Origin of the sequence: Prosthecochloris marina (assembly GCF_003182595.1) — a bacterium.
Taxonomy (GTDB): Bacteria; Bacteroidota; Chlorobiia; order Chlorobiales; family Chlorobiaceae; genus Prosthecochloris; species Prosthecochloris marina.
In genome coordinates this window covers 1-56,779 of record NZ_PDNZ01000008.1, presented here as the reverse complement: position 1 = coordinate 56,779, position 56,779 = coordinate 1, and the positions used below count along the sequence as shown (strand labels likewise).

The window sequence follows — 56,779 nt, the reverse complement described above, 5'->3', positions numbered from 1 at the left end:
GAAGGAAGAGTTGCGGTTGTCGTGCCACATGGCGTTCTGTTCAGAGGCGCCGCTGAAGGTCGTATCCGCCGGAAAATGATAGAAGAAAACCTGCTCGACGCGGTGATCGGTTTACCCGGCAACCTGTTTCAGACCACCAATATTCCCGTGGCGATTCTGGTGTTCGACCGCTCGCGTGAAAAAGGCGGACCACAGGAGGATTGCAAGGATGTCCTGTTCGTTGATGCAAGCCGGGAGTTTGTCTCCGGGAAAAACCAGAATACCCTCTCCGACGAGCATATCGAGAAAATTATACGGACCTACAGAGAGTGCAAAGATGTCGAAAAATATGCGCATGTCGCTGATGTTGCGGAGATAAAGGAGAATGACTTCAACCTCAATATTCCCCGGTATGTGGACACCTTCGAGGAGGAAGAGGAGATTGATATCGATGCGGTACAGCGGGAAATTGAACTGCTCGAAAAGGAGTTGGTCGAGGTGCGGAAGCAAATGTCGATCAAGCTGAAGGAGATTCAGAGATGAGCAGAAGTAATAAAATCAATGTGTTGAGCACTGAGGTGAGGGTGCAGGCGATTGACAGGGGCGATTACATCTCGCTGACGGATATCGCCAAATACAGAAATGCAGATGATCCGCGATTTATCATTCAAAACTGGATGCGGACACGCTTTACAGTCGAGTTTTTAGGGATATGGGAACAGTTACATAACACTGATTTTAACCGTGTCGAATTCGAGGCGGTTAAAAACGAGTCAGGCCGAAATGCATTTGTGATGACTCCTGCCAAATGGGTAGAAATTACAGGAGCCATTGGTGTTTTCTCTAAAGCTGGGAGGTATGGGGGAACGTATGCTCACAAGGACATTGCTTTTGAATTCGCTTCCTGGGTCTCTGTCGAGTTCAAGCTCTATCTGATCAAGGAGTTCCAGCGGCTCAAGGATTTGGAGCAGCAACAGCTTGGCTGGGACATTCGCCGGAACCTGACCAAAATAAACTACCGCATTCATACCGATGCCATCAGGGAACACCTGATCCCTCAGGAGTTGAGCAGGGAACAGATCAATCTGCTCTATGCTTCCGAAGCGGATCTGCTGAACATGGCGCTCTTCGGTAAAACCGCCAAACAGTGGCGGGATGAAAACCCCCGAGAAAAAGGCAATATCCGCGACTTTGCCGATGTTTCTCAGCTCTTATGCCTTGCGAATCTCGAAAATCTGAACGCGCATTTTATCAGGGAAGGGATGAACCAGCCGGACAGACTCGAAAAGCTCAACCAGATCGCCATTCAGCAGATGCGGCTGCTGGTCGAGGACAGAAGGGTGAAGAAGATGGGTAAGGAGGGCAGCAATGAATAAATATAGGCGTGTTGTCCTCGGAGATATCGCTAAAATTTCATCAGGAGGTACTCCATCAAGATCAAACCCAGAATACTGGGATGGCAATATTCCATGGGTCAAAACAGCACAGATTCAAAATCGTATTATTAATGAAGAGAGTGTTGATGAATGGATAACGGAAGAAGGCTTACATGAGTCGTCAGCTAAAATTATATCAGCCGAGACGATTTTAATGGCTATGTATGGCCAAGGTAAAACTAGAGGGCAAATAGGGATTCTTACTTTTGATGCATCAATAAATCAGGCATGTGCAGCGATAGAGCTAAAGAAAGGCGTTTACAGGGATTATATCTATCAAGCTTTACTCGCCAATTATTCTCGGATAAGAAATATGAGTAATAGCGGAGGGCAAGCGAACCTTAGCGCGACATTGATAAAGGAAATTCCTGTAATGCTGCCTTCATTTGCCGAGCAAAAAGCTATTGCTGATTTGCTGTTTACTTGGGATCAGGCCATAGAGAAAACCGAACGGTTGATTCGGGCGAAGGAAAGGCAGTTAGATGCTTATGCAAGAAATTTATTTGACCGGCGAAATGACGGGAAATATGATGGCTGGAAAGTCGTAGAACTAAAGATGGTCCTTACCGAACACGGTGATAAGAGTATAGGCATCGAAGAAGTTTATTCCGTTTCTGTACATAAAGGGCTGGTTAATCAGGTCGAACATTTGGGACGCTCCTTTTCGGCAGCAAATACAGACAACTATAACCGAGTTCATTTTGGTGATATTGTCTACACAAAGAGCCCAACCGGTGACTTTCCTTTGGGAATAGTGAAGCAAAGTTACGCGGTAAAGGATGTTATTGTTTCGCCACTTTATGGGGTCTTCACGCCAAAGACATTCAACCTTGGCATTGTCCTTGACTTCTATTTCAGTTCTCCAGCGCGGGCACGGAATTACCTGTTTCCAATAGTACAAAAGGGCGCAAAAAACACCATTGCTATAACGAACAAGACATTCTTGAGTAATACTCTCCACCTGCCGGTTGATGAGCAGGCACAAAAGGAGGTTGCTGAATTCGTATCTGCTGCAAGAAAAGAAATCGATCTGCTGAAAAAGCTTGCAGATAAATACAAAACCCAGAAAAGTGGTCTAATGCAGAAGATGCTGACAGGTGAATGGAAGGTGAAACCGGAAATCGTTAATCAATACATGGAGGTATAATTATGGCAAGAGGGAAAAATCAACATGTAGTGAAGCATCCTGACGGATGGGCGGTCAAGGGTGCAGGTAACAGCAGAGCTACGAAAGTGACCAGAACGCAGAGGGAGGCGATTGAGGCAGCTGAAAATATCGCCAGAAACCAGCAGTCGGACACCAAGATTCATGGTCAAAACGGAAGAATCAGGGCCGGTAACAGTTACGGAAACGATTCCTGTCCTCCGAAGGATAAGAAATAAGCGAAGCTAATGGCAAAAAAGCATACTGTATTTGCTATCGTCTATGATTTCGATGGCACTTTAGCTAAAGGGAATATTCAGGAGAATTCCTTTATCCCTGATCTCGGCATCAAAAAGTCTGATTTCTGGAAAGAGGTAAAAAAACTTACCAAGGAACATGAGATGGATGAGATATTGGCATACATGTTCCTGCTTATTGAAAAGGCCAAGAATCATGGAGAAGTGAAATTCGACAGAGACAGTTTGAAAGCACATGGGAGAGATGTCTCCTACTTCGAGGGTGTAGAGGATTACTTTCTCCGCATCAACAAGTATGCTCGTTCAAAACAGATCAAGTTGGGGCATTACATTATTTCGTCCGGAACCAAGGAGATGATAGAAGGGACAACGATTGCCAAATATTTCAAAACGATATATGCTTCCAGCTTCAAATATGATCAGCACAATGTTCCGCAATGGCCGGCAATTGTGCTCAACTATACCACGAAAACCCAGTTTCTTTTCCGCATAAACAAGGGTATTGACAACGCATGGGATAATTCAAAAATCAATACCTATGTGCCTAAAGAAAAAAGGCATGTACCATTCGAGCGAATGATATACATCGGAGATGGGTTGACTGATGTGCCTGCTATGAAGCTGGTCAAAGATCAAGGAGGTACTTCCATTGGGGTTTATGCACCGAAGAGCAGGAAAAAGACTGAGGTTGAAAAGCTGTTAGGCGAGGGGCGGGTCTCATATGTGGCTCCCGCAAACTATTCTGATGGGGCTGAACTGGATCAAATCATTAAAGCAACCCTTGATCAGGTATCAGCAAAAGCGTCCGTTCAGAAGTTTGCGAACAAGATAAGTAGATGAAGTCTCCATGTATGATTTTGCCTGTTTTGTCTGCCCTTTCAGAGCCTTCCGGGGTTAAAAAAAGAACTCAATAGATGAACAACTCTGAATTTCTGATTTATCAGGTATCTGACGGACAGATCAAGATTGATGTCAGGCTGGAGGACGAAACAGTATGGCTGACGCAGGCGCATTTGTGCGATCTTTTCCAGAAGTCCAAAGCGACGATCAGTGAACATATCAAGCACATTTTTGAAGAGGGTGAACTGATCGAAACTTCAGTTGTTCGGAAATTCCGAACAACTGCTTCTGATGGTAAAATCTATGATGTTCAGTACTACAACCTTGATGTTATCATTTCTGTAGGGTACCGGGTGAAGTCGCATCAGGGTACGCAGTTCCGGATTTGGGCTACCCAGCGCCTGAAAGAGTTGGAGAATGATGGGGAGAGGAAATGAGTGATTTTCAGATGAACGAGAAGCATCTGTCGCAAATTCCGGCTTTGCAACTGCTGATCGGGCTCGGCTATGACTATCTGACTCCGGCAGAAGCGCTCCGTGAACGGCAGCAGAGGACGTCCAATGTGCTCCTGGAAAACATTCTGCGTAATAAGCTCAAGGAAATCAACCGTATACGATACAAGGGTGGTGAGTACCTGTTCAGTGAAGAGAATATTCAGTCGGCCATCCAGGAACTCAAGAATATCAAGTACGACGGCCTGCAGAAAACCAATGAGGCGGTGTACGATCTCATTACCCTCGGCACGGCCATGGAGCAGACCATAGAGGGTAACTCGAAAAGTTTCAACCTGAATTATGTAGATTGGCGAAATCCCGAACGGAACGCGTATCACGTGACGGTTGAATACAGCGTCGAGCGTTCCCGAAGCCCGGAAACGGTCCGGCCCGATATCGTTCTTTTCGTCAACGGCATTCCTTTCTCTGTCATCGAGTGCAAATCTCCGCAGATCGAAGTTGATCAGGCAGTATCCCAGTCGATCAGGAACCAGAATGACGATTATATCCCGAAGTTGTTCATCTATAGCCAATTGCTGCTCGCGCTCAACAAGAACAGCGCTATGTTTGCGACAGCAGGAACCGCTGCCAGGTTTTGGAGTGTCTGGAAGGAACCCTTGATGGATAAGGGGGAAAGAGCGCTCGAAAAGCTTCAGGAAATCGTCAACAAGCTGCTGGGTGAAGATGTTGTTGCCAAAATAGCCCGCACTTTTGAAGTCCACCCGGATGCAATACAAAGCACACGACATGTCACGGAACAGGACAAGTCTCTTTATGCCCTTTGCCATCCTGAAAGGCTTCTGGAGTTGGTATGGAAGTTCACCGTTTTTGACGGTGGTTTGAAGAAAATCGCCCGGTATCAACAGTACTTCGTCATCAAGTCCACCCTGAACCGGATCAAACAGTTTACTCATAATGGCTCCCGTAAGGGTGGTGTGATCTGGCATACGCAGGGGTCGGGCAAATCCCTGACCATGGTGATGCTGGCCCGCAATCTGGCCCTCGATCCGGAAATATTGAATCCTCGTATCGTTCTCGTTACCGACCGGGACGATCTGGACAAGCAACTGGGAAATACCTTTACGGCTTGCGGCCTCGAAGCCAACCGGGCAACGTCAGGCAGGAACCTGCTGGAACTTGTGTCCGAAAAGAAGTCATGCATTGTTACGACGCTCATTCACAAGTTCGACAAGGCCTATGCCGTCAACAAGTATCGGGACGAGTCTTCCGATATCTTCGTGCTCGTTGATGAGAGCCACCGTACCCAGTTCGGTTCTTTTGCCGCTCGTATGCGCCAGATGTTTCCCAATGCCAGCTATCTCGGTTTTACCGGTACACCACTCTTGAGAAAAGAGAAAAACAACTTCACCAGATTCGGAGAACTGGTCGAACCTCATTATTCCATTTCACAGGCTGTCGAGGACGGCGCCGTCGTGCCTCTTTTATACGAAGGGCGGCATGTGGAGATGACCCAGAACAGGTCAGCTGTTGACCTATGGTTCGAACGGCATACGCAGGGACTGAGCAAGGAGCAGCAGGCGGATTTAAAACGCAAATACGCACGTGCCGAAACGCTGAACAAGGCTGACCAGGTCATTTACATGAGAGCCTTCGACATCAGTGAACACTATCGGAGTAACTGGCAGGGTACGGGATTCAAGGCCCAGCTTGTTGCCCCCGGCAAAGCTTCCGCACTGCAATACCATAACTGTCTGGAGGATATCGGTATGGTCAGTTCGGCGGTTGTCATTTCGCCTCCGGATATGCGTGAAGGATTTGAGGAGGCCGAAGACGAGCCGACCGACGAGGTTGTAAGATTCTGGCAGAAGATGATGAAGCGTTATGGAAGCGAAGAAGAGTATGCCAAGCAGCTCATCAACCAGTTCAAGCATGGTAGCGATCCGGAAATCCTGATTGTCGTTGACAAACTGTTGACTGGTTTCGATGCCCCGCGAAACGCCGTACTGTATCTGTGCCGCGTTCTCAGGGAGCATACATTATTGCAAGCGATTGCAAGGGTTAACCGGATACATGAAGGCAAGGAGTTCGGCTTTATCGTCGATTACGCAAATGTGCTTGGTGAGCTGGATAGGGCATTGACGCTGTATAGTGCGTTTGAAGGCTTCGACGAGGCCGATCTTGCAGGCACACTGACTTCGATCAACAACGAAATTGAAAAACTGCCTGATCGTTATTCGGATGTATGGGACATTTTCAAAACTGTCAGACATTCCTACGATGAAGAGGACTATGAGCTTTTGCTCGCAGATGACGAACTAAGGGAAGAATTTTATACACGTCTTGCCGAATTTGCTAAAACCCTCGTTATCGCGCTTTCATCCGAAAAGTTTTTGACCGAAACTGATCAAAAAACGCTTTCAAGATACAAGGTGGATCTCAGGAAGTTCCAGTCCCTGAAGGCATCGGTAAAACTCCGTTATGCCGAAGCAATCGATTACCGGGATTACGAGCCGAAGATCAAGAAGTTGCTTGACACTCATATTCAGGCAGATGAGGTTATTCAACTTAACGAACCGGTGAACATCTTCGACGACCATATGTTCAGTCAGGTAAAAGAGGAGCAGGGCGTCTATCACGACAAGAAAACCACAGCCTCAAAAGCCGATACCATCGCTCATGCAACGAAAAGAGCGATTACGGAAAAGATGGATGAAGATCCAGCGTTTTATCAAAAGTTCTCGCGGCTTATCCAGCAGGCAATCGAGGATTTCAGGGCTAAACGGATATCAGACCTGGAGTACCTGCACAAGGTTGTCGATATCCGGAATAAAGTTGTCGGCAAGGTTCATGATGATGTCCCTGAAAACCTTTCCGGGAACGAAGATGCCATGGCGTACTTCGGTGTGCTGAAACCATTGATCGAAAAAGACGATATGAATCCTCAACTCCTCGAGTCAGCTGCGGCTGATACTGCGAAAGTTGTACACGACATTCTGCTCAAACACAGGAAAGTTCATTTCTGGGATGACGAAGATGCTCAGAAACAAGCAATGAACGAGATCGACGATTTCCTCTATGATGAGGTGAAAACAAAAAGAGGTATCGCATTGTCGTTCGATCAAATGGATGAGATCATCTACAAGGTTATGCAGGTTGCCAAACACAGGCGTTAGATGATTGAGGCGGCAGTTCATAACGACAGGCGTTTTTTTGTCTATGGGCGCAAGACAATTGAGTACCGTCTTCTGTATCGTGAGAGAAGAACGATGGAGATAGCTGTTCACCCGGACAGTACGGTCATTGTAAAAGCTCCGATCAACACCACTATCGACTTGATCGAGAGCAAGTTGCGAAAAAGGGCTCGGTGGATACTCAGGCAATTGAGCTATTTCAGGCAGTTCGATCCGAGGACACCTGTTCGCTGTTACGTGAATGGTGAAACCCACCTCTATCTCGGCAGGCAATACCGTTTGAAACTGGCAGAGGGTACTGAAGATTCGGTCAAGCTGATCAGGGGCTGCTTTTATATCACTATGGATTCAACAACGCCGAATTCAGCAAGGAAACTTTTGGACAAGTGGTACCGTAAAAAAGCAGAGTTGCACTTCAGCGAGAGCATGGATCGCTGCTGGAAAAAATTCAGAGAACTTGATATCGAGAGGCCCGACATTTCAATCAGGAGAATGCGAACAAGGTGGGGCAGTCTTTCTGATAATGGAACAGTCACTCTCAATACCGATCTGATCAGAGCGCCGAAAGAGTGCATAGACTACGTTGTGACTCACGAGCTGTGCCATTTGAAACACCCTGACCACAGTCCTGAGTTTTATAAGTTGCTCGAATCCGTAAGCCCTGGCTGGGAAAAGATAAAGCACAAACTTGAGCTGAGTGTGGTGTGAAAATTTGAAAAACAGGGGGAAGTTCATAACTGCGTAAACAAATCAAAAACATCGATCAGACTACGAAGAGGGGGCATATATCTGGTAGGGAGAGCAAAAGGGAGGAAATCACGCTTCGGGTTTTCCTCCGCCTTTCACTTCCTCGAAATCCGCTTCGACGGCATCGGTGACCGGTGTTTCTTCCTGAACGAGTTCACCTTCCCATTCCATGAACTTGTCCAAGTCACGGTTGATCGATGCAAGGACTGCGGTGAGAACGGCGACATCGTCTGCAAACCCGAGGAGCGGGATGAAATCGAAGATTGCGTCGAACGGTGTGACGAAGTAAATGATCGCCGTAAAGGCAAGTATGATTGTTTGCCAGGGGATGACGCTGTACTCTTTGTTGAGCCAGCTTTTCAGCATGCGTAGCAGCGCCTGAAGCTTGTCGGTGATTTCCTGAAACTGCGATGAAGTTTTTTGTGCCGTTGCTTTGTTAAGCGCCGAATCAATGATTTGCTTCACTTTTTCAGGATTGCGCGCGACGTTTTCCGCTTTCTTTTTCGCCCGTTCAAATGCTTTTTCCCTTGCGTTCATCCTCGATCTCCTCTTCCCGCTAATGCTTACTTACTGCCTGCTTTCAATAACTTCTTTTTTTCCTCCTCGGTCAGGGACTCGTACCCTTGGCGGGATATTTTATCCAGAATCGCGTCGATTTCCTCTTCGCTAACCTGCAGGCCGGTTTCTTCCCTCTCTTTTTTATAAAGCTTCGGTCCGCTACGTTCGTCCTTTTTGGGAAAAGTTTTGTCAAGCCAATCGGAGAATGAAAAGCCCTGCTGACGGAACTTGATGTAAGTGAAGCCGACCACCATGCCGCCGAGGTGGGCGAAATGAGCGATATTGCTACCGCTGCCCATATTTGTATTGTTGATGCCCATCAGCAGCTCGATGGCAGCGTACCCTGCTACGAAATACTTTGCCTTGATCGGGAACAGAAAGTAGATAAAGATGTAGCGGTCGGGAAACATCATACCGAATGCGAGCAGGATACCGAAGACCGCCCCGGAGGCGCCAACGGTAGCATATTGACTGCCGATGGTCGTCAGGAGATTGATCAAGGCTGCCCCGATACCGCATATGAAGTAGTAGGCGGTGAACTCTTTCGTTCCCCAGTAGTTTTCTATCTCCGTGCCGAACAGCCAGAGGGCGATCATATTGAATAAAATGTGTGGGATACTACCATGCATGAACATGTAGGATACCAATTGCCAGATCTGAAACGTATACTCTCCTGAAGATGCTATAGGCCATAACGGGCCGAAATACTTCAAAATATTGCCGATGATAGGTGAGAACTCCAGGAAAAATATGGCAACGTTTATGAGGATAATGGTCTTTATTGCCGGGGGCATTACCTGGAACCCACCCGGGCTGTATGGTTGATTATAATTATTCATTCAGTACAAGTTCAACTCTTGGTTTTCATGTTTACTCTTACAAGGGGGTACAGCTGATCCTAATGCAGGCGAATTGTTAATCGTTCAGCGCTGCTATGCCGGGAAGAATTTTTCCTTCCAGGAACTCAAGACTCGCTCCCCCGCCGGTTGATATGTGGGTTATGCCGGATGCAAGTCCTGCTTTCATAACGGCGGCTGCGGAATCGCCTCCTCCCACGATGGAAATGGTGCCTTTCGCGGTTGCGTCGGCAAGTGCCTGTGCGATAGCTATGGTGCCTTTTGCAAATTTCTCGATCTCGAAGACGCCCATCGGTCCGTTCCAGATGACGGTTTTCGCCTGAAGAATCTCCCGTGAATAAGTGTCGATGGTTTGCGGTCCGATGTCCAGTCCCATCATATTGTCGGGAATGCCGTCAATAGGAACGGTGAGGGTTTCGGCATCGGCGGAAAACTCCGTCGCCGCAACAACATCTCCGGGAAGCAGCATCCTGATGTTGTTATCCCGCGCTGTTTGGAGCAAGTGCCCCGCAAGCTCTACCTTGTCTTCTTCAACCAATGATTTTCCGATGTTGTATCCCTGGGCCTTGAAAAAGGTGAAGATCATCGCCCCGCCGATAAGCACCGTATCGACTTTATCGAAAAGGTTTTCAAGCACATCGATTTTTCCTGAAATCTTCGCTCCCCCAAGAATGGCGAGAAACGGACGTTCCGGAGCGTTGAGTGCCTGTCCGAGATATTTCAGCTCTTTTTCGATAAGGTAGCCTGCAACCGATGGTTGGACGTAGTGACAGATTCCTTCGGTCGAGGCATGGGCACGGTGTGCCGTTCCAAACGCATCATTGACATAAATTTCTCCCATCGATGCCAGTTCACGGGCAAATTCAGGTTCGTTTTTTTCTTCTTCAGGATGGAACCTCAGGTTTTCAAGCAGCATGATTTCGCCATCCTGGAGAGCCAGTGCCTGCTGCATGGCTTCGGTACCGATACAGTCTCCGGCCATGACGACCGGGGCGTCGAGCAGTTCGGAAAGTCTTTTAGCTACAGGCGTCAGTGAGAGTTCCGGCACGACCTTGCCTTTTGGGCGGCCTAGATGCGACATGAGTATAAGCCTTCCGCCGGACTCCATTATTGTTTTTATCGATGGAAGTGCTTCTACAATGCGTTTGTCGTTCGTTATGTTTGCTTGATCATCGAGCGGTACATTGAAATCAACGCGCATGAGTACTCTGCGGCCTTTACATGAAATATCAGACAAGGTCTTTTTTTCCATTGTTCCGGGTTTCAATTTGAAGGGTTAAAAGGTTTTTTTGAAATATACATAATGTATGCTGCTGTTTTACAGTAGGTGGCAGGTTCATCTACGACTGGCACGGTACTTTCTTACGTTTTTTGCATGCTCGGCAGCAGTTTTTGCAAAATAGTGACCTCCGTTTCCGGTTGCAACAAAGTAAATGTATTCGGTTTCTGCCGGTTCCAGGACTGCCAGGATTGACAAGGCGCCAGGGCTGCAGATCGGTGCGGGGGGAAGCCCCTTGTATTTATAGGTGTTATAGGGAGAATCGACAGTGAGATCCTTGTAGAGCAGCCTGCCGGGTTTTCTGCCAAGCGCGTACTGCACCGTTGGATCGGCCTGGAGCTTCATATTTTTTTTCAGCCTGTTCAGATAGACTCCTGCAATGAGCGGCTTTTCTTCATCCAATGGCGTTTCGGCCTCGACGATGGATGCCAGGGTGAGTAGCTCCAGTTCATCAAAGCCTCTTTTGGTTGCAAGAGTTCGAAGGCTGTCAGTATAAAATGCTCGGAAACGTCCCACAAGGAAGCGGATAACCTCTTGAGAAGTGCTTGCCCAAGGGAAATTATAGGTTCCGGGGAAATAGTACCCTTCGAATGAACCGGCTTCGATTCCGAGTTCTTCAAGCAGTGCTTTGTCTCTTGAACTGTTCATGAAAGAAAGTGAATCGATATCGAGCTGCGAGGCGATGATTCCTGCGATTCTTTCCTCGCGTAATCCTTCCGGTATGAGTACCCGCTCTTCGTCCTGCGGATGGTGATGCAGATATGAGAGGAGTCCGTAGTTGGAAAGACCCGGTGGGATTGTGTAACGTCCAGGTTTGATCTGGCGGAGTTCAGGGAACAGCCAGGCCGTAATGAGCAGTGGCCTTTCGTTCCGGACAACTTCTTTGTCGGCAATGGTTGCGATGATCGAGCGAAGGCTTGCCCCTCTATGCACTACTATTTTTTCTTGCTGTACTTCTTTTTCGGATGTATTCCAGCCGGGCAGAAAAAAGAATGCAGCAAGAAACAACAAGGAAAGGGTAATAATGCTTGAAATGAAAAAGAAAAAACGGCTTGTGAGTGTGTCACGCATGAAACTGCCCCGAGAGGTTATCTGGAAGAAAGCGGTTGTTGTTCGTTTTTCCATTCATGCTGAAACAGCCTTGTCTCTTCAATGATGCATTTGTAGATTTTTTTCAGTGCTCCGGCTTTCAACTCCGAATCGGCTTGATTGAGCACATTGGTGAGGACCTTTTTTTCTCTTGCGGGCTGAAGCACTTCTTCGCCGATTTGCTGCTTGAGAGAGCTGATATTCTGGGCGCAATTGAGCCTTTCACAGAGCAGGTTTGAGAGTTGGTGGTCGATGGCGTCAATTTTTTTTCGCCACTCTTCTAGCTCCAGCCAGTGATTATCTTTATTGGCGGTACTGTTAGACATAGTGCTTTCGATCTTGAGTGTGAAGACTTGTAACAGGTAAAATAATTAAAATAAGGTGGATCTTTCGGGATTCCTTTTATTCTTTCGTTTTGCTGAAAAGCTCCAGCCAGTGATCCACTTCCTTCTGGGTGAGTCGGATGTTACTGTATTTTTTCCGGTTCATAACGGTTTCATCTTTTCTTTCATGCCTTTTGGTGCCGCACAAATACGTGTCGATGAAATTTTCCGAGAGCATGTACGACGCTCCGTTTGCTGTTGCATGGCGACAGATAAAACGATCGGAAGAAACTATAGTAAACATTTGAGCTTTGCTTCCCAAAGATTTCAGATAATCAACGATCCAGTCATCGGCTGAACAGCCGGACGATGTGAAAACCCTGTTCAGAGCACCGGCATCTCTGAATGCACCACGAGCGTGCCGACCGTCGTAGACTACCGTAACCTTCGCTCTTGTCGACCGCTGGAATCCGAGGAGCATGGTTTCTGCTCTTTCACGTTTTTCCTGCAAAGTGCGTTGTTCTTTTTCTGGAAAAAGCTTGTGCAGCAGGTTATAGCCGTCAACGATATACTCTCGAAAAACAGTTGCCATGACAATCGCTCAAGCTTTGCATTGTATACCCGATAGTTGGGGTAAGCCTTTTCATGCTTTTCGTTTCTGCCTTGGTGCCCCGGGACCCGGAAGCCAACCTCTTATATATATAATAAGAAAAAGTTGTTGCGATAGGACTCACTTTGCAGGAGGGGTTGCGGTAGTACAGGGTTTTCACAATATGTGGTTCAATATTTTTTTCCACACGGCTTTTTTATACATTTAAAGTGGTGGAGAGTGGGAAATATTGGGTGAAAAGGTGTCTGATATGGCGGGTTTTATCGGAAAAGAACAGCATTCCATGGACGAGAAAGGCCGTCTTATGATTCCGGCGAGATTCAGAAGGCGCCTCGAACAAGTTCAGGAGAGCTCGAAAAAAACAGCTTCACCGGCTGCTGTTCTTTACGTTATGAAGGCCATGGATGGTTCATTGGAGCTCTACGAACCTGAAATCTGGGCGGAAAAAGAGAAAAGCCTTTCGGCACTGTCAGATTTCAATCCAGACGAAAGAATGCTGAAAACCCTCATGTATGAAAGTCTCGACAGCGTCGAGATGGATAGGCAGGGCAGGGTTGCCCTTCCGAAAGATTTCATGCAGCATGCAGGTATAACGAAAGAGGTGGTTATTATAGGAGCCAATGTAAAAATGATTCTCTGGTCTCCGGAAAAACTGTCGGCTGTGCTCAGGGAAAACGGTTCAAGATTTCAGGTGCTGGCAGGCAGATATTTTTAGGCTTTATGAGCAAAGAAGCATATCACCGTCCGGTGATGGTGCGTGAAGTGGTGGCACAGCTGGTCAGGCGCGAAGGGATATATGTCGATGGAACTCTTGGTGGCGGAGGGCATTCGCTGGCGATTTTACAGGCGTTGCAGGATAAGGGGTTTGAAAAGCACTCTTTCCTCATAGGAATTGACCAGGATAGCTTCGCAATCGAAGAAACCGAAAAAAAACTGATGTCCTTTCGCGAAAAAACAGCGTTTGTACAGGGAAATTTTCGAGATGTGGTTTCTATCGTAAATGGTGTCAGGGCGCGCCAGCTCGATGGCATGCGGGTTGCAGGAATGTTGTTTGATCTCGGGGTTTCTTCCTTTCAGATAGACACTCCGGAACGGGGATTCAGCTATCTTCGCCGGGGTCCACTTGACATGCGTATGAGACCGCAGGGCGGTCTCTCGGCATCGGATATTGTCAACGGCTTTGATGAGAGGAATCTGGCCGATATTTTTTTCAGGTTCGGCGAGGAGCAAAAGAGTCGAAGAATTGCCCGTGCCATATGTTCATGGCGAAAGGAAAGGGGCGAGATAACGGATACGGAGGAGCTTGCAGCGGTAGTCAGGAACGTCGTCAGGGGTTCCGATCAGCAGGTAAAGTCTCTTGCGAGGGTTTTTCAAGCATTGAGGATCGCAGTGAACGATGAGCTTGGTGCGCTTGAGGATGTATTGAGAGACGGCGTCGGGATGCTTGGGCCGCAGGGTAGAATGGGAGTGATCAGTTACCACTCGCTTGAAGACAGGATGGTTAAACGGTTTTTCAGGAAGATTGCGGCTGACGACTGGGGGCCGAAAGGAGTCGGGCTGAAGGAACCCTTGCGAAGAGCGGAGTTCCGGGTTGTCACGGGTAGGCCGGAAGTCGCGTCGGATGATGAGGTAAGAGAGAACCCCCGGGCGAGAAGTGCGAAACTGAGGGTTGTAGAAAAAAAGGAACAGTCTGGAGGATAAGGTGAAATACAGTGTGGAACAACAGGTTTCTTTTGAGCATGTTCTTTCCATGATGAAGGGAGCTTTGCTGAAGCTGCGCCCACGGTCTTCGGCTTTCATAGATATACGGGAGAAATATGGCTTGCTCCGCAAAAATGCTCATAAGTGGTCTTCATGGCATCGAGCAAAAACCGCCCCGGGCATAAAGCGTCCGGCTCGAAAGCATTTCAATTTTGGTTCTATTCTTCGCTTGCGTACCTTTGCTTTCATTATTGCGGGAACCGTGCTTCTGGTTGTCTATATCAATAATCTTCTGACCATAAATTCTCTGTCGAGGGAAAATGAACGCCTGCGTGAACGTATTGGGGTCAACAAGAGCATCAATGCGGCCTTCGAGCTTGAATTACAGGAGCTTGCAGCCATTCACAACATTTCTGAAAAAGCGGAAAAGATGGGGCTGAGAGCCAGAATGACTCCTGCGGTGAACATTGGGACGAAATGATGGGAGGCGGAATGGTACTATGAACAGACTAGATGATGCTGGTCGGTCCGGCAGTGCATCGGGCAAAGAGTTTGGATGGCGTCTCGGGATGGTTGCCTTCCTGTTTGCTTTGCTGGCGGGATTCATTGTTGTCAGACTGTTGAGTGTTCAGGTGGTCGACGTTCAGAAATACAAAACCATGGCTACCAGACAGCATGAGCGGGAGGTCGTCGAGCAGGCGAAAAGAGGACGGATTATCGACCGTTCGGGAAGACTGCTTGCTGAAAGTGTTCAAAAGGTTTCTTTCAAGGCAGACCCCTATCTTGTCCGGAACACACCTGTCAGGATAAATGGAAAGAAGGATACGGTGAACAATGTTTCAGAGGTTGCTTCGATCTTTGCGAGTCATTTCGGCAAAAGTAAAAGTTACTATGCCAGGAAGCTTCGTAAAAAGAGCCGTTTTGTCTGGATGGAACGATCGGTGCCGATCGCAAAAGCCGAAAAACTCATGGAGGCGAAAATCCCTGGAGTGGGTTACGAAAAGGAGCAGCATCGTTACTACCTCAACATCGCCTCACAGGTTATCGGGCTGACCGACAGGGATAACCGGGGGATCAGCGGTCTCGAAAAGAGGTTTCATGATGAGCTGAAAGGGCAGGACGGCATAAAGGTTTTTCAAAGATCCGCTATCGGGGAACGGTTTCTGGCTGCAGGGGAAGAACAGATCGATGCGCATGAAGGGTTGAGTATTCAATTGACAATTGATGCCGACATACAGGCTATTGTTGAAGACGAGCTGCGCAACGCGGCGATCCGGCATAAAGCGAAAGCTGCAATAGGGGTTGTCATGGATGTTGAAACGGGAGAAATACTTGCCATGGCCAATTATCCTGTGTTCAATATGAACAACCGGCGTAACTATCGTCCTGAAAAAGCAAGAAACAGGGCCATAACCGATGCTTTCGAGCCGGGATCGACGGTTAAAATCGTTATGGCTGCCGCAGCCACTGAAATACTCCACCGGACGGCGAACGATACGCTCGATGCTCACAATGGTTCCTATGTGGTGCAGCGGCGCGTCATACGAGATCACGAAAAGTTCGAGCGCATGACTTTTCGTGAAGCAATGGTGCATTCGAGCAATGTCATTGCGGCAAAAACTGCGATGGAACTCGGGCAGGAAACCTTTTACGATTATGTCAAGCGTTTCGGCTTCGGTGAAAGGACCGGGCTTGATCTCATAGGGGAGGTAAAAGGTCTTCTGAGAAAACCCCAGGATTGGGATAAAACGACCCTGCCCTGGATGGGTTATGGCTATGGCTTTACGGCAACGCCTCTTCAGGTTCTGCAATCATATGCAGCGATTGCCAATGGCGGAGTCGCGATGCGGCCCTTTGTTGTTAACCGGATGCTGGATGCTCAGGGAAGCGTTGTGCATGAGACCCGTCCGGCGAAAGGGGGCAGGGTCGTCAAACAGGAAACTGCACGCTATCTGATCGATGAGTACCTTGAGCCGATTGTTGCCGAAGGGACCGGTATGGCTGCCGCTATTCCCGGTGTATCGGTTGCCGGTAAAACCGGAACGGCTCAAAAACTGAAAAACGGATCGTATCATAAAGGCGGATATGTTGCATCGTTTGTCGGAATGTTTCCGGCCGATAAACCCAAGGTCGCTGCAATTGTTGTGGTCGATGAGCCGAAGCCGGAGTATTACGCGAGCATGGTCGCCGCGCCGGTTTTTTCACGTATAGGGAAAAGGATGATTGCCGTATCGGAACCGCTCAAGAAAAAACTCGCAATGACATCGCCAGCTGAGGAGGTTCTTGATTCCCTTGAGGCGGTTGCAGTCCCGAAGCTCGTCGGATTGCAAGGGCGGGACGCAAGAAAGCTTTTGGAGTGGACGGAGCTCGTTATGGAATACGATGGGCGTTTGAAGGATATTGTTATCGGGCAGCAGGTTGCCCCCGGAACCATGGTCGTTCCAGGATCCGCGGTTCGGGTTACCCTTGGAGCATGGGGAGAAGAGCAAGCGTACAATCAGACGGGAATGCAGTGAAGGAATGGAGCGGATAAAGCTGTATATGTTGCTGGAACGGCTGGAAGTGCTGACCGTTACAGGTGGTTGTGAGTCCGAGATGGAGATTCAACAGATCACTTCGGATTCACGAGAGATCGTGAAAGGAGGCCTGTTCATTGCCGTAAGAGGGTTCGAAACGGACGGTCATCGCTTTATAGAAGATGCTGTTGGTAAAGGGGCGGTGATTGTGGTTTGCCAAGAGCTGCCGGGCACAATACATGAAGCGGTCTGTTATGTTGTCGTGCGGGATTCCAGGCGTTCCATGGCGCAGCTCGCAAAACGGTTTTACCATGATGTCGCCGACACGCTGCATATTATCGGGGTTACGGGAACCAACGGTAAAACCACAACCGCGCGCCTTATGGTGGCAATGATGAACGACTGTGGGATTCGGACGGGATATATTGGTACAGGTCTGGCGCTTGTAGGAGAGGAAACTGTTCTGCTAGGGAAAACAACTCCCGAAGCGGAAGTGCTCCACCGGCTTTTTTCTATGATGGCCGAACGGGGATGCAAGGCGGTGGTTATGGAAGTTTCCTCTCATGCGCTGGTTCTGCAGAGGACTCATGGTATTGGGTTTACAGGGGCGGTTTTCACCAACCTGACACAGGATCATCTTGATTTTCATCATACGATGGAGCGGTATGCCGAGGCGAAACAACTGTTGATGGATGCCGTCGATCCAGAAGGCTTTGTCGTTGTCAATGCAGATGATCCGTGGGCTGCGTTCATGGTGAAAAAACGTGGAAATGCCGATTTGTATTGCTGCACGGTTGGCCACAAGCAGTTTGCCTGTCGGGAGGGCATGGATATTCGTGCTCGTATCATCAAGGCGGAAATGCAGCGAACAGAGGTGGAAATCGAGGCAGGGGGTCGAAAGTATGAGTGCGGTTTCAGGTTGCCGGGACTTTATAATGTCATGAATCTGCTTGAAGTGTTTGCTGCCGGTATTGCGATGGGGTTGCAGCCCGAGCCGGTCATTGATTGTCTTGCGACGGCTTCCCCGGTAGAGGGGAGGATGGAAATAATCAGTGGTGCAACCGGAGAATTTTCTGCTGTTGTCGATTATGCGCATACGCCGGATGCACTGGTTAAGGTAATCGAAACATTGAACGAGCTCAAGCCTCCTGATAGGGCGCTCATCGTGGTCTTTGGATGCGGGGGGAACCGCGATCGGGACAAACGCCCGAAAATGGGTTCGGCTGCTGCGAAAGGGGCCGACAGGGTTATCATTACTTCGGATAATCCGAGGGATGAGGATCCTGACGATATTATGGATGATATCGCAGAAGGGGTATCTTCTGCAAGTTTCCATCGGTTCGGGAGCCGGGCCGAGGCAATCCGTTGCGGCGTCAATCTCATGAAAAAAGGGGATATTCTGCTTGTTGCAGGGAAAGGGCATGAAAATTATCAGGAGGTTGCAGGTGTTCGCAGGCATTTTTCCGATCGGGAAACTATAACAGCAGCGCTGGTTGCAAGAAATGCATAGAGGAAAATCAGAAAAAGGGGCTGAGCCGGGAATATGACAGTTTGTTTGGAGAAAAAGGATTTTGAAGCTGTCGGGGTAGTTGCCGGGTTTACCCGGGATGATCCTGTTATGTTTGCCGAGCCGCTGGTTGTGATAGACTCTCGAAAAGTAACGGGAGGTGAACTGTTTTTTGCTCTGAAAGGAGAGAAAACAGATGGTCATCGCTACGTTCACCAGGCTTTTGAACGGGGTGCGGCTTGTGCTGTTGTCAACAGAGAGTGGTATGATGAGCTGGGTGCAGCAGAGAAAGAGCCAGGGTTCGGCTATGTTGTGGTAACCGATACCGTGGATGCGATGCAACAGCTTGCAAGGCTCTACAGATCGAAGTTCGATATTCCGGTGATCGGAATTGGCGGGAGCAACGGAAAAACAACGACCAAGGAGATGACGGCGTCGGTGCTCCGGAGCCGCTACAAGGTTCATATGAGCGAGGGTAATCTCAATAATCATCTTGGTGTGCCGCTTACGCTTTTCGGGCTCCGCAGAGAACACGAAATGGCTGTTGTTGAAATGGGTATAAACCACCCTGGAGAAATGGAGTTGCTTACAGCGATTGCCAGGCCGACTCATGGGTTGTTGACCAATATCGGTCATGAGCATCTTGAATTTTTACAGGATCTGGATGGGGTCGCTTATGCGGAAACAGCTTTGTACAGATATCTGCAAAAGCATCATGGTGTTGCTTTCGTGAACCGCGAAGACGAGTGGCTCGATAAGGCTGCGGCTGGACTGCCCGGTACCGTTTCTTACGGTAACAGGCTCGATGCCAATGGTGTATGGGCGGAAGATATCAGGATGGATGCTGCCGGGAAGGCATTGTTTACGCTGTGTTGCCCTGCAGGAACTGTTTCCGTTACCCTGCACTTCGCTGGTCGCCACAACGTTTCCAATGCAGTGGCTGCTGCTGCGGTAGGGTTGTTTTTCGGTTTGAATCCGAAACAAATCGCAGTTGGCCTCGAAGGCCTCCGGCCTCAAAAAGGATGGAAGCGGCTCGAGTTTCAGAACGCCGGTGGGATCACTGTCGTGAATGATACCTATAACGCCAATCCGGATTCGATGCGTCAGGCGCTCGATTTGTTGTGTGAGCTGCCGACTTCAGGAAAACGGGTTGCGGTCATAGGGGATATGTTTGAGCTGGGGGAGTCCAGCGCTCTGGAACATCGGGCAATCGGGCGTTATGTTGCAGGGCTTCAGCGGATCGATTCGCTCTACACATTCGGTGAGCAGGCAGCGCTTTGCTGTGCAGAAGCCGGGGCAAAATGCTCCGGGCATTTTACGGATGAAGAGAAGCTTCGGGAGGTGTTGAGCTCCTCGCTCGATCCGGGGGACGTTCTCCTGCTGAAGGCTTCACGGGGAATGAGGCTGGAACGATTCGCTGAAGGTCTCATGGCATCGGACTGATCAACAAATCGGATTTCTTTTTTTATGCTTTACTATTTGCTGCAATATATCAATGAGGTTTTCGACCCTCCGGGTTTCGGCGTTATAGAATATATTACGTTCAGGGCGAGTGCTGCCGCTATTACGTCTCTTTTGATTACCATTCTTGCCGGTCCGAAGCTGATCGGGTATCTCAAGTCCAAATATATCGAACCGGTCAAGGAGGAGGCGCCGGCTGAACACCGCAAGAAGAAGAAGGAGCTGCCGACAATGGGGGGGACACTGATTATATTTTCAGTGCTTGTTTCCGGCATGCTCTGGGCAAAGCTTGACGATCCCTATGTCTGGCTTATTTTTCTCTCTATCCTCTGGATGGGAGCTATCGGATTTGTCGATGACTACCGGAAAGTTGTGCTGAAAATCAAAGGTGGGCTGTCCGCCAAGTACAAGTTGGTCGGTCAGGTTTCTCTCGGCCTGTTCATCGGGTTTTATACACACTATGATCCTGCATTTTCAGTACTCCTGACGGAAACGACGATTCCTTTTTTCAAGGATTTGATGATCGATTACGGCTGGTGGTACATTCCCATAGTGGTGTTTATCATTACTGCCGTTTCCAATGCGGTCAATCTCACTGATGGCCTTGACGGCCTTGCCGCCGGTGTATCGGGTATCGTTGTGTTCGGGCTTGGCGGATTCGCCTATCTTGGCGGTAACACGGTGTATGCCGACTACCTTGACATTGCCTACATTCCCGGAGGCGGAGAAGTTACGATAGTCAGTATGGCGATCGTTATGGCGTGCGTGGGGTTTTTATGGTTCAATTCCCATCCTGCAGAGATTTTCATGGGTGATACAGGGTCACTGGCTCTCGGCAGTGCGATAGCCGTTATTGCGTTGTTGATAAAAAAGGAGTTGCTGCTTCCGGTACTGGCCGGAACGTTTCTCGTCGAAACTCTTTCCGTTTCTTTGCAGGTTGCCTGGTTTAAATTTACCAAGTGGCGGTACGGTGAAGGAAAGCGGATATTTCTCATGGCACCCCTGCACCATCATTACCAGATGAAAGGGTGGGCGGAAGAAAAGATTGTCATACGGTTCTGGATCATCACGCTGTTGTTTTTCCTTGCCAGTCTGATGACGTTAAAATTGAGATGAGTGTGAAGGCAGAACGTGTAAAAGGGGCATATGTCAGTGTTCTCGGGGCGAAGCGTAGCGGTATTGCCGTGGCGTTGCTGCTGCAGAGGCATGGAGCTCATGTTTTTGTGAGTGACAGTGGGCCTCTTGGAGGCCATGAGCGAGCATGCCTTCAAGAGAGAGGTATCGCTTTCGAGGAGGGAGGGCACAGTCACAAGGTGCTCGAAACGGACTTCGCCGTGGTGAGCCCCGGTATCCCTCCTCATGTGCCGGTCGTCGAGGTGATGGGGAAGAACGGTGTCGGGTTGTTCAGTGAAATCGAGGTGGCATCGTGGTTCTGCAGGGCTCGTATTATAGGAGTGACCGGAACGGACGGCAAGACAACGACTGCGACACTGATAGCCGCCATGTGCGGTGTCGATGCGGCTGAACGGGGATACCGGGTGTTCAGCGTCGGCAATATCGGTGTTCCTTTTTCATCTCTTGTCGGGGAGATGAGCCCCGGAGATGTTGCGGTAGTCGAACTCAGCAGCTACCAGTTGGAACGTTGTACGTCGTTCAGGCCGGATGTTGCCGTCATAACCAACATCATGCCGGACCATCTTGACCGTTATGACGGGAGTATGCAGCGTTATGCTGAAGCAAAGTACAGGATTTATGCAAATCAGCGTAAGGATGACTGGCTGGTCTATAACGCCGACAATGAAATCCTGCGTGCTCATTTTGCGGACCATCGGGAGTATGTTCCGGGTTTAGTGCCGTTCAGCAAGAGCAAAGAGCGTTTTGCCGGGGTAAATGACAATTATGCGACAATGGACGGAAGGTGCCTGACAACCGTGATCGGAGGCAAAAAAGAGGCGGTAATCAGCAAGGATGATCTGTTCAAAAGAAGCTTCAGAGGGAGTCATAATCTTGAAAACGCTCTTGCTGCGGTTGCTGCAGTCAGGGTTGCGGGTATCGGCACGGCTCCGGTGCAGGAAGCCCTCGGAACGTTTGGCGGCGTGGAGCATCGCCAGGAGTATGTCGGGACATTCAACGGGGTTGACTGGATAAACGATTCGAAAGCAACGAATCTCAATGCACTGCAGCGGGCGCTGGAAACCGTACCGGGAAAGGTTGTTTTGATGGCAGGCGGGCGTGGAAAAGGGGATGATTTCAGCGAGCTTGAGGATATGATTCGCCAAAAAGTTTCGACGTTGGTAGCTTTCGGTGAATCGAGGGATAAGTTTATGGCGGCGTTTTCCACTCTCGTCAAGGTTGTTCAGGCCTCATCCCTGGAAGAGGCGGTGGCGTTGGCAGGGCTGAATGCGGTTCAGGGTGAGACGGTTCTTTTTTCACCGGGATGTTCGAGTTTCGATATGTTTGAAAATTTCGAGGAAAGGGGCAAAATGTTCAAGACGTGTATTCGGGAGATGGCCGAATGAAACACAGCGAAGATATGGTCGAGGTAAGTGCAGTCGGGAAAATCGCCGCTCCGGGTCAAGCCGTCGAGGCTAAAAGTGTTGCAGGTAAGCTTCTGCTTCTTATCGTTGTTTTTTTGATGTGTATCGGAGTTGTTGTCGTTTACAGCAGCGGGGCCGGATGGGCACAGCGGAAATTTTCGAATCCCGAGTACTTTCTGTGGAGACAGGTGTTTTTTACGTTTTTGGGACTGGCTACGGTGATTGTGTTTTCTTCGATCGATTATCGGATTTTCAGAAAACTGAGCAAGGTTCTTTTCTTTCTGAGTATCATTCTGCTTGCCGGACTCTTGTTTTTCAAATTCATAGGAGTCATCAAGGGGGCGGCCCGCTGGATTCCTCTTGGTCCGATAAGCTTCCAGGTGTCCGATTTCGCCAAATATGCTCTGATTTTTCATTTTGCGAGGCTGATCACCGACAAACGGGATTTCATCAAAGATCTCAATGAAAGCTATTATCCTTTGCTGACGCTTTTACTCACGGTCGTTGCGCTCATTGCTTTTGCTCCTAACTTCAGTACGGCTTCGCTTGTTGCTACCATCGGTTTTACCATGATGTTTCTCGGGGGTGTACGGTTCAAGCATTTGCTCGCCACGGCAGTTCCGCTTATTCCGCTGGCAGGGTTGTTTGCGATAGCGCAGCCGTACAGAGTTGCACGGCTTTTGTCGTTTTTCAACGGAGGCAATGAGCAGCAGCTTTCCTACCAGGTGCGTCAGGCTCTCATAGGTCTCGGCAACGGCGGGATGTTCGGACTGGGGATCGGTGAGAGTAAACAACGTGAGCTTTTTCTGCCGCTTTCCTACAATGATTTTGTGTTTGTGATTATCGGTGAGGAATTCGGATTTATCGGAGCGGTGGCTGTTCTCTCTCTTTTTGCCGCCTTTTTTGTCTGCGGACTGATCATCGCCAAGAACGCTGCAGATGGTTTCGGTCGTTTTGTCGCGCTTGGCATCACCATTACCATCGTGCTGTATGCATTTATCAATATAGCGGTTGCAAGCCATGTGCTTCCCACGACAGGGGTTCCTCTTCCCTTTATCAGTTACGGCGGGACAGCGCTACTGTTTAATTCACTCGGAGTGGGTATTCTTATCAACATATCGAGGAAAAGGAACGGTGGGGAAATGCTTTCTCCCGATGCCGGTATGAGAGGGGGTGCTCAATGAGGGTTATCTTTGCGGGCGGAGGAACGGGCGGCCATCTTTATCCGGCTGTAGCGATGGCCGAAGAGCTTCTGAAACGCCTGCCTGAAACGGAAGTTTCGTTTGCCGGTACGGAAAAAGGTATCGAGTCGAGAGAGGTCCCCCGACTGGGCTATGGTCTGGATACCTTCAAGGTTCGTGGATTCAGCCGTGGGCGGTCGCTGGTTGATATGCTTGGTAACGCAGCTGTGCTGACCGATTTTGCCGGTTCGGTCCGTAAGGCGGTTTCCCTGATCAGGAAGGAGCGTCCCGATGTGGTTGTCGGTACGGGCGGGTTTGTCAGCGCTCCATTGCTGCTTGCCGCACAGATGCTCGGGAAAAAAAATCTTATACAGGAACAGAATGCGTTTCCCGGTGTGACGACACGGTTGCTTTCTTTGTTTGCTACCGAAGTGCATCTTTCTTTTCCCGACAGCCGCCGTTTTCTGAAGAGAAAGAAAGGGATTTACGTTTCAGGCAATCCCGCCCGCAGTTTTTCTCTCGCCCATAGCGGGGAGGCAGGAAAATCGTTCGGTCTCGATCCAGGACTGCCGACTCTTCTTGTTTTTGGTGGAAGCCGGGGAGCACGGTCTATCAACAATGCCGTTAAACAATGGGTGGGAGAACTCGAGGGTACGGCTAATGTCATATGGCAAACCGGTTCACTGGACTTCGAGGCGATCAGCAAGGCGTGTGTTCCTTCGAGCAATCTGTGGATCGGGCCTTATATCAACGATATGGGCAGTGCTTATGCCGCGGCTGACCTCGTCCTGTGCAGGGCTGGGGCGTCGACCATAGCGGAGCTGACCAATCTCGGCAAGCCGGCGATTCTGGTTCCCTACCCCTATGCGACCGGGAATCATCAATTCTTCAATGCGGAGGCATTGGCTAAAGATGGGGCGGCTGTGTTGATCTCTGACGGTGAGATTAGTGACAAGGGAGCGAAGGAAAAGGTTTATGGGTTGTTGAAGGACGGTGCGGCTCGGGAAAAAATGGCGGTTGCTTGCAGAAAGCATGGAAAACCGGACGCGGCAAGCGAGCTTGCCGGGAAGATCATTCAATTAGGAAACAGCTAAAAGTGGAATAAGTGGAACTGGGAAATACAAAATGTGTTCACATTGTCGGGATCGGCGGGGCGGGGATGAGTGCTATCGCCGAATTGTTGCTGAAATCAGGCTTAACCGTTACCGGTTCGGACATTGCCGTCAATGAAGTGACGGAAAAACTCAAGGAAGAGGGTGCGACCGTTGCGAAGGGGCACAGTGAAAAAAATATCGGGGAGAGCGATGTCGTTGTATACTCTTCCGCCATATCGACTTGTGACAATGTGGAGATCGCCGCAGCACTGCGAAAAGGGGTTCCGGTGATCAAGAGAGATGAAATGCTCGGGGAACTGATGCGATATAAAAGTGGTATCTGTGTTGCAGGTACCCATGGCAAGACCACGACAACCGCGATGATCGCAACGATGCTCATCGAGGCTGGAGAAGCTCCGACGGTCATGATAGGAGGGATTTCGGATTACCTGAAAGGAAGCACCAGGGTTGGCGACGGTCGGTACATGGTGATAGAGGCTGACGAGTACGATCGTGCGTTTCTCAGATTAACCCCTTCCCTTGCCGTGATCAACAGTCTTGAGATCGAGCATACAGATACCTATGGAGGGATAGAGGAACTCAGGGAGGCTTTTATCGCTTTTGCCAACAAGGTACCGTTTTATGGGCGGGTGCTGTGCTGTGTTGACTGGCCGGAAGTACGCAACATCATTCCTCGGCTCGACAGGCGCTCGATCACTTACGGTATCGAGGAGTCTGCGGATTTTATGGCCCGGGATATAGAAGTCGACCGAAATAGAACCTTTTTTACGGTAGACCATCAAAAAAAGGAAATGGCGCGTTTCAATATCGCTGTTCCTGGGAGGCACAATGTGCATAATGCGTTGGCGGCAATTGCAACAGGCGTGGAGATGGGATTGCCGGTTGAACGCCTTGTTTCGGGTCTTGCTGCATTCAACGGGATGAGAAGACGATTTCAGATCAGGTATGGCAAGGAAGGAGGGCCGGTCATCATTGACGATTATGCGCATCATCCTTCCGAGGTCAAGGCAGCGGTTAAAGCGGCGAAAGCGGGGTGGCAGGATTATGAAGTTATCGCTGTGTTCCAGCCTCATCTTTTTTCCAGGACCAGGGACTTTTCGAACGAATATGGCTGGGCGCTTTCAAATGCCGATAGCGTTATTGTGACCGATGTGTTTGCGGCGCGTGAGAACCCTGATGACTTTCCCGGCATCGACGGGGCCCTGGTTGCAAAGGCTGCAACGGTTGCCGGTGCTCAAAAGGTGAAGTTTATACCGGGCAAGGAGGAACTCTGCTCCATCCTGGAAGGTTACTGTGTTGCAGGAAAACTCTTGCTTTGCATGGGGGCCGGGAGCATAACCAGAGTCGCGGTGGAGCTTGCCGGGAAATGTCAGCGCAGGAACCAGTAAGCCGGAAGTAAAACGTTTGAGCGTAATCTATTTTCTAAACAGATCAACAGTTATAGAGATGATCAGTACTGAAGAACTGCTGGATGCTATCAAGGGGCGGGTGCTGCTTGGTGAGTCCATGAAAGAGCATACGGCTCTGAAGGTCGGAGGATCGGCTGATTTTTATGTTGACCCTCTTGATAGAGATGATCTTTGCCGAGCGCTGTCGTTTTTTGAGGAGAGAAATCTTCCCTATACCCTCATCGGTAGAGGAACCAACCTTGTGGTGCATGATGACGGTATCAGGGGTGCTGTTATCGTGACGTCGAGAGCACTGGGAAATTACACGATCAAGAAAAATATTCTGACCTGCAGTGCTGGGGTTCCGCTTCCGGTGATCGCCGAAAAAACATTTTCTCTTTCTCTTGGCGGTCTTGAGATGTTACAGGGAATTCCCGGAACGATTGGAGGGGCTGTTGCGATGAATGCAGGAGCATATGGCCAGGAAATGTCGGGTGTTGTATCCTGGGTTGAAATATTCGAAAACGGTAAGCCTCGTGTTATTTCAGCAGAGGACATCCGGTTTGGCTATCGTTATAGCTCCCTCGGGGAGAGCGTCATTCTTGGTTCAGGTATGAAACTCGAGAAACTTTCCACTGCAGAACATGGTAGACGGAGTCAGCTGCGCAGAGAGGCGTTCGAGAAAAGGGCTCTTTCACAACCGTTGTCATGGCCCAATGCCGGAAGTGTTTTTCGTAATCCGAGGCCTGAAGAGAATCCTTCCGGTCTCAGTGCCGGTCAGATGATCGATGCCTGTGGACTCAAAGGGACCTGCAAAGGTGGCGCGATGATTTCACAAGAGCACGCCAACATTATTATCAATACCGGTGAAGCGGCTTCGGCTGATGTTATGGAGTTGATTTGCCTTGCAAAAGAACATGTTCGAAAGATGTTCGGGGTGTCTCTTGAACTGGAAGTAAAACTTCTCGGATACGAAAAGACCCTGTGTTGATGAAAGGATTTGTCTATGATGATGACCCCGGTACTCCTCCGGAAAAACACGATGAGCCGGCAGCCGGGTTGAATGACGGGACCGATTCTGGTCCGGCAGAGCCACGATGGCGCTTTATCGTGCCGGTGCTGCTTGTTCTTGTGGTAATGCTTGTGGGGCTCGGGATCTATGCTCAACATTGGCAAAGGAGTGTCTGGGTCAGAGATATTATTGTCAGCGGCAATCGCTTGCTGGATACCGGGGAGCTACGGGAAAAGGCGGCGGGTCTGCTCGGCAGAGATCTCGATGATGTTGATGATGCTGTTCTTACGAAGCGCTATGCCGAGCTGCCCTATATCCGGAGGGCCGGTATCACGAAAGAGATGAACGGAATCGTTCGGGTCACGGTTGAAGAACGTGTTCCCATGGTGAAGGTTGTGAATGGTGATAAAGTTCAGGTTATTGACACGGAAGGTTATATCTTGCCTTATCGTGACCTTCCCCCTTCTTCGTCGAGACTGCTTCAGGTCACCGGGATGAAAACAAGACACGTCAAGGGAACCCACTTGAAAAAAGCCGATGAAAAGCATTTTGCTGTTCTCAAAGAGATGGTCGAGGCTTTAAGAGCATCTGAATACGCGCGGTTATTGGTACGAGATGTGTGTCTGGAAGGGGAAAACGGTGCTTATTTTTCGGTAGCCGGTACCCCTACCCGTTTTATCGTCGGGAATGATGGAGACTACAAGGAAAAGTTGAAAAAATTCGAGATATTCTGGCAAAAGGTGGTTGAAAAAATGGGACTCGACGGTTATGAGAAGGTTGATTTGCGATTTGACAAAAGGGTTTTTGCGGTAGAGAGCGGCCGTGGAAGTTCGCAGAGGATATCGCCCTGATATCATCGTGTACAGGATGAAATAATGCAGAAAAGCAATATAGTCGTTGGGCTTGACATAGGGACAACAAAGGTCTGTGTTGTCGTTGCCGAAAAGGATGAAGTGGGAAAACTCAACATCCTCGGCAAGGGTCGTACCGATTCCGAAGGGCTCCAGCGGGCCACGGTCGTCAACATCAACAAAACGGTCGATGCCATCAAATCAGCGGTCGCAGATGCCGAGCGTGAATCCTCTATTCGTATAAAGGGGGTAAATGTCGGTATATCAGGAGCTCACGTTCATTGCATCAACAGTAATTCCGAGATAAGTGTCAATCAGTCCGGTGTCGTCAATGCTTCGGATGTGAAACGTTTCCTAGAAAAAGCAAAGACCAATATTCGCTATCTGGACATCGATCATGAGATTATCCATGTAATTCCCCAGGAGTTCATTGTCGATGATCAGGAGGGTGTGCTTGATCCGATCGGGATGGCCGGAACTACGATGCGCGGCAGTGCCTACATTGTTGTAGGGATGAAAACCAAGATCCGCAATATCAAGCAATGTGTTGAAAAAGCGGGTCTCGAAGTCAATGCCATGACGTTCGAACCGATAGCTTCGGGTCTTGCTGTTATGAAAAAGAGTGAGAAAAAAAGTGGTGTTGTCATTGTCGATATCGGAGGGGGGACAACAGAAGTCGCTATCTATATCGATGGAGCGATACGCTTTTCCGAAGTGATCAAAGTCGCAGCCAATGATGTAACGCATGACGTTGCATACGGTGTCAAGGCCCTCTACGAGGTTGCCGAAGAACTCAAGATCAAGCATGGTTTCGCTTATTCGAAGGAGCGAATTGAAGATGAGGAGATTCTTATAGACGGCATAGAGGGACGTCCCTGCAAATCTTTTATGAAGAGTTCACTGACTTTGATTATCGAGGCTCGCATGATGGAGATTTTCGAACTGATCAGAGAGGCTGTCAAACGTTCGGGATATTTTGAGTATTTAAATGCAGGGGCGGTCATTACCGGTGGCGGTAGTTTGATGCCCGGCACCGATACGCTTGCCTCGAATATACTGGGACTCGATGTGAGGACCGGTTTTCCCGAAGGGGTATCGGGTGGTATCAAAGGGGCAATCAACAATCCCATTTATGCTACGGTTATGGGGCTTGTTGCGTACTCTTTTGAAAACAGCGATTTTCAGGATAGCGATGTGATTGACTTGCGTGATGGTCAGACGGAACCCGTCGATGCCGAAGAGAGTCATCCGGAGGGAGAAACGGGGAGGAAAATAGTCGATCGCTTGAAAGACTGGTGGGAAAAGCTTTGAGAGGGTCCTTAAAAAGGAGGAATGTGATACATGGCGTTTGAACTGGATCCCGGTTTGTTTGAGCATGAGGAGGAACGGGGCGTGTCCATCAAGATCGTCGGGGTTGGCGGGTGCGGTGGAAATGCGGTTAACAACATGATCGATCGCAGGATTGTCGGTGTGGATTTTATTGCCTTCAATACCGACCGCCAGGCTCTGTTGAATTCCAAGGCTCCTACGAGGATTCAGATCGGCAAAAAAGCAACCAACGGACTCGGGGCAGGAGCTGACCCTGCGAAAGGGCGCCAGGCTGCGGAAGATGACCGTGAACTGATCGCCGACCAGCTTCGGGGTGCGGACCTTGTTTTTATCGCTGCGGGAATGGGAAAAGGCACAGGGACCGGTGCTGCTCCGGTTATTGCTTCCATAGCAAGAAACATGGGGATTCTTACCATCGGGGTTGTCACCCGCCCGTTCAGTTTTGAAGGGAGGATCAAAGCTGAAATAGCCGATGGTGGTATTGCCGAACTGCGAAAATATATCGATACGCTCATCGTTATCGAGAACGAGAAGATTCTTAGTATCGCTGAAGAGGGAATCAGTGCTACCGAGGCCTTCAATATGGCCAATGACGTGCTTTACCGGGCGGCGAAAGGAATTGCGGATATCATTACCAGTCATGGTCATGTCAATGTCGATTTCGCCGATGTGCGGAGCATCATGTTCGGTGCAGGAGATGCCGTGATGGGATCGGCGTCGGCCTCCGGCGAAAGGCGGGCGCTCAAGGCTTCTGCCGATGCTATTGCAAGCCCTCTTTTGGAAGGTGTCGCTCTCAAAGGGGCAAAAGGGGTGCTGGTCAATATGACCGGTGATGTTACCATGCGGGACATGTCCGATGCCATGAGCTATCTCGAGGAGCAGGTGGGAAGGTCGGCTAAAATAATAAACGGCTATGTTGAAAACCCAGAAGCTTCGGGAGAAATAAGGGTAACGGTTATCGTTACAGGCTTCAGTCGTGATCAGGAAGACCCGCCGGAGGAAAAGTTTTCCGAAAACATATACATGGTCGATGCACTGACATCCAGAGGCAAGTTTTCTCCGCCGATGTCCCGTCAGGTCGCGCAGGGGCATGATCTAACGCCTGATGATCTTCGAATTCCCGCCTACATTCGCAGAAAAATAGCTATTCACGATCCGATGGAAGTCGGGTCTCCTACCAAAGAGGGGGGGGCAAAAGCCGAAGAGAGTTCTGATGATATGATTCGCAAGGGAGAGTCCAACATGCCCGCTTATTTGCGGCGGCGCAAGCAATAACCTGCGGATCATCGTGCCTTCGGGAAAAAGGCCTGAACCAGTTGGAAATCTTTCCATAATTGTAACGTAAAAAGGCCGGCCGATGGCAATTCTTTTTCAACGACAGATTATCTTCAGGGCGGATACCGGCTGTTGGTACCTTTCTTTTTTCTTATCAAGTTTATCGTTGATGGATGCAAGAAAACATTGAACGATCGGGACAATCAAGAAACAGGCCTTCGTTCAGAACGTTTCTGTTTACGGCATCTTCTTACCGCAAACTCGCAGGTATGTCGGCATGGCTGCTGCACCGGTTTACAGGTCTCGCGCTTGTAGCCTATCTTGTTTTGCACATCATTGGATTGCGTTCCCTTGCCGATCCTGTTGCGTTTGAAGCATATGTAACAACATATCGAAACCCCCTGTTCAAGATGGCCGAGGTTATGTTGCTCGGGTCGGTTGCATTTCATGCGTTCAACGGGTTGAGAATAATGATACAGGATGCGTTCTACCGTTCCGAACGACAGCGACAGTTGTTCTATGGTGTTCTGGTGTTGACGTTTGCCGTAACACTTGTCGGGGGACTGTCGATTATTTTTCCATACTTCATAGCCCCAATGCTTCCATGAGCAGCCAGAATGAGAATCAAGAGACCAGCACACCGGTCCGGTTCAAGGCTTTCGGATGGTTGATGCAGCGTATAACGGGTGTTGGCCTTTTGTTGTTTCTTGGCCTGCATTTCTGGTTACAGCATATGCCCAACGGTTTTCTCGCGACAGCCGAAGAATATAATAGTATACTCAGAGAGCTCGGGTCCACCGGGCAGGAGTTCGCCGATGCGTTTGCAAAGGGCGCGCTGAAAGAGGCGTTGCCGGGAGAACATGTCATTACGTACAGTAAAGTTCTCGAGAGGTTACAAGCGCCGTTATGGAAAATGATCGATATCATGCTGTTGTTTTTGGCGTTGTCACATGGTATGCTGGGGGTCAGCAGGGCTCTTGGAGACTATGTGCATAACGAGCGTATAAGGAAGATCGCTGTAGCAATGGGTTGGACGGTAAGCGTGTTGCTTGCTTGGCAGGGCACTATGGCGGTTATGTCTGTTGGAATGAATTAGGATAATCGGATTATGCAGGTTGTTTACCATGATGTGATCATTGTCGGTTCCGGTCTCGCAGGGCTCAGGGCAGCGGTTGAAGTTGCCGGAAAACACGATGTTGCCGTTCTGTCGAAGCTTCATCCTCTACGGTCACACTCCGGAGCGGCCCAGGGAGGGATATCGGCGGCACTTGGCAATGCCGAGAAAGATTCTCCTGAATGGCATGCTTATGACACCATCAAGGGTTCGGATTATCTGGCAGATCAGTATGCCGTGGAGGTTATGTGTAACGATGCCCCTCGTGCGATTATCGAACTTGAACATCTCGGTGTACCTTTTTCACGCTTTGAAGACGGCCGCATAGCACAACGTCCTTTCGGAGGACACACCAGCAACTTCGGGAAGGCTCCGGTTCGCAGAACATGCTATGCTGCTGACAGGACTGGTCATGTTTGTCTTCATACGCTTTATGAACAGTCATTGAGAAAAGGCGTCAGCTTTTATGACGAATATCAGGTGCTGGATCTGTGTATGGCCGAAGGAGCCGTGAACGGAATTGTCGCCATCGAGATCAAAACCGGGCAGCTCATGCTTTTTCATGCCCGGGCTGTGATGTTCGCTACCGGTGGTTATGGAAAAGCCTGGAGGACCACGTCCAACGCTTTTGCCAATACCGGGGACGGACTGGGCATAGCATTGAACAACGGGATGCCTCTGGAGGACATGGAGTTTGTGCAGTTTCATCCTACCGGTCTTTATCGGCTTGGCATACTGATTACCGAAGCTGCAAGAGGAGAGGGGGGGATCCTGCGAAACGGACAGGGCGAACGGTTTATGGAGCGTTATGCGCCGAGCATCAAGGATCTTGCACCACGTGATATTGTAAGCAGGAGCATCTATGAGGAGATCAGGCAGGGCCGGGGTGCAGGGCCGATGAAAGATCACGTTCTGCTTGATTTGACGGGGCTGTCAAAAGAGAAAATCGTTGAAAAGCTGCCTGAAATCGAGTCGTTTGCGAAGATTTACCTTGGCGTGGATCCTGCAGAAAAGCCTATTCCGGTACAGCCGACCTGTCATTATGCAATGGGAGGAATACCTACGGATGCAAATGGCAGGGTGAGCGGAGATGCAGAAGGACGTGAAGTCCCGGGGTTCTGGGCGGCAGGTGAGGTCGCTTGTGTTTCGGTGCATGGCGCAAATCGTCTTGGCTCCAATTCCTTGCTGGATCTTATTGTTTTCGGTAGACGAGCAGGTAAAGATATCAACCGGTACCTCGACAGGATCTGTCTCACTCCGATTCCTCTGGATACAGGGGCTGCCGCCCGGATGAGTGAGAAAATTGCCGTCCTCAAAGGCAGGGACGGCGGTGAGGCGATTACTCCGATCAGAGCCGAACTGCAAAATGTGATGATGGAAAACGTGTCGGTGTTTCGTCATGAACAAGGGCTTTCGGAGGCGGTGGAAAAAATCACGGCACTTCAGAAAAGGGCTGAAGCGATAAGAGTTTTCGATCAGAGTGAAAAGTTCAATACGGAACTTCTCGAGGCTATCGAGTTGCAGCATATGGTTAACTATTCGAAAGCTGTTGCGGTATCGGCTCTTGAACGAAGGGAAACAAGAGGTGCTCATAGCAGGGATGATTATCAGTCGCGGGATGATGCGTCGTGGCTGAAGCATTCGATTTGTTTTCTTGAAGAGGGGGGGGCGATTACACATATGCAGAAAACTGTCGACCTTTCTCTTGCGTCGTCCCGTGCAGAGTTTGTTCCGAAAGAACGGAAGTATTGAACGAAAGGAGTTCGCAATGGGGTGTTTGTATATGGTTTACATGAAATCGGAAATAGAAATAAAAAAAGGAGTTGAATAATTTATGAAATACCGCACAATATCGGCGGCAGAGGCGGTTGCTGTCGTCGAGTCGGGAAACAGGGTTTTTCTGCAAACAGCTGCTGCGACACCGCAGAGGCTTATCGATGCTCTTGTTGACCGGGCGGATGAGTTGCGTAATGTTGAAATTGTAAGCCTTCATACAGAAGGCGATGCAGCGTATGTCCGCTCGGAGTATAGTGATAGCTTTAGGCTCAATGCCCTGTTTGTCGGTAGAAATGTACGATCTGCCGTTCAGGAAGGGTTGGCAGACGCTATACCTATTTTTTTAAGTGATGTACCGGCACTGTTTTATAGAAATGTCCTGCCTCTCGATGTTGCATTTGTTCATGTTTCCCCTCCGGACCGCCACGGATACTGTTCCCTTGGAGTATCGGTGGATGCGGCGCGGGCAGCGGTTCATACTGCAAAGACGGTTATTGCGCAGGTGAACCCGAATATGCCCCGGACACACGGTGAAGGATTGTTGCATATAAGCCATATTGACTCCATGGTTGATGTTGACGATCCTCTTCCTGAAGGCCCAAGGCATGAATTGACCGATATCGAACGAAAAATCGGACAGAACATAGCCTCCATAGTAGAAAACGGTGCAACTCTTCAGATGGGTATCGGTGCTATTCCCGATGCTACCCTTGCGGCCCTGATACATCACAGAGATTTAGGAATCCATACGGAAATGTTTTCCGATGGAGTTGTCGATCTTGTTGAAAAAGGGGTTGTCACAGGGAGGTACAAATCTACCCACAATGGAATCATCGTCGCCAGTTTTCTCTTAGGTACCCGCAGGCTCTATGATTTCGTCGATGACAATCCGCTTGTGGAGATGTTCGGTTCGGACTACGTAAACGATACCAAAGAGATCCGGAAAAACCCCAGGGTTACAGCGATCAACAGCGCCATTGAAATCGATATGACCGGGCAGGTTTGTGCCGATTCCATAGGACATCGGCATTTTTCAGGTGTCGGCGGACAGATGGACTTCATTCGTGGTGCGGCGCTTTCTCCCGATGGAAAACCCATCATAGCACTTCCTTCGGTTACCAAACGCGGTGAATCCCGGATTGTGCCTGTGCTCAAGGCGGGTGCGGGAGTTGTGACCACAAGGGCTCATGTGCAGTATGTCGTTACGGAATATGGAATTGTAAACCTTCACGGTAAAAATATGCGCCAGCGTGCTGAGGCACTTGCAAGTATCGCTCATCCGGATTTTCGTGAAGATATCTGCCGTACAGCCCATGACCTTTACGGCGGTTACAGGAAGGTTTGCCCATAGGAATGAGAAAAGCAGTTTCTGCAATAGCGGAAACTGCTTTTTCAATGATCTTTCGGTACTTTTTTAGGCGGGTTTAACCGCTTCGACATAGAGATGCTCGTAACGCCGCACCATACGAACGTCCGTGAACCCGATTTTTTCGAGGATAGGCTTGTAATTCGATTGCTCCTTGAAGCCGAGAACCGAAAACGGCATACCGATGCCCATGATATAGTGGCTGAGGTAGTCATAATTCGGATGCTCTTTTTCATCGACAATCATGTCGAGCACGAGTACCTTACCCCCAGCTTCGAGTGCGTTGAACGCCTTTGTACACATCATTTCGGTAAGCTGGTCATTTGCCGAATAGAGAATCCTGCAGAACATAACCGCGTCGGCTGAAGGGTATTCATCCCTGTAAATGTCTACGGCAGAACCTCTCAACCTGTCTCCAAGGCCTTTTTCTTCGGCATTTTCATCGACAAGCTCAATCGCTCCGGGAAGGTTCAGGATGGTGGTATTGAGCTGCGTATACTTTTTGCAAAGTGCCGCTGAAATATCCCCTATTCCACCTCCCACGTCGATAAGTTTTTCATTGGAGGCGAGGTTGGCTTCTTCAAGCAGCAGCTTGATGGCAAAATGGGCATTACGGCGGTGTATCTCTTCGAAATAAAGGTTTTCTTCTTTTGTTTTCGGGGGATAGGAGGTTTCTCCTTTGTAATCGAGTTTGCCTCGTACAGCTTCTGCCATGCTCATATAAAAGTTCTCGGCGGTATAAGCCATGGCTTTTGCGACGGGGGCCATGTAAAGGTTCGGGTGTTCCTCGTTGGGGGCGAACATGCTTTTTGCGAAATCGGTCAATTCCCACTTGCCGTTTTCCTGCACGGTGATTCCGATTTGACGAAGTGCTTCAAGCAGCATTCCAAGCCGTTGCGGTACGGCTCCGATAGCTTCTGAAAGGGTTTCAACATCTTTTGCTCCGTCAGCGAGATGAGTGAAAAGGTCGAGTTCAAGTGCAGCCTTGAAACAGCCGAATTCCACGAGCCCCTTGAAGAGTATTTCATTGGCCCGTTGATTACATTTCAGTAATTCATTGTCATTCATGTTCAGGTAAGGCTAAAAAGTTAAAAACCTAAGCTGGAAAGCGATATTCCCTCAGTCCCGGTGTTCTGCAAGTTCCGGCATTCGATCAACTTAGGAGTGATTAGAGTGGATTTCGATGTTTTCATGTAAACCTTAATTTACCCTAAAATGCTTTATGAAACAACTATAAGGAGTGCGGGCTGTTCCGTATACTTTCAGTATGGAGGCAGGCTAAACGTTAAAGACACCGCTCTTATACGGAGTGGCGTTCGCGCTTTGATTGTCTATGACGATGCATAACGTCCAGTGATTGGCGATCAGGCCGGGCGGCATGAAAAGAACGGTGCTGTAAAGGAGGGTTGATATGCTGTCAAGTCTTTCAAAACTGTCGGATGAACAGTTGCAGGAGGTCAGGGCTTTGGAAAAAAGTATCGGAAAGACACTGTTATCCTACTCGAGTTACAATGTCGTTGCCGACGATCTTACAGAGCAGGAATTGCTGCAGGTGAGAGCGTTGGAAAAAAAGCTTGGTACAGCACTTATCGTCGTCAGGGAGTCTGGTTCGGAGAGTTGATGCCGATAAGGGTTATCATTCGCCCGGTTTTTCCTTTTTCCTTACGGTAAGAGAAAAAATCGCTGTTGTTCCTGGCCGTACAGAACGGTGAAACTTCGATCGATGTGTCGGGTATTCCTGCATCGAGCAACTGATCGACGTTGGTTGCCGCAAGATCGAGCATGAAGCGACCGTTGGGTGACAGGTGGAGGTACTTGTGGTCGAAATGATCGGCTACATCCTTTCCTATCTCATATTCGTTTACGGATATGCCTGTGCCTATCCAGGCAAGGCAGGAAGGCGGCGAAGTGCCGAAGTGTTCCTTCATCGCCTCGATTGTCCTGCCGGCAATGTTTGCTGCCGTTCCTTTCCAGCCTGCATGTGCGGCACCTGCCGCTCCATGTTCATGGTCATAAATGAGTACAGGGAAGCAGTCTGCTGTGAGTATGCAAAGAAAAATATTTTCCCGGTCGGTTATAAAGGCATCGTATCCTGTATGATGTCCCCCTTCAAAAGCACGAAGAATCCGGGTTCCGTGTACCTGGTCAGCAATGACCAGTGATGAGGGATCGATGCTCAGATGGTTGCAGAGTATCGTTCGGTTCTTCACAATGTTTGCCGGGTTGTCGGAAGTGTTGTGCCCGAGATTGAGCGTTGTGAAAGGGGCCGGGCTCACACCGCCGTGGCGGGTTGTTTGCAGGGCGTAGAGTCCTGGGATTTGCGAAAAGAGTTCAGGTTGTATAAACAGCTTGTTCATCAGACTTCCATGGCATGGTGTTCGGGGGTGGTCTGCCGGTTTTGTATGATATGGTGCAACAATCGTTCAATTTAGGTGAAAGTGTTATCTTTGGCAAAGAGAACACGAGATGTTGAACATAAACCAAAATTTGTAGCGTGAGAATACTTGTAATCGGCGGGGCGGGCTATATCGGCAGCCATGTGGCCAGGGAGTTTCTCGATAGAGGGTACAACGTAACCGTTCTGGATAACCTTTCTTCGGGAACACGTCGTAACCTCTTTGAAGAAGCGGCGTTTCAGTACGGGGATATAATGCAGCCGTTACAACTTCGTGAAATTATGGCTGACGGTTATGACGGATGTGTACATCTTGCCGCATTGAAAGCGGCAGGTGAGTCCATGATCAAGCCGGAAGCCTATGCCAGGATGAATATAGCAGGTACGATAAACATCTTGAATGCAGCACTTTCAGCCGGGATACCGAATATGATTTTTTCGTCCTCAGCAGCCATATTCGGTTCACCCAGATATTTGCCGATCGATGAAGAGCACTCGAAAAACCCTGAAAACTTCTACGGATTCACCAAACTCGAGATTGAACGAATGATGGAGTGGTACGATCGTTTGAAAGGGTTGAAGTATGCCTCGATCCGTTATTTCAACGCAGCCGGGTATGATGTGCAGGGGCGAATACAAGGCCTGGAAATGAAGCCGGAAAATCTGTTGCCGATTGTAATGGAAACGGCAGCCGGCGTGCGCGAAGGGATGAAAGTATTCGGGGATGATTACCCGACCAGAGATGGAACATGCATCCGTGATTATGTACATGTGAGTGATCTTGCAGCAGCTCATGTGACGGCATTCGAGTACCTTGTTGAAAAGAAAGAGAGTCTGGCAGTGAACCTGGGCAGCGAAACCGGAGTGACGGTGCAGGAGATGATTCAGCGAGCACGTGAGATTACCCGACAAAACATTCCGGCAGTAGTGTCGGGCAGAAGGCCGGGTGACCCGGCAGAGCTTGTTGCGTCATCGAAAAAAGCAAGAAAGTTGCTGGAATGGCAACCCCGTTACAGCGATCTCGATACCCTGATCGATTCAACATGGCAGGTGTATCGTAGTAATTTCAGTGTAACCTGATCTTTTTCCATGGGAGTTCACCGCAAGAAAAAAACTGTTTATACGCTCAGTCTTATCCCTGTCGGCGGCAGATCGAAGCCTGTAACGTTGTTAAAAGGTGTTCCGGCAACCTTTGTTATCGTCTTCTTGCTTGTGCTAGGGCTGCTGGTTTCCTTGGCGGGGTTGGTTTTTTTCGCTACCCCCTTGCATACCGTGGTTCCAGGCTCGGCGCTGCCGGCCCATCAGAAGGAGCTTGTCGCTCTCCAGGCAAAGCGAGTGGACAGCCTTATCGTTGAAATCGAGAACATGCAGGCATTCACTCAAAAGGTGGAAGGGATCATGTTTCAGGAAAAAGCGATGGTACAGGATGAAGCGTCGTTTGGCGGGGGAGCCGGCCGAAGGGTTTACGATGCGGGTATCATCCCTCCACCTTTTTCTGACGGGGCGGTTACTCCCGGAAAATTCACCGGAAGGCTGGTTACGGGTTCGATATCACAGCGCTTCAAGCCGAAGAAGAGCCACTACGGGGTTGATATTGCGACTGCCCGAAACGAGCCTGTAGGGGCAGTTACCGACGGTACAGTGATTTTTTCTGACTGGACAGGCACATTCGGGTATACAATAATCGTCGATCATGGTGAATACATGACTTTTTACAAGCATTGCAGTCAGCTTTTCAAAAAAGGAGGCGAGCAGGTAAAGCTTGGAGAAGTCATTGCACTTGCAGGTGATACCGGACAGGAATCATCGGGCGTTCATCTGCACTTTGAAGTTTGGAGGAACGGTATTCCCGTTGACCCGGAAGCCTATCTGAATTTTTCAATGTAAACAGGTGTAAAACATGTTCAGTAAAAAAGGAAAAAAACGCAGATCCGGTTCGGCCGGAGGCTTGACTCTTTTGATGGAGGGTACTTCAGTTCAAGGCGAACTTGTGGCTGATGGTGACATCAGGGTTGACGGGAACGTGTCCGGCCAGGTTACCTGCAGATCAACACTGATCATCGGTAGCGAAGGGGTCGTAGAGGGTGAAATAAGCGCCGAGAACATGAGAGTTGCAGGAAAGTTCAGAGGAAATGCCGATATCTCCGGAGAGCTCCGGCTTGAAGCCACCGCTGCAATTGACGGAGATCTGAGGGTTACTGCTCTCGACGTTGAGGACGGGGCTAAACTGAACGGAAGAGTTTTCATGAAACAGGATGAAGGGTTCAAGGAGCAGTTGCTGGAAAGAGAGTCTGAGCCACAGCTTTCAGAGGTGAAAAGCATATGAGGTCCGGAGACAAAGAAAAATTTTCAGATTATTTCGGAAGATCTGTCCGGGCCTTGTCCGATTATCTCGGAATTGGCTTTCAGATTGCCATCAGTTTTGCTTTTTTTGTTCTCGGAGGTTATTGGGTGGATGAGCAGTTGGGTACGTCTCCCCTGTTTCTGCTTATCGGCGTCGGGGCAGGATTGACGGGGATGATACTGCTTCTGATAAAAGTTGTTAAAAACGCGAACCGGAAAGGTCGGTAACATGGTAAACTTCAATTCTTTTGCATCTTATGAAACCGCTGTTTGATTTTCTGATAAAGATCCTTATCTTGTCCGTCATTTTATGGGGGGTGATATTCTGGAGCGCCACCGAGTATAACATCGACCTCGGCTCTGTTTTTGTTGCCTGGATATTGATCGCTGCCAATTCTCTTATCGGTTACCTGCTGTTTGAGCTAGCTTATGACAAATCTCAAGCCGAGTATACCAAGGTTGTTTTCGGAGGGTTGGTATTAAGGTTATTGGTGCTGATGGTGCTTCTTGCTGTTATCATCCTGCAAAGTCTTGTTGTGATCAATGACTTCGTTGTGTCGTTTTTCGCTTTTTACTGTATTTACGTGATTGTTGAAATTCTCGGATATCAAAAGAAGAACAAACAGAAAAAAAGAGTCGCATGAAACGGTTTAACGCTTTACAGTCCGGTGAGCTTGTCAGGGTTGTTGTGATGCTGATTATGTCATTGCTTTTTGGCTTCGGTGCATCGGCATATGCATCTTCAGCAGAAGAACATAGTGAGGCTGTGGCGCATGAGGAGGCTGCGGTTCATGCTGATGCAGCTCATGGCGAAGCCGGTCATGGTGAAGAGGAGCATGGTAGTGCTGGAGATGTGATCATGCATCACATTCTCGACAGCAATCTCATGGAGTTCGACCCGTTCGGTAAATTCGCTCTTCCGAAAATAGTTATAGGTGGTTTTGACATATCCATCACTCGTCACGTTGTTTTTATGTGGCTGGCCGCTGCTATTCTGCTGCTTGTTTTCGGTTACGTCGGTAATCAATATAAATCGGTCAACAGCCGCAAGGCTCCGGGTGGTCTTACCAATGCCATGGAGGCTCTTGTCGAATTTATCCGGCTCGATGTCGCAAAATCGAATATTGGCGAGGGGTACGAAAAGCACATGCCGTATCTGTTGACGGTGTTTGTTTTCATTCTTGTACTGAATCTGCTCGGTCTTGTTCCGTACGGTGCGACGGCGACAGGTAACGTCAATGTTACGTTGACGCTCGCTGTCTTTACCTTTTTTATCACCCAGGTTTCCGCACTCAAAGCACACGGCATCAAAGGTTACCTTGCGCATCTGACGGCAGGTACGCATTGGGCTCTCTGGATAATCATGATTCCAATCGAGGTCATCGGTCTGTTCACCAAGCCGTTTGCATTGACCATCCGACTTTTTGCGAATATGACGGCCGGACACATCATCATCCTCAGTTTGATTTTCATCAGCTTTATTCTTAAGAGCTATATCGTTGCGGTGCTCGTGTCGGTACCATTTGCGATTTTCATCTATTTGCTTGAAATCTTTGTTTCTTTCCTTCAGGCATTTATTTTCACGATGCTTTCCGCGCTCTTTATAGGGCTTGCTTCATCACATGAAAGTCATGACGCTGAGGCTGCGCATTGATCGGAAAGAGATAGTTCTTATTACCAGTTATATTTTGTACTTTTGTCAGGGTTTTAAACCGTTTTTTCAGTAGATCTCAATACATAACAAATCATTTGGAGGGAGTAAAAACATGGAAGGTTTGGGTAATGAAGGCTTGGGTTATCTGGGTGCCGGTATAGCCGCAGGTTTAGCTGTTCTTGGGGCAGGTCTTGGTATCGGTAACATTGCAGGCTCAGCTGCTGAAGGTACCGCTCGCAATCCTGAGGCAACTGCGGATATCCGTACAACCATGATCATTGCTGCCGCACTTATCGAGGGTGTTGCCCTGTTCGGTGAGGTTATCGCAGTGTTGCTGGTTTTGAAGTAAGCGGAAAAGTAATACATCATACGTCATGAGAACCGAATGCGGCTGTTATAATGATTTGCCGCATTTCGGATTTATTCAATCGTAAAGGAGAATAGTATTCCATGCTTACGTCAGGAATTATAGTGCTAAGCGGCGGCTTGCTCGACCCTAATCCCGGGCTTATTTTCTGGACGACCGTCACGTTCGTTATCGTGCTCTTCATTTTGAAAAAGTTTACCTGGGTGCCGATGCTCAATGCTCTTGAGGAAAGAGAAAAAGGGATTCAGGATTCTATCGATCGAGCGCATACGGCAAAAGAAGAAGCTGAAGAGGTGCTGAGAAAAAACAAGGCGCTTCTGGCTAAGGCGGATTCGGAAGCGGAAAAGATCGTTAGGGAAGGAAAAGAGTATGGTGACAAGCTCCGTGCGGAAATCACCGAAAAGGCTCAAACGGAAGCTGCCAAAATGATAGCGTCTGCAAAAGATGAAATCGAGCAGGAAAAGCGCCGTGCTTTGATGGAGCTGAGAACAGAGGTTGCTGATCTTGCTGTCAAAGGTGCCGAAAAAATCATTATGGCGAACCTGGATGCTGAAAAGCAAAAGAAAATTGTTGACAGCATGATTCAGGATCTGTCGCAAAACCGTAACTGAAAGGGTCCTGAAAATGTCAAGTACAATAGCGAGCAGGCGGTATGCCAAAGCGTTACTCGAGGTTGCTGAAGAGGGTGGTTTGGCTGAAGCGGTCGCCAATGATCTCGAGGTGATTCGCGTGACTCTTGATCATTCACGTGACCTCGTCACGATGTTGAAAAGTCCTATTATCAAGGGGGACACCAAGGCCCGTATTCTGAAAGAGGTTTTCAGTGGCCTGAGCGAAAAAACGTTGTTGTTCATCAACCTGCTCTGTAGAAAAAAACGAGCATCGATACTGCAGGATGTTATCGACGAGTATTCCGCACTGCAGGATGAAAGGGATGGTATTGTCAACGTTGATGTCGCAAGTGCAGTCGAGTTGGACGACGAACAGTCGAAAAAGCTGATCGACGGACTTGCAAAGTATACCGGTAAGAAAGTCAAGGCAAGATTGTCTCTTGATAAAGCTCTTTTAGGTGGTGTAACCGTAAAGATCGGTGACACGATTCTTGACAACAGCGTAAAACACCAGCTGCAGCAGCTCAACAGTGCTCTTACCGAAAATGCATGATACCGGGGGATCGGGAAGAAAAGAGATATCGTGATTTTTAAAAGCCTGCTTTTCAACGCAGGCTTTTTTTTGAACCGGATATCGGAGAGGGTGCACAACGAACGTTGTCTATGATCCTTTCCGGTTTCATGTAAAAACTCTTGCATGGGGCTTTAGCTCAGTTGGTAGAGCGTCTCGTTCGCAATGAGAAGGTCAGGGGTTCGACTCCCCTAAGCTCCACCACCAGCCGTGTTTTTCCCGGTATATCCCGTATGCATTCTTCTTTTTTGCTTTTATTGGGAAGATACTATCCCTATATTACGTCGCTTTCGGCTCTTTGTCGGAGGCATGCTTCATTATTATTTCATTTATGAACCCCAAAAGAAACGATTACTATGCGTGTATTTGGAAAAACCCTTGCAGCATTTCTCTTGCTTGCTGCAAGCATGATGCCGCTTCAGGCGATGGCTTCAGATGATACAAAAGGCCTTTTTGTCGTTGTAACCACCGGAGATGTTCAGACTCAGATGATGGCGATGGTGCTTTCAACCCAGACCGTTGAACAGAAGAAAAGCGTTCGTATGCTCCTCTGTGGGCCAGGCGGAGAGCTTGCGATGAAAAACAGCAAACAGACAATGGTCAAGCCACTGGACAAGTCACCGCAAATGCTGCTGAAAAATCTCATTAAAAAAGGGGTTACTGTTGAAGTGTGCCCGCTTTTTCTCCCTAACAAAGGGGCTACTCCGGATAACCTCATCGAAGGTGTCACTGTCGCGAAACCACCTGTAGTTGCTGAAAAGCTTCGGGAAGAGGATATCAAACTCTTTACTTTTTAAACGTCATTGTTGAAAAAGTTGTACGGTTCCTGATTATTCAAGAGTGTTATAAGTGTTGCTCCCGTCAGCATGTTCTGTTCGGACAGGGAGCAGCAGGGGTAAAAATCATATGAGGTTTTTGATATTACAGCTTGCAGGTTGTAATTTCAGGAATAGATTTTTCCACTACTTGTTTTTTAATAACATCTTAAATAATGAGGAGCCTGAAAACATGCAGAAAAACATCGGTGTTCTTGACAGAAACGTAAGAATCATTCTTGGTTCTGTAATGCTTTTAGCAGGACTGGTATTTCAGGGCTGGTGGTGGCTTACCGGTCTCGTTCCATTGATTACCGGAATCGTGGGGTTCTGTCCGCTCTATCCCCTGATGGGCTTCAATACTGCAGGCGGTTACGGCTCCACTGGCGGCTATCTCGACCCATCTGTAAAGCCCGCCAAGCAGGAAAAACGCATGCCTGTCTGATAGTTTTGCCGCAAGGAAAAATCGAGGCAGTCTCATTCGTTCAGTAATGAGTCTCTATGCAGTTTTGTCATCCTCGGGTCTGACCTGTGAAATCCGAAACAACCATAGTACAGGTCAGGTCCGGGATCGATCTTCCAGAGAAAATCAGTATCGATGCCGCTATTCCTGTGAAATCCGAACTTCTATGTGACGGGGCGGCATGACTCTCTGTCGGAAACGTACGTACGGTGACCGATTGTCGTGATGCAGTTCTTTTGAATCAGCCTCTTTGCCGTGTTGGCTTTTGATTTTAAGCCGAATAGTCTTATTCTCTTACTTCATACATTTTTATGTTTATTTACGGAGTGTGTTATGCCGGTTTCGAGATTTCTGATTAAACGAGTGGCTCTGATCGCCGGGGTATGTCTGATTACAGGTACATTGTTTTCAGCATGCTCTTCGGTAAAGCCGCCGAAGGATGGAGATGCTGCTGTTCGATATGCCTATGCTCAGGAGCTTGTTGCGAAAGAGGATTATGACAAGGCTATCATCGAACTGGAGTCGCTGATGTTCGATACAAGAGCGACGACCCTCGAGGATGACGTTCTTTTTGCCCTTGCTAACGCCTACTACAGTTCTGAACAGTTTCTGCTCGCAGTCGATATTTACACAAGACTTCTTGAGCAGACGCCGGGCTCGCCATATGCGGAGGCTTCGCAGTTTAAACTGGCGAAATCCCATAAAGAGCTTTCGCCGACTTTTTCACGGGATCAGGAACATACAAGAAAAGCCATCCGTGAGTTTCAGCTTTATCTGGAGCTGTATCCTATCAGGGATCCTCAGCAACTGCAAAGTGATATCGAAATGTACACGGAACTTGTGGCGCTTAATCCCGAGAATGATCTGTATAAAAGAAATCTCGCTATTGTCGAGGCTCAGTATGCAAGACTCGATAAAATCGCAGAAAGCAGCACAAGCATTGGTGAACTCAGGGAGAAACTTGCATTGAGCGAGTATTCTATTGCCGAACAATATCAGAAGCTTAAAAAATATCGCGGTTCGATAGCATATTATGACAATGTTATCCGTTTTTATCCCGATACGACCTACTATGAAAAAGCGTGGTTCGGCAAGATCGGGGTGCTTATAAAGAGAGAAAAATGGTTTGAGGCGCAAGCAGCTCTCGATGCGTATGATCAGCAGTTTCCTGAAAACATGGAAAAGGTTGAGGATTATCGCGACAGCATTGTAGAGCATTTCGAGAACGGATAGAGTGCAGGAGCCGTGCAACTTGCTGTTTTTGGTGGAACATTCGACCCTCCGCATAATGGTCACCTTGCCCTGTGTCTTTATGCAAGGGAGCTCTTGCCGATAAACCGGCTGGTTATTTCTGTCTCGAACAACCCGTTGAAAGAGAGTCCTCAATCAACCGATAGGGACCGGGTGCGGATGGCCGGGTTGCTGGCTGAAACAGTCAACAGAACCGGCGCTATCGCTGAAGTTTGCAGTTGGGAAGTCGACCGTGCATATCCTTCCTATACGATTGATCTCGTGACATATCTTGAAGAGATCTACTCGTCACCGAATATAACCCTTTTGATCGGTGAGGATAACTACCGGAACTTCCGTCACTGGAAGTCGTGGGAGGAGTTGATCCGACGTTGCAACATCGTTGTTTTCGCTAGGGAATCGGCGGCTGAAGAAGCCAGCCTCGAAAAGCTGCACGAACAAAAATTTCATCGTATCAATTTCAACCTTCCATTATCCTCAACGGACATAAGGGATCGTATTGCTTCAGGAGAAGATTGCTCTCAACAGGTCCCGTCCTCCATATGGCGATACATTGTTGAAGAAGGATTGTACAGGTCTACGGAACAATAAGCCTGCCAGCCTTCAGGTTTGCCATTTTGCCATTGTATTTCTTCCTTACATGGATTCCGGTGCCGATATTCCCAGTATTCTGAATCCGTTGCGAAGAACCTGCCGGGTTGCAACGGAGAGAAAGAGCCTTGCTGTACGTATATCCGGTTCTGCTTTGAGAATGGGGCATTCCTGATAGAAACGGTGATACAGTTCGGCTACGCTATGCAGATACTCGACCATTTTCTGCGGCTCCAGAAACCTTCCGCAGACGTCGATGACTTCGGGAAACTCAAGCAACATGAAGCCGAGGCGGATTTCGTGATCGGAGGTCATTTTTCGCATGAGCTGCATTCCCTCGGCAGGTAGGGTAAAACCGGCTTCCTGCTCGGCCATGCGAAGCAAGCTGCAAATCCGGGCATGTGCGTATTGGAGATAGAAGACCGGGTTGTCTTTCGACTGCTTTTTTGCCAGCTCTACATCGAAATTCAGGTGAGAATCTTTACTGCGCATGATGAAGAAAAGCCTTGTTGCATCGGCACCGACATCATCGATAAGGTCGTCCAGCAGGTCAGCGTTACCTTTTCTGGTTGACATCTTGACCGTTTCACCATTGACGGTCGTGGTTACGAACTGATTGATGGCGACACGAATACGGTCGGTATCGTAGCCAAGGATTCTCAAGGCTTCGATGATGTCGGGATATTCATCGATATGATCGGCTCCGAAAATATTGACGATTTCGGAAAACCCCCGTTTGAATTTCGTGATATGATAGGCGATATCCGGAAGGCGGTAACTGGGTTCTCCGCTTGACTTGACAAGAACCTTGTCTTTTTCCTGTCCGAGTTTCGAGGTTGTAAACCAGGTCGCTCCGTCGTACTCGTCAATGTACCCCTTTTCTCGGAGCAGGTCGATCACCTGCCGGTTCGGCGATTTATCGCTCTCGTCCGGCAGGTAAAGTTTGTGCTCGTTGAAGTAACTGTCATGGGTTATGTCCAAGCGGTGAAGCGTGCTTTTGATATGGGTGAAAATATAGGTTTCAGCAGTTTGCTTGAACGGAGCGAGATCGTCTGTTTTGAGTAGAGCTTTGCCTTGTTTTTCAAAGAGCTTTTCGGCAATAACTTTGATATAGCTGCCTTGATAATGGGTTTCAGGGAAATCGATCACCTCTCCGCAAAGCTCGAGGTAACGAAAACGGACCGATTCGGCAAGAATTGTCATTTGCCTGCCAGCGTCGTTGAAATAGTATTCCCTGGTGACGGTGTATCCCTGTGCTTCGAGGATGTTGGCTATACAGTCTCCGAGTACGCCACCTCTTCCCCGGCCTATAGTGAGCGGTCCTGTCGGATTTGCGCTGACATACTCGACAATGGCTGTTTTGTCTTGCCCGACAAGGCTCTGCCCGAATCCATCGCCTTCGGTGATGGCTTGTTCGAGCAACTGCATGATGAATGCAGGTTCAAGGTAAAAGTTAATGAACCCCGGGCCGGCGATTTCCGTTTTCCGGACAGTTCCCGGCTTGAAGGAAAGTTGTTCGGTGATCTCTTGGGAAAGCTGGCGAGGGTTTTTTCTACACTCTTTAGCAAGCACGAGGGCGATATTCGTTGAAAAGTCTCCGAACTTGTTGTCTGCCGGTTTTTCTATCTGAATATCTTTTTCTGTTGCGATGCCTGCTGTTTTCAGGGCTGTTCGTATGTGTTCTATAAAATATTCCCGCATGTCAAAAGTGTTGTTGCCTTAGCTTGCTGATGGTTGTGCAATACAGGATTTTTCAAGGATTTTCTCTGGAGAAAGGGCTGTAAAATCATCGATGACAGCCATGACGCCTGGACGGTCCCGCATGATTTCAGCGGGATTTGTCGTTGTAAGTGCAATGCTTTTCATGCCGGCAGCATAAGCTGCTTCGAGACCGGGCAGAGCATCTTCGAAAACAATGCACCTGGACGGTTCGGTTTCGAGGAGTTCCGCAACGCGCAGAAAAATGTCAGGATGGGGTTTTCCATAGCGTACCTGATGTGATCCAACGACAGCATTGAAGCGGTTTTTCAGGCCGGGAATGCCAAGTGTGTATTCGATGTTTCTCGCTCCTGCACCCGTGCCGACTCCAAGTTTGATCTTCATTGATTCAGCTTTGTCGAGAAACACTTCGAGTCCTTCAATCGGGCGGATTTCATCTCTGTACATGAAGCGGTAAAGAAAATCCTTCAGCTCCGTGAGCTGTTCGGCCTTTTCAGGTGTTATGTCTTTGTCGAGAAAATGACGAAGAACATCGAGGCCTTTCATACCTGCAGTTTCGCGGAGGTAACGATCGGGATCGAGGCCTTCAAGTCCGTAATCTTGAAAAAGTTCCACCCATGAACGGGCATGCATATGCATGTTGTCGACGAGAACGCCATCCATGTCGAAAATGAATGCAAATGTATCGTTGTGTTGCACGCTGTTGATTCCTGTCATTTGTTTATTGTTATCTCAGCCTATATTCATCGCTTCCCTGACTTGGCTCATAGTTTCTTCTGCAACCATGCGGGCACGGTTTTCACCGGTCAGGAGTATCTCTTTCACCATATCGGGTTGGGTAACATATTCTGATCTTTTTTCGAGAATCGGGGCTAATTCTTCAGAAATGGCTGTGGCGCACAGCTTTTTGCAATCAACGCAGCCGAGCGCACCCGATCTGCAATCCCGTTCAATTTGCTCAACCCTCTGCGGATCTGAAAACTTGCAGTGATAACTGAAAACGGTGCATACTTCCGGACGTCCGGGGTCGTTTTTTCTGATCTTCTGCGTATCGGTTACAGCCTTGCGCAGTTTTTTCTGCACTTCTTCAGGTGAGTCTGACAGGAAGATGGTATTACCAAGGGATTTTGACATCTTCATTTTTCCATCGAGGCCTGCAAGGCGTGAGAATTTTGTGATTTTGGGTTCCGGTTCCTCAAAAACATCTCCAAGTTCAGGATGTTGATACTGTTTGTTGAAACGCCGTGCAATCTCTCGGGTTATTTCAACGTGTGGTAACTGGTCCTCACCCACCGGAACGATGTTTCCCTTATAAAGCAGAATGTCTGCAGCCTGAAGAACAGGGTAGCCTAAATGCCCATAGGAAATCGCTTCCATATTGAGGTCCCTTACCTGATCTTTGAGAGTCGGGTTTCGTTCAAGCCTCGAAGCAGTGATGAGCATCGCATAGATCAGGAAAAGTTCGGTATGCTGTTTCACCCTGGATTGCCTGAAAATTGGACTTTTTTCAGGATCAACGCCTGCAGCAAGCCAGTCCGTTACCATGTCGATGGTACAGTCAAAAATATCAGCAGTTTCAAGCGATGTTGTAAGGCTGTGATAGTCGGCTATCAGGAAATAAGTTTCAAACACTCTTTTCCCGCCGGTATCGAGCTCGTCTTGTCTTGCGACCCAGTTTTCAAGTGCACCGGTGTAATGACCCAAATGCAGCTTTCCGGTCGGGCGCATACCGCTTAAGATTCTTTTTTGACCCATAATTCTACCTATATCTCATAATCGGAGCATACGCCGAGCGCATGATCCAGTCCGTAAGCTCAGGCTGTCAGTTCTGTTAAATGCACTGGAATTTATAACAGTTGCCAGAAAGATAAAAGAGGTTTGTCGGGATCAAACGGGATTTATCTGATTTTTATTTGTGTGAAATGGTTTTTTCGTGCTATATTTACAGCCCTTCACATAACGAGAGAGTTTGAGAGCAAGTCCTATACAACATTCGGTTGCCCAACCATGTCAGGTCCGGAAGGAAGCAGCATCCGGTAATTTGAATGTGTGATATAGTAAGCTTGCTCTCTTTTTTTGTTCTCATCCATCGTTAGCATTCGCTTTTCCTGAAAAACTTTTTATTTATTTTTCCTCCATTGGAATTCGCTGTTGTCGTTGGCGTGTTTTTGTCGGTGAGGGTTCTCCACCCTTCGGGGACGAGATGCGTTTATCGTGAAGAGGCAGGTCAGAGGGTGTACAGATGTTTAAAACAGAAAAAGAAGAAAAAGTATGCATACAAACACAACAAGGGAAGATCTGCTGAAAGAGCCGGTCAGGCATATCGATATCAAGTCGTTTGACGTTGTCCCGCTTATCGAGCAAATGGGGGATACCGCGTTTCAGGCCAGGAACCTTGCCAGGGCGGCATCGATTCTTGACAGGATGCAGCGGGATGAAGAGTGTGCGGTGATTCTGACACTGGCCGGTTCGCTTATCAGTGCCGGTCTCAAGCAGGTCATTATCGATATGATCGAGCACAACATGATAGATGTCATTGTCTCCACTGGCGCAAATATCGTTGATCAGGATTTCTTCGAAGCACTGGGATTCAAACATTACAAAGGAGATCCCTTTGCAGACGATGCCGTTCTCAGGGAACTGCATATCGATCGCATTTACGATACCTATATCGATGAGGATGAGCTTAGAATCTGTGACGATACCATGGCTCTTATCGCCAATTCCATGAAACCGGGGGCATATTCTTCAAGGGAGTTTATCATGGAGATGGGCCGTTATATCGCCGAAAAGAACCATGACCGGAACTCGATTGTCTATAAGTCTTTTGAAAAGGGTGTGCCGATTTTTGTGCCGGCGTTTTCGGACTGTTCGGCAGGTTTCGGCCTTGTTCATCACCAGTGGAACAACCCCGGTGAACAGGTGTCCATTGATTCCGTAAAGGATTTTCGTGAGTTGACCAGAATCAAGATAGCGAATGATAAAACCGGAATCTTTATGCTGGGTGGTGGAGTTCCGAAAAACTTTACCCAGGATATCGTTGTGGCTGCCGAAGTGTTGGGTTATGAAGAGGTGTCGATGCACACCTATGCCATTCAGGTCACCGTTGCCGATGAGCGTGACGGGGGGCTGTCGGGTTCGACACTGAAGGAAGCCAGTTCCTGGGGTAAGGTCGATACTGTATTCGAGCAGATGATTTTTTCAGAAGCGACCATTGCCTTACCGCTGTTGGCCGGCTATGCGTATCACAAGAAAGGCTGGACGGCCCGTAAACCGAGAAACTTCAATGCCCTTCTTGCCGAAGAGACGGAAAGAGTGAAAAGTTGTTAATTTTTAGAGCGTTTGATTTGTTGCATCATTGTCGCATGCCAGGCACAGGGACAAGTATCGTTACAGCCCGGATTTGCGAAGGTTTGCAATAAAACTGTTTATACTTAATTCAAGAATACATAACGGAGCCGGAGATGAAATTTTTTATTGACACAGCTAATCTTGATGAAATCAAGGCGGCCAACGATCTGGGGGTTCTCGACGGTGTGACCACCAATCCATCCCTTGTGGCTAAAATCGTGCAGGATCCTGATAATTTTACCTACGAGGACTTCAAGAACCATATTGCAAAGATCTGTGATATTGTCGGTGGTCCGGTAAGTGCTGAGGTTACAACGCTTACTGCCGATGAGATGATCGCTCAGGGTGAGGAGCTTGCCTCGATTGACGAGAATGTGGTGGTCAAATGTCCGCTGACGATCGAGGGCCTCAAAGCTATGCGCCATTTGTCCGGAAACGGTATCAGAATCAATGCGACACTTGTTTTTTCACCCACCCAGGCTATTCTTGCTGCCAAGGCCGGGGCGTCGTACGTCAGCCCGTTTGTCGGACGTCTCGATGATATCAGCACGGAGGGTATGGCGCTTGTCGAGCAGATTGTCAGAATTTACGAGAACTACAGGTATCCCACGGAAGTGCTCGTTGCAAGCGTTCGTCATCCACAACATGTTGTCGAGGCTGCCTTGATCGGGGCTGACGTCGCAACCATACCGTTCAGCGTTATCGGGCAGCTTGCAAAGCATCCTCTGACCGATAATGGCCTCAAGCGGTTCATGGAAGATGCGGTCGTTATCAGGAATGACTGAAGCGAAAAAGGTGCCGGTCAAGGTCTACCGATCCGTCGGGCCTGAATGTTACGCCTTCGGTTTCAAGCATCTGCCGCATGGTATCCGGAGTAAAGAAGTGACCTTTACCTGTAAGTTCTCCGTTGCGGTTGACAACTCTGTGGGCGGGAACAGTGGCAATGTTGGCATTGTTGAGTGCCCAGCCGACCATTCTTGCCGCTGAACGGAGGCTTATCTGCTCTGCAATGATGCCGTAAGTGGAGACATATCCTTCCGGAATCTGTCGAACGAGGTCGTAAACCTGCTCATAAAATGTCTTTTCGGTTGTCATGGAAGGGTAAGTGAAAACCGGTTATTGTAACTGTCAGGTCCCGGTATCAGCAGTCAAGGAAACAACTTCGACCGAGACCATGGCAGTGCCTTTTTCATAAAAACCGAGCTTTTTGGCTGCGCCAGCGCTCAGGTCGATTATCCGCTCGTGTGCGAAAGGTCCACGATCATTAACCCTTACGATGATTGACCGTTTTGTTTCGAGATTGGTGACGCGGACGTTGATAGGCAGCGGCAGGTATTTATGGGCAGCGCTCAATTTGTCGGGGTCGAACTTTTCTCCATTGGCGGTGATTTTGCCGCCATCTTTTTTTCGGGTTTCTTCACCATACCATGATGCTATTCCTTTTTCCTTGTAATTTCTCGATTCCTCGACACTCATCGGGACATAGGTTTTACCATAGACCACATAGGGGGCGTTTTTCACACGTCCCTGCCTGATCGCTTCTTCCGGGGAAAGCCCGTCGATCGATTCGATTTCATCATGGGTAAAAGGGGACACCACGGTCTCAACCGCGAATTTTCCAACCGAATAGGCGGCTTTTGCCGTGGTTTTTACAACTGAACATGCGTTCAGCGTGGATACAAGCGTTACCCATAGAAGCAGGCGTAGATGCAATTTTACCACAAGCTCATCCAATAACGGTTACAAGTAAGGTTCTCCACTAGTAAAAAATAGCGAAAAGGGATGATATTTTCCATGCGGTTGGGAAGGCTCCGTTCCGCAAAGGTTTGAATATAAGGCACGGAATGATGTTATTATATAGGTATCTGATCACGCAACGAGTTGAGGAGTTTTCATGAAAAAGGATGCGTTTGGAGTTCTTATCGTTCATGGTTTCACCGCGACCCTCAACAGTGTCAACTCGCTTGTTGAGCCTCTTGAAAAGCTGGGTCTTCATGTCAGCGTACCGATTCTCAAAGGGCATGGTGAATCATCTCCGGAAAAGCTTCGTGGAGTAACATGGCGGGACTGGATGCAGGATGCTGAAGCCGCTTTTCATGAGTTATCGGAAAAAGTCGATAAGATTTTTGTTATCGGGCATAGCATGGGAGCTCTCATTGCGCTCAATCTTGCAACGAAATACCAGGGGGGGCAGCTCGATTCAGTTATTTTGGCAGCTCCGGCATTTCGTTTGGTCTCGATGCTGGGGCCAGGGCGGCCGTTGCACTTCCTCGCTCCTGTGCTAAAGACGTTTATCAAAAGCTGGGACCTCAGTGTTGCGCTCAGTGATCATGATGAAAAAAGCCGTTCAATGCATTATCTTTGGGCGCCGACAGATGCGATCATGTCTTTTTTTGACTTGATATCCTTTACCGAATCCCGCCTGCACGATATTCGATGCCCGATGCTTATTCTCCATAACCGCAATGATCAGACGGTTACCCAGAACAGTTCGGATATTGCTTTTAAAGGAGTGGCGACAGCATCTTCAGACAAGGATATTGTCTGGCTCGAACGTTCGGAGCACCAGATGTTCTGCGATTGTGAAAAAATGAGGGCTATCGATGTTATCATCGACTTCATACAATCGCGCATCAGTAAAACTGCTGGATAGATCCATTGGATTTTTTTCTCTCTCGAAAGATGCATTATATCATTTGCGTTCTATTTTCACTCTTTGACCGATCTTCCTGGACGGTAAAGAGGTACAATTCGTTTTCTTTTCTTAAATACTGTTTCCCTGCAAGGAGTTTTTATCGTTCAATCAAGGGTTGCAGCCTTGCTTGAAATGTGCTTTTTTTCAATGCGTGAGTCGCATCGGTATCGTTAACGATAAGGCGGAGCTTTCGGCTTGGCGCCAAACCATTTTTATTATTAAAACATGATGAAACGATTTCTCTGCTCGTCGGAAATGTTGGGGGGGCGGTTGACTGGCATACTGGTTCTCATCACCATGTTCTTTACAGCTTCCTGCAGTACGGCAGGCAGGGTGCAGCCGGAGAGTGTGAAACAAGCCGCCGGTATTCCCAAATATATTTTTTATTTCATCGGTGACGGTATGGGAATGGCGCATGTCAAGATAGCCGATGCCGTTCTTGAAGATGATCAGGTGCTTTGGATGACTACCTTGCCTGTTTCGGGAATGGCTTCGACTCATGCGGAAAACCGCTACATCACCGGTTCGGCAGCAGCAGGAACCGCTCTCGCAACAGGGCGCAAAACCACGATCGGCACGATAGCGAAAAACGGAAACCACTCAGAGAACCTGAAAACCATTGCTGAGATGTCGAGAGATAATGGGATGCGGGTTGGGATAGTTTCAAGCGTCAGCATCGACCATGCAACACCTGCTTGTTTTTATGCCCATGCAGACAACAGAAGCATGTATTCCGACATTGCCGTTCAGATGGCATCGAGCGGTTTTGATTATTTTGGAGGGGGGTACGCCCGTGCAGATCTTGAAGACGGAAAGCCGCTCGGCAAGCTGATCACAATCATGCAGGACAGCGGTTATAACGTTATCCGAGGGTGGGAAGCTCTCGGCAAGGCGGTGCCAGGCCAAAAATACTGGGCATTCGAGAACTTCGATGGATCGGGTGCCCTCGAGTATGCCATTGACAGGGCTCCCGATGACCTCACACTTGCTGATTTCACAAGAAATGGCATCAGGCTTCTGGACAACGACCAGGGCTTTTTCCTAATGGTCGAGGGGGGGAAGATAGATTGGGCGAGCCATGCCAACGATGCCGCTACCGTGGCCCATGAAGTTGTTGATTTTGACCTGGCAATAGCAGAAGCTCTCGAGTTTTATCATGAGCATCCCGCAGAAACGCTGATCGTGGTTACAGCGGATCATGAATGCGGTGGTCTGGCTCTCGGATATGCTGATAAGGCATATGAGAGCGATATCGGTCTTCTGCTCAGTCAGAAACTTTCCGCGCAGGTTTTTGCCGGCAAGGTTGCCCAATGGACTGAGAGGAAAAACGTCAGTTTTTCAATGGCTCTCGACAGCGCCAAAGTGTATTTCGGTCTTGGCAATGTGCAGCTTGATTCGGCACTTGTCTTGACCTCCGAGGAAAAAATGGCTCTGAGGCAGGCCTATACTGCGAGTATGACCGGTCAAAACGTTGGTCAAAAATATGGTGAAGGGGACCCATTGACCGTATCGCTTACGAAGCTGCTGAACCACAAAGCCGGTATCGGGTGGACAACCGGAAAGCATACGGCTCTGCCGGTACCGGTTTTCGCTATTGGCCAAGGTGCCCGTGAGTTTTGCGGGATTTATGACAATACGGATATTGCAAAGAAGATTATCAAAGTTGCCGAACTCCAGCCTTGAGACATCGATATCGAGGTCCTGTGCGCCACGAGTACTTTGTTGGCGGGTTGGAGAAAGGCAAAAGGCTTATTTCATAGTAAAATAGTCACTATCTTTTGGAGAACTGCTGAATTCAGCAGGAGTGCTTAAACGTGTCACTGCCCAAGCCAGGGTTGGTTGCCGAACATGCTGGGACCGTTCGGTTCAGGTATTAACAAAAAGAATCGCTGGAGGAAATATGGCTGATGTATCGACGGCATATATGGGGTTGAAGCTGACGAACCCTTTGATTGTAGGTAGTTCAGGTATGACGGAATCGGTTGAAAGTGTCTGTAAGGCAGCTGAGGCCGGTGCAGGTGCGGTTGTGTTGAAATCGCTTTTCGAGGAACAGATTCATCATGAATCGGGATACACCATCCAGACCAATGAACAGCTGTATTATTACGCTCAGGCCGAAGACTACATTCACAGCTATACCCGCGGGAACGATCTCAAGCACTATCTCGATCTTATAAGCGGGTGCAAGGGGGCCGTAGATATTCCTGTCATTGCAAGCATCAACTGTGTCTCCGCATCGGAATGGACGGAGTTTGCTTCCCAAATACAGAGGGCTGGAGCTGACGGGCTCGAACTCAACATTTTCCTGCTTCCTTCGGATCCTCGCAAGGACGGTGGGCAGAACGAGCAGGTGTATCTCGATGTGCTCGAAAAAGTAACAAGGCAGGTCAGTATTCCGGTTGCAGCTAAAATAAGCTATTATTTTTCCGGGCTTGCCAACATGGTAGGAAAAATTGCCGCTACCGGTACGAAAGGGCTCGTGATGTTCAACAGGTTCTTTTCTCCCGATATCGACATTGAAACATTCGATGTGAAAAGTTCGCATGTTTTCAGTTCCCCGGAAGAGCTTGCGATTTCACTACGCTGGGTGGCTATGCTTTCTTCCAGAACTCCCTGTGATATAGCCGCTTCGACAGGAATTCATAATGGAGAAGCTTTGATAAAACAGCTTCTTGCCGGAGCAAAAGCCGGCCAGATCGCCTCGGTGCTGTACCGGAAAGGATACGCTGCAATCGGTACGATGCTTCAAGAGTTGCATGACTACATGGAACGGCACGGTTTCTCATCTCTCGACGAGGTTGTCGGCAAGATGAGCCTCGGGAGAGCAGACAACCCTGCGGCCTATGAGCGGGTACAGTTCATGAAATATTTCAGCGGAATATCGTGAGCTTCATGTTCGGTTCTAAAGCACAAAGGCCCCGGAACATGCCAGGACCCCTGTGAAGAAACGAAAGCCGAAGAAGCGAAGAGAAGGAGAGCGGAGTTAGTTAGAAGCCAGACGAGGACTCTGCAGCTGATCGATAACCTTGGAGATGAACGATTCCAGTTCAGCAGGGAAC

At 48.8% G+C, this 56,779-nt stretch carries 58 protein-coding genes, 1 tRNA gene, 1 other RNA gene and 1 pseudogene (1 of these 61 cut by a window edge); 48 read left to right on the top strand and 13 right to left on the bottom strand.

Annotation, left to right across the window (positions count from 1 at the left end):
* The 8 genes and pseudogenes from CR164_RS11095 to CR164_RS11060 form a co-directional block, all read left to right on the top strand.
* A protein-coding gene (locus CR164_RS11095; RefSeq protein WP_110024067.1) for a type I restriction-modification system subunit M crosses the window boundary here: on the top strand, positions 1–522 show its 3' portion. Its footprint begins 1,047 nt before the window's first position; only the last 522 of its 1,569 coding nucleotides appear in the window; the start codon falls outside the window, past its left edge; it ends in the stop codon at positions 520–522.
* A complete protein-coding gene (locus CR164_RS11090) occupies positions 519–1,355 on the top strand; it encodes a KilA-N domain-containing protein (protein WP_110024066.1) in 837 nt (278 codons plus the stop codon). The genes CR164_RS11095 and CR164_RS11090 overlap by 4 nt, the downstream gene beginning before the upstream one ends.
* Positions 1,348–2,562: a restriction endonuclease subunit S gene (locus tag CR164_RS11085; RefSeq protein WP_110024065.1), complete on the top strand. Its 1,215-nt coding sequence runs from the start codon at positions 1,348–1,350 to the stop codon at positions 2,560–2,562. The genes CR164_RS11090 and CR164_RS11085 overlap by 8 nt, the downstream gene beginning before the upstream one ends.
* Before the next feature lie 2 nt (positions 2,563–2,564).
* Complete coding sequence (locus CR164_RS11080) at positions 2,565–2,798, top strand: DUF2188 domain-containing protein (RefSeq protein ID WP_110024064.1); 234 nt, start codon at positions 2,565–2,567, stop codon at positions 2,796–2,798.
* A 9-nt stretch (positions 2,799–2,807) separates the two neighbouring features.
* Positions 2,808–3,656, top strand: coding sequence for an HAD family hydrolase (locus tag CR164_RS11075; RefSeq protein ID WP_110024063.1), 849 nt, complete (start codon positions 2,808–2,810; stop codon positions 3,654–3,656).
* A 74-nt stretch (positions 3,657–3,730) separates the two neighbouring features.
* A pseudogene (locus tag CR164_RS11070) lies at positions 3,731–4,066 on the top strand (virulence RhuM family protein); the annotation flags it as partial.
* A 23-nt stretch (positions 4,067–4,089) separates the two neighbouring features.
* A complete protein-coding gene (locus tag CR164_RS11065; RefSeq protein WP_110024061.1) occupies positions 4,090–7,284 on the top strand; it encodes a type I restriction endonuclease subunit R in 3,195 nt (1,064 codons plus the stop codon).
* On the top strand, positions 7,285–8,010 hold the full coding sequence (locus CR164_RS11060; protein ID WP_110024060.1) for a M48 family metallopeptidase: 726 nt from the start codon (positions 7,285–7,287) through the stop codon (positions 8,008–8,010). It abuts the gene before it with no gap.
* Positions 8,011–8,118: 108 nt separating this feature from the next.
* On the opposite strand, the gene CR164_RS11055 is transcribed toward CR164_RS11060, so the two are convergent.
* From CR164_RS11055 to CR164_RS11030, 6 genes are all read right to left on the bottom strand, one after another.
* On the bottom strand, positions 8,119–8,586 hold the full coding sequence (locus CR164_RS11055; protein ID WP_110024059.1) for a YkvA family protein: 468 nt from the start codon (positions 8,584–8,586) through the stop codon (positions 8,119–8,121).
* Positions 8,587–8,612: 26 nt separating this feature from the next.
* Positions 8,613–9,446, bottom strand: a complete 834-nt coding sequence (locus tag CR164_RS11050) for a rhomboid family intramembrane serine protease (protein ID WP_110024058.1) — start codon at positions 9,444–9,446, stop codon at positions 8,613–8,615.
* A gap of 76 nt (positions 9,447–9,522) precedes the next feature.
* A complete protein-coding gene (locus tag CR164_RS11045) occupies positions 9,523–10,716 on the bottom strand; it encodes a phosphoglycerate kinase (RefSeq protein WP_110024057.1) in 1,194 nt (397 codons plus the stop codon).
* Between the two features lie 84 nt (positions 10,717–10,800).
* A complete protein-coding gene (gene mltG / locus CR164_RS11040) occupies positions 10,801–11,814 on the bottom strand; it encodes an endolytic transglycosylase MltG (protein WP_110024118.1) in 1,014 nt (337 codons plus the stop codon).
* A 17-nt stretch (positions 11,815–11,831) separates the two neighbouring features.
* Positions 11,832–12,158: a chorismate mutase gene (locus tag CR164_RS11035; protein WP_110024056.1), complete on the bottom strand. Its 327-nt coding sequence runs from the start codon at positions 12,156–12,158 to the stop codon at positions 11,832–11,834.
* 76 nt (positions 12,159–12,234) lie between these two features.
* A complete protein-coding gene (locus tag CR164_RS11030; RefSeq protein WP_110024055.1) occupies positions 12,235–12,747 on the bottom strand; it encodes an NYN domain-containing protein in 513 nt (170 codons plus the stop codon).
* Between the two features lie 268 nt (positions 12,748–13,015).
* Between CR164_RS11030 and mraZ the strand changes: the two genes are divergently transcribed.
* The 19 genes from mraZ to CR164_RS10930 all read left to right on the top strand — a co-directional run bounded on the left by mraZ (position 13,016) and on the right by CR164_RS10930 (position 34,879).
* The gene (gene mraZ, locus CR164_RS11020; RefSeq protein WP_110024053.1) at positions 13,016–13,480 is read left to right on the top strand and encodes a division/cell wall cluster transcriptional repressor MraZ; all 465 of its coding nucleotides are present in this window, start codon (positions 13,016–13,018) and stop codon (positions 13,478–13,480) included.
* Between the two features lie 5 nt (positions 13,481–13,485).
* Positions 13,486–14,466: a 16S rRNA (cytosine(1402)-N(4))-methyltransferase RsmH gene (rsmH, locus tag CR164_RS11015; protein WP_110024052.1), complete on the top strand. Its 981-nt coding sequence runs from the start codon at positions 13,486–13,488 to the stop codon at positions 14,464–14,466.
* 13 nt (positions 14,467–14,479) lie between these two features.
* On the top strand, positions 14,480–14,947 hold the full coding sequence (locus tag CR164_RS11010; RefSeq protein WP_146204170.1) for a hypothetical protein: 468 nt from the start codon (positions 14,480–14,482) through the stop codon (positions 14,945–14,947).
* Between the two features lie 19 nt (positions 14,948–14,966).
* Positions 14,967–16,982 carry a penicillin-binding transpeptidase domain-containing protein gene (locus tag CR164_RS11005; protein WP_110024050.1) on the top strand — a complete coding sequence of 672 codons (2,016 nt, stop codon included), beginning with the start codon at positions 14,967–14,969 and terminating at the stop codon, positions 16,980–16,982.
* Positions 16,983–16,986: 4 nt separating this feature from the next.
* Positions 16,987–18,492: a UDP-N-acetylmuramoyl-L-alanyl-D-glutamate--2,6-diaminopimelate ligase gene (locus CR164_RS11000; RefSeq protein WP_110024049.1), complete on the top strand. Its 1,506-nt coding sequence runs from the start codon at positions 16,987–16,989 to the stop codon at positions 18,490–18,492.
* Between the two features lie 33 nt (positions 18,493–18,525).
* Positions 18,526–19,932: a UDP-N-acetylmuramoyl-tripeptide--D-alanyl-D-alanine ligase gene (locus CR164_RS10995; RefSeq protein WP_110024048.1), complete on the top strand. Its 1,407-nt coding sequence runs from the start codon at positions 18,526–18,528 to the stop codon at positions 19,930–19,932.
* A gap of 24 nt (positions 19,933–19,956) precedes the next feature.
* On the top strand, positions 19,957–21,066 hold the full coding sequence (mraY, locus tag CR164_RS10990) for a phospho-N-acetylmuramoyl-pentapeptide-transferase (RefSeq protein WP_110024047.1): 1,110 nt from the start codon (positions 19,957–19,959) through the stop codon (positions 21,064–21,066).
* The gene (gene murD, locus CR164_RS10985) at positions 21,063–22,469 is read left to right on the top strand and encodes a UDP-N-acetylmuramoyl-L-alanine--D-glutamate ligase (RefSeq protein ID WP_110024046.1); all 1,407 of its coding nucleotides are present in this window, start codon (positions 21,063–21,065) and stop codon (positions 22,467–22,469) included. The genes mraY and murD overlap by 4 nt, the downstream gene beginning before the upstream one ends.
* Positions 22,466–23,671 (top strand): FtsW/RodA/SpoVE family cell cycle protein, encoded by a 1,206-nt coding sequence (locus CR164_RS10980; RefSeq protein WP_110024045.1) that lies wholly within the window; start codon positions 22,466–22,468, stop codon positions 23,669–23,671. The genes murD and CR164_RS10980 overlap by 4 nt, the downstream gene beginning before the upstream one ends.
* Positions 23,668–24,762, top strand: a complete 1,095-nt coding sequence (murG, locus tag CR164_RS10975; protein WP_110024044.1) for an undecaprenyldiphospho-muramoylpentapeptide beta-N-acetylglucosaminyltransferase — start codon at positions 23,668–23,670, stop codon at positions 24,760–24,762. The genes CR164_RS10980 and murG overlap by 4 nt, the downstream gene beginning before the upstream one ends.
* 11 nt (positions 24,763–24,773) lie before the next feature.
* A complete protein-coding gene (murC, locus tag CR164_RS10970) occupies positions 24,774–26,171 on the top strand; it encodes a UDP-N-acetylmuramate--L-alanine ligase (RefSeq protein ID WP_110024043.1) in 1,398 nt (465 codons plus the stop codon).
* Positions 26,172–26,229: 58 nt separating this feature from the next.
* On the top strand, positions 26,230–27,162 hold the full coding sequence (gene murB, locus CR164_RS10965; RefSeq protein ID WP_110024042.1) for a UDP-N-acetylmuramate dehydrogenase: 933 nt from the start codon (positions 26,230–26,232) through the stop codon (positions 27,160–27,162).
* Positions 27,162–28,034 (top strand): cell division protein FtsQ/DivIB, encoded by an 873-nt coding sequence (locus tag CR164_RS10960; protein ID WP_110024041.1) that lies wholly within the window; start codon positions 27,162–27,164, stop codon positions 28,032–28,034. Before murB ends, CR164_RS10960 begins: the two co-directional genes overlap by 1 nt.
* 24 nt (positions 28,035–28,058) lie before the next feature.
* On the top strand, positions 28,059–29,345 hold the full coding sequence (gene ftsA, locus CR164_RS10955) for a cell division protein FtsA (RefSeq protein WP_110024040.1): 1,287 nt from the start codon (positions 28,059–28,061) through the stop codon (positions 29,343–29,345).
* Between the two features lie 30 nt (positions 29,346–29,375).
* Positions 29,376–30,638 (top strand): cell division protein FtsZ, encoded by a 1,263-nt coding sequence (gene ftsZ, locus CR164_RS10950; RefSeq protein WP_110024039.1) that lies wholly within the window; start codon positions 29,376–29,378, stop codon positions 30,636–30,638.
* 173 nt (positions 30,639–30,811) lie between these two features.
* Positions 30,812–31,246, top strand: coding sequence for a succinate dehydrogenase, cytochrome b556 subunit (gene sdhC / locus CR164_RS10945; protein WP_110024038.1), 435 nt, complete (start codon positions 30,812–30,814; stop codon positions 31,244–31,246).
* Positions 31,243–31,734, top strand: coding sequence for a succinate dehydrogenase/fumarate reductase transmembrane subunit (locus CR164_RS10940; RefSeq protein WP_110024037.1), 492 nt, complete (start codon positions 31,243–31,245; stop codon positions 31,732–31,734). Before sdhC ends, CR164_RS10940 begins: the two co-directional genes overlap by 4 nt.
* 12 nt (positions 31,735–31,746) lie before the next feature.
* Positions 31,747–33,504, top strand: a complete 1,758-nt coding sequence (sdhA, locus tag CR164_RS10935; protein WP_110024036.1) for a succinate dehydrogenase flavoprotein subunit — start codon at positions 31,747–31,749, stop codon at positions 33,502–33,504.
* 82 nt (positions 33,505–33,586) lie between these two features.
* On the top strand, positions 33,587–34,879 hold the full coding sequence (locus CR164_RS10930; RefSeq protein WP_110024035.1) for an acetyl-CoA hydrolase/transferase family protein: 1,293 nt from the start codon (positions 33,587–33,589) through the stop codon (positions 34,877–34,879).
* A gap of 63 nt (positions 34,880–34,942) precedes the next feature.
* Here the strand turns inward: CR164_RS10930 and bchU are convergent, their stop codons facing one another.
* On the bottom strand, positions 34,943–35,962 hold the full coding sequence (gene bchU / locus CR164_RS10925) for a bacteriochlorophyllide d C-20 methyltransferase BchU (protein ID WP_110024034.1): 1,020 nt from the start codon (positions 35,960–35,962) through the stop codon (positions 34,943–34,945).
* Positions 35,963–36,305: 343 nt separating this feature from the next.
* On the opposite strand from bchU, the gene CR164_RS10920 reads away from it, so the two are divergent.
* Complete coding sequence (locus tag CR164_RS10920) at positions 36,306–36,515, top strand: hypothetical protein (protein ID WP_110024033.1); 210 nt, start codon at positions 36,306–36,308, stop codon at positions 36,513–36,515.
* On the opposite strand, the gene pgeF is transcribed toward CR164_RS10920, so the two are convergent.
* Positions 36,490–37,251, bottom strand: coding sequence for a peptidoglycan editing factor PgeF (pgeF, locus tag CR164_RS10915; RefSeq protein WP_110024032.1), 762 nt, complete (start codon positions 37,249–37,251; stop codon positions 36,490–36,492). The two genes, CR164_RS10920 and pgeF, sit on opposite strands and share 26 nt — an antisense overlap.
* Before the next feature lie 137 nt (positions 37,252–37,388).
* Here pgeF and galE point away from each other — a divergent pair, with 137 nt between their 5' ends.
* The 14 genes from galE to nadD all read left to right on the top strand — a co-directional run bounded on the left by galE (position 37,389) and on the right by nadD (position 45,955).
* Positions 37,389–38,369 carry a UDP-glucose 4-epimerase GalE gene (galE, locus tag CR164_RS10910; RefSeq protein ID WP_110024031.1) on the top strand — a complete coding sequence of 327 codons (981 nt, stop codon included), beginning with the start codon at positions 37,389–37,391 and terminating at the stop codon, positions 38,367–38,369.
* A gap of 9 nt (positions 38,370–38,378) precedes the next feature.
* A complete protein-coding gene (locus tag CR164_RS10905; RefSeq protein ID WP_110024030.1) occupies positions 38,379–39,176 on the top strand; it encodes a murein hydrolase activator EnvC family protein in 798 nt (265 codons plus the stop codon).
* A 13-nt stretch (positions 39,177–39,189) separates the two neighbouring features.
* Complete coding sequence (locus CR164_RS10900; protein WP_110024029.1) at positions 39,190–39,615, top strand: bactofilin family protein; 426 nt, start codon at positions 39,190–39,192, stop codon at positions 39,613–39,615.
* The gene (locus tag CR164_RS10895) at positions 39,612–39,860 is read left to right on the top strand and encodes an AtpZ/AtpI family protein (RefSeq protein WP_110024028.1); all 249 of its coding nucleotides are present in this window, start codon (positions 39,612–39,614) and stop codon (positions 39,858–39,860) included. Before CR164_RS10900 ends, CR164_RS10895 begins: the two co-directional genes overlap by 4 nt.
* A gap of 29 nt (positions 39,861–39,889) precedes the next feature.
* Complete coding sequence (locus tag CR164_RS10890) at positions 39,890–40,276, top strand: hypothetical protein (protein WP_110024027.1); 387 nt, start codon at positions 39,890–39,892, stop codon at positions 40,274–40,276.
* Positions 40,273–41,286, top strand: coding sequence for a F0F1 ATP synthase subunit A (locus CR164_RS10885; protein WP_110024026.1), 1,014 nt, complete (start codon positions 40,273–40,275; stop codon positions 41,284–41,286). The genes CR164_RS10890 and CR164_RS10885 overlap by 4 nt, the downstream gene beginning before the upstream one ends.
* A 112-nt stretch (positions 41,287–41,398) precedes the next feature.
* Complete coding sequence (gene atpE, locus CR164_RS10880; protein ID WP_110024025.1) at positions 41,399–41,635, top strand: ATP synthase F0 subunit C; 237 nt, start codon at positions 41,399–41,401, stop codon at positions 41,633–41,635.
* 101 nt (positions 41,636–41,736) lie between these two features.
* Positions 41,737–42,264, top strand: a complete 528-nt coding sequence (locus CR164_RS10875) for a F0F1 ATP synthase subunit B (protein ID WP_110024024.1) — start codon at positions 41,737–41,739, stop codon at positions 42,262–42,264.
* A gap of 13 nt (positions 42,265–42,277) precedes the next feature.
* Positions 42,278–42,817, top strand: a complete 540-nt coding sequence (atpH, locus tag CR164_RS10870) for an ATP synthase F1 subunit delta (protein WP_110024023.1) — start codon at positions 42,278–42,280, stop codon at positions 42,815–42,817.
* A 146-nt stretch (positions 42,818–42,963) separates the two neighbouring features.
* Positions 42,964–43,039: transfer RNA gene (locus tag CR164_RS10865), tRNA-Ala, on the top strand.
* Between the two features lie 152 nt (positions 43,040–43,191).
* A complete protein-coding gene (locus CR164_RS10860; RefSeq protein ID WP_110024022.1) occupies positions 43,192–43,632 on the top strand; it encodes a DsrE family protein in 441 nt (146 codons plus the stop codon).
* Between the two features lie 211 nt (positions 43,633–43,843).
* The gene (locus CR164_RS10855; protein ID WP_110024117.1) at positions 43,844–44,095 is read left to right on the top strand and encodes a YgaP family membrane protein; all 252 of its coding nucleotides are present in this window, start codon (positions 43,844–43,846) and stop codon (positions 44,093–44,095) included.
* 351 nt (positions 44,096–44,446) lie between these two features.
* Positions 44,447–45,346: an outer membrane protein assembly factor BamD gene (locus tag CR164_RS10850; RefSeq protein ID WP_110024021.1), complete on the top strand. Its 900-nt coding sequence runs from the start codon at positions 44,447–44,449 to the stop codon at positions 45,344–45,346.
* 12 nt (positions 45,347–45,358) lie between these two features.
* Positions 45,359–45,955 (top strand): nicotinate (nicotinamide) nucleotide adenylyltransferase, encoded by a 597-nt coding sequence (nadD, locus tag CR164_RS10845; protein ID WP_110024020.1) that lies wholly within the window; start codon positions 45,359–45,361, stop codon positions 45,953–45,955.
* A 45-nt stretch (positions 45,956–46,000) separates the two neighbouring features.
* On the opposite strand, the gene argS is transcribed toward nadD, so the two are convergent.
* From argS to trpS, 3 genes are read right to left on the bottom strand one after another with little or no spacing between them, the layout of a single operon-like run.
* Complete coding sequence (gene argS, locus CR164_RS10840) at positions 46,001–47,656, bottom strand: arginine--tRNA ligase (protein ID WP_110024019.1); 1,656 nt, start codon at positions 47,654–47,656, stop codon at positions 46,001–46,003.
* Between the two features lie 18 nt (positions 47,657–47,674).
* Positions 47,675–48,391 (bottom strand): HAD family hydrolase, encoded by a 717-nt coding sequence (locus CR164_RS10835; RefSeq protein WP_110024018.1) that lies wholly within the window; start codon positions 48,389–48,391, stop codon positions 47,675–47,677.
* 15 nt (positions 48,392–48,406) lie between these two features.
* Positions 48,407–49,429, bottom strand: coding sequence for a tryptophan--tRNA ligase (gene trpS / locus CR164_RS10830; RefSeq protein WP_110024017.1), 1,023 nt, complete (start codon positions 49,427–49,429; stop codon positions 48,407–48,409).
* Between the two features lie 218 nt (positions 49,430–49,647).
* On the opposite strand from trpS, the gene ffs reads away from it, so the two are divergent.
* From ffs to fsa, 3 genes are all read left to right on the top strand, one after another.
* An RNA gene (ffs, locus tag CR164_RS10825) (signal recognition particle sRNA small type) lies at positions 49,648–49,746 on the top strand.
* A gap of 199 nt (positions 49,747–49,945) precedes the next feature.
* A complete protein-coding gene (locus tag CR164_RS10820; protein ID WP_110024016.1) occupies positions 49,946–51,004 on the top strand; it encodes a 1,9-bis(guanidino)-5-aza-nonane synthase in 1,059 nt (352 codons plus the stop codon).
* 134 nt (positions 51,005–51,138) lie between these two features.
* On the top strand, positions 51,139–51,810 hold the full coding sequence (gene fsa, locus CR164_RS10815) for a fructose-6-phosphate aldolase (RefSeq protein ID WP_110024015.1): 672 nt from the start codon (positions 51,139–51,141) through the stop codon (positions 51,808–51,810).
* Here the strand turns inward: fsa and CR164_RS10810 are convergent.
* Both CR164_RS10810 and CR164_RS10805 read right to left on the bottom strand, forming a co-directional pair.
* A complete protein-coding gene (locus CR164_RS10810) occupies positions 51,797–52,120 on the bottom strand; it encodes an MGMT family protein (protein WP_110024014.1) in 324 nt (107 codons plus the stop codon). The two genes, fsa and CR164_RS10810, sit on opposite strands and share 14 nt — an antisense overlap.
* A 33-nt stretch (positions 52,121–52,153) precedes the next feature.
* Positions 52,154–52,747, bottom strand: coding sequence for a septal ring lytic transglycosylase RlpA family protein (locus tag CR164_RS10805; protein WP_239994540.1), 594 nt, complete (start codon positions 52,745–52,747; stop codon positions 52,154–52,156).
* 172 nt (positions 52,748–52,919) lie between these two features.
* On the opposite strand from CR164_RS10805, the gene CR164_RS10800 reads away from it, so the two are divergent.
* The 3 genes from CR164_RS10800 to CR164_RS10790 all read left to right on the top strand — a co-directional run bounded on the left by CR164_RS10800 (position 52,920) and on the right by CR164_RS10790 (position 56,607).
* On the top strand, positions 52,920–53,678 hold the full coding sequence (locus CR164_RS10800; protein WP_110024013.1) for an alpha/beta hydrolase: 759 nt from the start codon (positions 52,920–52,922) through the stop codon (positions 53,676–53,678).
* Between the two features lie 267 nt (positions 53,679–53,945).
* A complete protein-coding gene (locus CR164_RS10795) occupies positions 53,946–55,403 on the top strand; it encodes an alkaline phosphatase (protein WP_239994539.1) in 1,458 nt (485 codons plus the stop codon).
* A 217-nt stretch (positions 55,404–55,620) separates the two neighbouring features.
* Positions 55,621–56,607, top strand: a complete 987-nt coding sequence (locus tag CR164_RS10790) for a dihydroorotate dehydrogenase-like protein (RefSeq protein WP_110024011.1) — start codon at positions 55,621–55,623, stop codon at positions 56,605–56,607.
* Positions 56,608–56,779: the final 172 nt, after the last annotated feature.

Excerpts from the sequence above, each read along its gene's own strand:
- CR164_RS11090 (WP_110024066.1), top strand. The coding sequence starts at position 519 with ATGAGCAGAAGTAATAAAATCAATGTGTTGAGCACTGAGGTGAGGGTG.
- CR164_RS11085 (WP_110024065.1), top strand. The coding sequence starts at position 1,348 with ATGAATAAATATAGGCGTGTTGTCCTCGGAGATATCGCTAAAATTTCA.
- CR164_RS11080 (WP_110024064.1), top strand. The coding sequence starts at position 2,565 with ATGGCAAGAGGGAAAAATCAACATGTAGTGAAGCATCCTGACGGATGG.
- CR164_RS11075 (WP_110024063.1), top strand. The coding sequence starts at position 2,808 with ATGGCAAAAAAGCATACTGTATTTGCTATCGTCTATGATTTCGATGGC.
- CR164_RS11065 (WP_110024061.1), top strand. The coding sequence starts at position 4,090 with ATGAGTGATTTTCAGATGAACGAGAAGCATCTGTCGCAAATTCCGGCT.
- CR164_RS11060 (WP_110024060.1), top strand. The coding sequence starts at position 7,285 with ATGATTGAGGCGGCAGTTCATAACGACAGGCGTTTTTTTGTCTATGGG.
- CR164_RS11055 (WP_110024059.1), bottom strand. The coding sequence starts at position 8,586 with ATGAACGCAAGGGAAAAAGCATTTGAACGGGCGAAAAAGAAAGCGGAA.
- CR164_RS11050 (WP_110024058.1), bottom strand. The coding sequence starts at position 9,446 with ATGAATAATTATAATCAACCATACAGCCCGGGTGGGTTCCAGGTAATG.
- CR164_RS11045 (WP_110024057.1), bottom strand. The coding sequence starts at position 10,716 with ATGGAAAAAAAGACCTTGTCTGATATTTCATGTAAAGGCCGCAGAGTA.
- mltG (WP_110024118.1), bottom strand. The coding sequence starts at position 11,814 with ATGCGTGACACACTCACAAGCCGTTTTTTCTTTTTCATTTCAAGCATT.
- CR164_RS11035 (WP_110024056.1), bottom strand. The coding sequence starts at position 12,158 with ATGTCTAACAGTACCGCCAATAAAGATAATCACTGGCTGGAGCTAGAA.
- CR164_RS11030 (WP_110024055.1), bottom strand. The coding sequence starts at position 12,747 with ATGGCAACTGTTTTTCGAGAGTATATCGTTGACGGCTATAACCTGCTG.
- mraZ (WP_110024053.1), top strand. The coding sequence starts at position 13,016 with ATGGCGGGTTTTATCGGAAAAGAACAGCATTCCATGGACGAGAAAGGC.
- rsmH (WP_110024052.1), top strand. The coding sequence starts at position 13,486 with ATGAGCAAAGAAGCATATCACCGTCCGGTGATGGTGCGTGAAGTGGTG.
- CR164_RS11005 (WP_110024050.1), top strand. The coding sequence starts at position 14,967 with ATGAACAGACTAGATGATGCTGGTCGGTCCGGCAGTGCATCGGGCAAA.
- CR164_RS11000 (WP_110024049.1), top strand. The coding sequence starts at position 16,987 with ATGGAGCGGATAAAGCTGTATATGTTGCTGGAACGGCTGGAAGTGCTG.
- CR164_RS10995 (WP_110024048.1), top strand. The coding sequence starts at position 18,526 with ATGACAGTTTGTTTGGAGAAAAAGGATTTTGAAGCTGTCGGGGTAGTT.
- mraY (WP_110024047.1), top strand. The coding sequence starts at position 19,957 with ATGCTTTACTATTTGCTGCAATATATCAATGAGGTTTTCGACCCTCCG.
- murD (WP_110024046.1), top strand. The coding sequence starts at position 21,063 with ATGAGTGTGAAGGCAGAACGTGTAAAAGGGGCATATGTCAGTGTTCTC.
- CR164_RS10980 (WP_110024045.1), top strand. The coding sequence starts at position 22,466 with ATGAAACACAGCGAAGATATGGTCGAGGTAAGTGCAGTCGGGAAAATC.
- murG (WP_110024044.1), top strand. The coding sequence starts at position 23,668 with ATGAGGGTTATCTTTGCGGGCGGAGGAACGGGCGGCCATCTTTATCCG.
- murB (WP_110024042.1), top strand. The coding sequence starts at position 26,230 with ATGATCAGTACTGAAGAACTGCTGGATGCTATCAAGGGGCGGGTGCTG.
- CR164_RS10960 (WP_110024041.1), top strand. The coding sequence starts at position 27,162 with ATGAAAGGATTTGTCTATGATGATGACCCCGGTACTCCTCCGGAAAAA.
- ftsA (WP_110024040.1), top strand. The coding sequence starts at position 28,059 with ATGCAGAAAAGCAATATAGTCGTTGGGCTTGACATAGGGACAACAAAG.
- ftsZ (WP_110024039.1), top strand. The coding sequence starts at position 29,376 with ATGGCGTTTGAACTGGATCCCGGTTTGTTTGAGCATGAGGAGGAACGG.
- sdhC (WP_110024038.1), top strand. The coding sequence starts at position 30,812 with ATGCAAGAAAACATTGAACGATCGGGACAATCAAGAAACAGGCCTTCG.
- CR164_RS10940 (WP_110024037.1), top strand. The coding sequence starts at position 31,243 with ATGAGCAGCCAGAATGAGAATCAAGAGACCAGCACACCGGTCCGGTTC.
- sdhA (WP_110024036.1), top strand. The coding sequence starts at position 31,747 with ATGCAGGTTGTTTACCATGATGTGATCATTGTCGGTTCCGGTCTCGCA.
- CR164_RS10930 (WP_110024035.1), top strand. The coding sequence starts at position 33,587 with ATGAAATACCGCACAATATCGGCGGCAGAGGCGGTTGCTGTCGTCGAG.
- bchU (WP_110024034.1), bottom strand. The coding sequence starts at position 35,962 with ATGAATGACAATGAATTACTGAAATGTAATCAACGGGCCAATGAAATA.
- CR164_RS10920 (WP_110024033.1), top strand. The coding sequence starts at position 36,306 with ATGCTGTCAAGTCTTTCAAAACTGTCGGATGAACAGTTGCAGGAGGTC.
- pgeF (WP_110024032.1), bottom strand. The coding sequence starts at position 37,251 with ATGAACAAGCTGTTTATACAACCTGAACTCTTTTCGCAAATCCCAGGA.
- CR164_RS10905 (WP_110024030.1), top strand. The coding sequence starts at position 38,379 with ATGGGAGTTCACCGCAAGAAAAAAACTGTTTATACGCTCAGTCTTATC.
- CR164_RS10900 (WP_110024029.1), top strand. The coding sequence starts at position 39,190 with ATGTTCAGTAAAAAAGGAAAAAAACGCAGATCCGGTTCGGCCGGAGGC.
- CR164_RS10895 (WP_110024028.1), top strand. The coding sequence starts at position 39,612 with ATGAGGTCCGGAGACAAAGAAAAATTTTCAGATTATTTCGGAAGATCT.
- CR164_RS10890 (WP_110024027.1), top strand. The coding sequence starts at position 39,890 with ATGAAACCGCTGTTTGATTTTCTGATAAAGATCCTTATCTTGTCCGTC.
- CR164_RS10885 (WP_110024026.1), top strand. The coding sequence starts at position 40,273 with ATGAAACGGTTTAACGCTTTACAGTCCGGTGAGCTTGTCAGGGTTGTT.
- atpE (WP_110024025.1), top strand. The coding sequence starts at position 41,399 with ATGGAAGGTTTGGGTAATGAAGGCTTGGGTTATCTGGGTGCCGGTATA.
- CR164_RS10875 (WP_110024024.1), top strand. The coding sequence starts at position 41,737 with ATGCTTACGTCAGGAATTATAGTGCTAAGCGGCGGCTTGCTCGACCCT.
- atpH (WP_110024023.1), top strand. The coding sequence starts at position 42,278 with ATGTCAAGTACAATAGCGAGCAGGCGGTATGCCAAAGCGTTACTCGAG.
- CR164_RS10860 (WP_110024022.1), top strand. The coding sequence starts at position 43,192 with ATGCGTGTATTTGGAAAAACCCTTGCAGCATTTCTCTTGCTTGCTGCA.
- CR164_RS10855 (WP_110024117.1), top strand. The coding sequence starts at position 43,844 with ATGCAGAAAAACATCGGTGTTCTTGACAGAAACGTAAGAATCATTCTT.
- CR164_RS10850 (WP_110024021.1), top strand. The coding sequence starts at position 44,447 with ATGCCGGTTTCGAGATTTCTGATTAAACGAGTGGCTCTGATCGCCGGG.
- argS (WP_110024019.1), bottom strand. The coding sequence starts at position 47,656 with ATGCGGGAATATTTTATAGAACACATACGAACAGCCCTGAAAACAGCA.
- CR164_RS10835 (WP_110024018.1), bottom strand. The coding sequence starts at position 48,391 with ATGACAGGAATCAACAGCGTGCAACACAACGATACATTTGCATTCATT.
- trpS (WP_110024017.1), bottom strand. The coding sequence starts at position 49,429 with ATGGGTCAAAAAAGAATCTTAAGCGGTATGCGCCCGACCGGAAAGCTG.
- CR164_RS10820 (WP_110024016.1), top strand. The coding sequence starts at position 49,946 with ATGCATACAAACACAACAAGGGAAGATCTGCTGAAAGAGCCGGTCAGG.
- fsa (WP_110024015.1), top strand. The coding sequence starts at position 51,139 with ATGAAATTTTTTATTGACACAGCTAATCTTGATGAAATCAAGGCGGCC.
- CR164_RS10810 (WP_110024014.1), bottom strand. The coding sequence starts at position 52,120 with ATGACAACCGAAAAGACATTTTATGAGCAGGTTTACGACCTCGTTCGA.
- CR164_RS10800 (WP_110024013.1), top strand. The coding sequence starts at position 52,920 with ATGAAAAAGGATGCGTTTGGAGTTCTTATCGTTCATGGTTTCACCGCG.
- CR164_RS10795 (WP_239994539.1), top strand. The coding sequence starts at position 53,946 with ATGATGAAACGATTTCTCTGCTCGTCGGAAATGTTGGGGGGGCGGTTG.
- CR164_RS10790 (WP_110024011.1), top strand. The coding sequence starts at position 55,621 with ATGGCTGATGTATCGACGGCATATATGGGGTTGAAGCTGACGAACCCT.